General features: G+C 59.9%; 50 protein-coding genes and 1 riboswitch (2 of these 51 only partly in view). Of the genes, 45 read left to right on the top strand and 5 right to left on the bottom strand.

What is annotated here, in order from left to right:
- On the bottom strand, positions 1-449 hold the 5' end (the start) of the coding sequence (locus tag GS_RS10375) for a glycogen/starch/alpha-glucan phosphorylase (protein ID WP_010942708.1). It extends 2,065 nt beyond the left edge of the window; only the first 449 of its 2,514 coding nucleotides appear in the window; the start codon lies at positions 447-449; the stop codon falls past the left edge of the window.
- Between the two features lie 138 nt (positions 450-587).
- On the opposite strand from GS_RS10375, the gene GS_RS10370 reads away from it, so the two are divergent.
- The 7 genes from GS_RS10370 to GS_RS10340 all read left to right on the top strand — a co-directional run bounded on the left by GS_RS10370 (position 588) and on the right by GS_RS10340 (position 7,113).
- Entirely contained in the window at positions 588-1,442 is an 855-nt protein-coding gene (locus GS_RS10370; protein ID WP_010942707.1) for an NAD(+)/NADH kinase, read from the top strand.
- Positions 1,442-3,118, top strand: a complete 1,677-nt coding sequence (gene recN, locus GS_RS10365; protein ID WP_010942706.1) for a DNA repair protein RecN — start codon at positions 1,442-1,444, stop codon at positions 3,116-3,118. The genes GS_RS10370 and recN overlap by 1 nt, the downstream gene beginning before the upstream one ends.
- Before the next feature lie 67 nt (positions 3,119-3,185).
- Positions 3,186-3,515, top strand: a complete 330-nt coding sequence (locus GS_RS10360; protein WP_010942705.1) for a hypothetical protein — start codon at positions 3,186-3,188, stop codon at positions 3,513-3,515.
- Positions 3,505-4,359, top strand: coding sequence for an HDOD domain-containing protein (locus GS_RS10355; protein ID WP_010942704.1), 855 nt, complete (start codon positions 3,505-3,507; stop codon positions 4,357-4,359). Before GS_RS10360 ends, GS_RS10355 begins: the two co-directional genes overlap by 11 nt.
- Entirely contained in the window at positions 4,349-5,269 is a 921-nt protein-coding gene (locus GS_RS10350; protein WP_010942703.1) for a GGDEF domain-containing response regulator, read from the top strand. The genes GS_RS10355 and GS_RS10350 overlap by 11 nt, the downstream gene beginning before the upstream one ends.
- Before the next feature lie 44 nt (positions 5,270-5,313).
- The gene (locus GS_RS10345) at positions 5,314-5,763 is read left to right on the top strand and encodes an N-acetyltransferase (protein WP_010942702.1); all 450 of its coding nucleotides are present in this window, start codon (positions 5,314-5,316) and stop codon (positions 5,761-5,763) included.
- Between the two features lie 9 nt (positions 5,764-5,772).
- A complete protein-coding gene (locus tag GS_RS10340) occupies positions 5,773-7,113 on the top strand; it encodes a TldD/PmbA family protein (RefSeq protein ID WP_010942701.1) in 1,341 nt (446 codons plus the stop codon).
- A gap of 108 nt (positions 7,114-7,221) precedes the next feature.
- Here the strand turns inward: GS_RS10340 and GS_RS10335 are convergent, their stop codons facing one another.
- From GS_RS10335 to GS_RS10320, 4 genes are all read right to left on the bottom strand, one after another.
- Positions 7,222-7,728, bottom strand: coding sequence for a chemotaxis protein CheX (locus GS_RS10335; protein WP_010942700.1), 507 nt, complete (start codon positions 7,726-7,728; stop codon positions 7,222-7,224).
- A gap of 94 nt (positions 7,729-7,822) precedes the next feature.
- Entirely contained in the window at positions 7,823-9,127 is a 1,305-nt protein-coding gene (locus tag GS_RS10330) for a TRAP transporter large permease (RefSeq protein WP_010942699.1), read from the bottom strand.
- Positions 9,124-9,606 (bottom strand): TRAP transporter small permease, encoded by a 483-nt coding sequence (locus tag GS_RS10325; protein WP_010942698.1) that lies wholly within the window; start codon positions 9,604-9,606, stop codon positions 9,124-9,126. Before GS_RS10325 ends, GS_RS10330 begins: the two co-directional genes overlap by 4 nt.
- Before the next feature lie 73 nt (positions 9,607-9,679).
- Positions 9,680-10,714 (bottom strand): TRAP transporter substrate-binding protein, encoded by a 1,035-nt coding sequence (locus tag GS_RS10320; RefSeq protein WP_010942697.1) that lies wholly within the window; start codon positions 10,712-10,714, stop codon positions 9,680-9,682.
- A gap of 213 nt (positions 10,715-10,927) precedes the next feature.
- On the opposite strand from GS_RS10320, the gene GS_RS10315 reads away from it, so the two are divergent.
- The 38 genes from GS_RS10315 to GS_RS10130 all read left to right on the top strand — a co-directional run.
- A complete protein-coding gene (locus tag GS_RS10315; protein WP_010942696.1) occupies positions 10,928-12,745 on the top strand; it encodes a thiamine pyrophosphate-dependent enzyme in 1,818 nt (605 codons plus the stop codon).
- Positions 12,742-13,290: an indolepyruvate oxidoreductase subunit beta gene (locus tag GS_RS10310; protein WP_010942695.1), complete on the top strand. Its 549-nt coding sequence runs from the start codon at positions 12,742-12,744 to the stop codon at positions 13,288-13,290. The genes GS_RS10315 and GS_RS10310 overlap by 4 nt, the downstream gene beginning before the upstream one ends.
- A 39-nt stretch (positions 13,291-13,329) precedes the next feature.
- Positions 13,330-14,631, top strand: a complete 1,302-nt coding sequence (locus tag GS_RS10305) for a phenylacetate--CoA ligase (protein WP_010942694.1) — start codon at positions 13,330-13,332, stop codon at positions 14,629-14,631.
- 256 nt (positions 14,632-14,887) lie between these two features.
- Positions 14,888-17,581, top strand: a complete 2,694-nt coding sequence (gene secA, locus GS_RS10300) for a preprotein translocase subunit SecA (RefSeq protein WP_010942693.1) — start codon at positions 14,888-14,890, stop codon at positions 17,579-17,581.
- A 57-nt stretch (positions 17,582-17,638) separates the two neighbouring features.
- Positions 17,639-18,820, top strand: a complete 1,182-nt coding sequence (gene argJ, locus GS_RS10295) for a bifunctional glutamate N-acetyltransferase/amino-acid acetyltransferase ArgJ (RefSeq protein ID WP_010942692.1) — start codon at positions 17,639-17,641, stop codon at positions 18,818-18,820.
- A 52-nt stretch (positions 18,821-18,872) separates the two neighbouring features.
- Complete coding sequence (locus GS_RS10290) at positions 18,873-19,274, top strand: DUF2914 domain-containing protein (protein WP_235044869.1); 402 nt, start codon at positions 18,873-18,875, stop codon at positions 19,272-19,274.
- A 132-nt stretch (positions 19,275-19,406) separates the two neighbouring features.
- The gene (locus GS_RS10285) at positions 19,407-20,594 is read left to right on the top strand and encodes a serine hydrolase domain-containing protein (RefSeq protein ID WP_010942690.1); all 1,188 of its coding nucleotides are present in this window, start codon (positions 19,407-19,409) and stop codon (positions 20,592-20,594) included.
- A 117-nt stretch (positions 20,595-20,711) separates the two neighbouring features.
- Positions 20,712-21,926: a response regulator gene (locus GS_RS10280; RefSeq protein WP_010942689.1), complete on the top strand. Its 1,215-nt coding sequence runs from the start codon at positions 20,712-20,714 to the stop codon at positions 21,924-21,926.
- A 103-nt stretch (positions 21,927-22,029) separates the two neighbouring features.
- Entirely contained in the window at positions 22,030-24,693 is a 2,664-nt protein-coding gene (locus GS_RS10275; protein ID WP_010942688.1) for a valine--tRNA ligase, read from the top strand.
- 304 nt (positions 24,694-24,997) lie between these two features.
- The gene (locus GS_RS10270) at positions 24,998-27,286 is read left to right on the top strand and encodes a putative bifunctional diguanylate cyclase/phosphodiesterase (RefSeq protein WP_010942687.1); all 2,289 of its coding nucleotides are present in this window, start codon (positions 24,998-25,000) and stop codon (positions 27,284-27,286) included.
- A 56-nt stretch (positions 27,287-27,342) separates the two neighbouring features.
- On the top strand, positions 27,343-28,122 hold the full coding sequence (locus GS_RS10265) for a prepilin peptidase (RefSeq protein WP_010942686.1): 780 nt from the start codon (positions 27,343-27,345) through the stop codon (positions 28,120-28,122).
- Between the two features lie 12 nt (positions 28,123-28,134).
- Entirely contained in the window at positions 28,135-29,709 is a 1,575-nt protein-coding gene (locus tag GS_RS10260; protein ID WP_010942685.1) for a sensor histidine kinase, read from the top strand.
- A 36-nt stretch (positions 29,710-29,745) separates the two neighbouring features.
- Positions 29,746-31,113 (top strand): sigma-54-dependent transcriptional regulator, encoded by a 1,368-nt coding sequence (locus tag GS_RS10255; protein ID WP_010942684.1) that lies wholly within the window; start codon positions 29,746-29,748, stop codon positions 31,111-31,113.
- An 88-nt stretch (positions 31,114-31,201) separates the two neighbouring features.
- Positions 31,202-31,792, top strand: a complete 591-nt coding sequence (locus GS_RS10250; RefSeq protein ID WP_235044868.1) for a prepilin-type N-terminal cleavage/methylation domain-containing protein — start codon at positions 31,202-31,204, stop codon at positions 31,790-31,792.
- Between the two features lie 187 nt (positions 31,793-31,979).
- The gene (locus GS_RS10245; RefSeq protein ID WP_010942682.1) at positions 31,980-32,282 is read left to right on the top strand and encodes a pilus assembly protein PilL; all 303 of its coding nucleotides are present in this window, start codon (positions 31,980-31,982) and stop codon (positions 32,280-32,282) included.
- On the top strand, positions 32,279-37,966 hold the full coding sequence (locus GS_RS10240; protein ID WP_010942681.1) for a pilus assembly protein: 5,688 nt from the start codon (positions 32,279-32,281) through the stop codon (positions 37,964-37,966). Before GS_RS10245 ends, GS_RS10240 begins: the two co-directional genes overlap by 4 nt.
- A 1-nt stretch (position 37,967) precedes the next feature.
- Positions 37,968-38,453 (top strand): prepilin-type N-terminal cleavage/methylation domain-containing protein, encoded by a 486-nt coding sequence (locus GS_RS10235; protein WP_010942680.1) that lies wholly within the window; start codon positions 37,968-37,970, stop codon positions 38,451-38,453.
- Positions 38,431-38,820 (top strand): prepilin-type N-terminal cleavage/methylation domain-containing protein, encoded by a 390-nt coding sequence (locus GS_RS10230; protein ID WP_010942679.1) that lies wholly within the window; start codon positions 38,431-38,433, stop codon positions 38,818-38,820. Before GS_RS10235 ends, GS_RS10230 begins: the two co-directional genes overlap by 23 nt.
- A gap of 8 nt (positions 38,821-38,828) precedes the next feature.
- Entirely contained in the window at positions 38,829-40,010 is a 1,182-nt protein-coding gene (locus GS_RS10225; RefSeq protein WP_010942678.1) for a prepilin-type N-terminal cleavage/methylation domain-containing protein, read from the top strand.
- A complete protein-coding gene (locus GS_RS10220; RefSeq protein ID WP_235044867.1) occupies positions 40,010-40,681 on the top strand; it encodes a pilus assembly protein PilX in 672 nt (223 codons plus the stop codon). Before GS_RS10225 ends, GS_RS10220 begins: the two co-directional genes overlap by 1 nt.
- Before the next feature lie 197 nt (positions 40,682-40,878).
- Positions 40,879-40,955: riboswitch (cyclic di-GMP riboswitch) on the top strand.
- Positions 40,956-41,201: 246 nt separating this feature from the next.
- On the top strand, positions 41,202-41,402 hold the full coding sequence (locus GS_RS10215; protein WP_010942676.1) for a helix-turn-helix transcriptional regulator: 201 nt from the start codon (positions 41,202-41,204) through the stop codon (positions 41,400-41,402).
- A gap of 20 nt (positions 41,403-41,422) precedes the next feature.
- Positions 41,423-42,478: a type IV pilus biogenesis protein PilM gene (gene pilM / locus GS_RS10210; RefSeq protein WP_010942675.1), complete on the top strand. Its 1,056-nt coding sequence runs from the start codon at positions 41,423-41,425 to the stop codon at positions 42,476-42,478.
- Positions 42,472-43,047: a PilN domain-containing protein gene (locus GS_RS10205; RefSeq protein ID WP_010942674.1), complete on the top strand. Its 576-nt coding sequence runs from the start codon at positions 42,472-42,474 to the stop codon at positions 43,045-43,047. The genes pilM and GS_RS10205 overlap by 7 nt, the downstream gene beginning before the upstream one ends.
- Before the next feature lie 37 nt (positions 43,048-43,084).
- The gene (locus tag GS_RS10200; protein ID WP_010942673.1) at positions 43,085-43,681 is read left to right on the top strand and encodes a type 4a pilus biogenesis protein PilO; all 597 of its coding nucleotides are present in this window, start codon (positions 43,085-43,087) and stop codon (positions 43,679-43,681) included.
- A complete protein-coding gene (locus GS_RS10195; RefSeq protein WP_010942672.1) occupies positions 43,665-44,213 on the top strand; it encodes a pilus assembly protein PilP in 549 nt (182 codons plus the stop codon). The genes GS_RS10200 and GS_RS10195 overlap by 17 nt, the downstream gene beginning before the upstream one ends.
- A gap of 10 nt (positions 44,214-44,223) precedes the next feature.
- Positions 44,224-46,908, top strand: a complete 2,685-nt coding sequence (pilQ, locus tag GS_RS10190; protein WP_010942671.1) for a type IV pilus secretin PilQ — start codon at positions 44,224-44,226, stop codon at positions 46,906-46,908.
- 74 nt (positions 46,909-46,982) lie between these two features.
- The gene (gene aroC / locus GS_RS10185) at positions 46,983-48,164 is read left to right on the top strand and encodes a chorismate synthase (protein ID WP_010942670.1); all 1,182 of its coding nucleotides are present in this window, start codon (positions 46,983-46,985) and stop codon (positions 48,162-48,164) included.
- The gene (locus tag GS_RS10180) at positions 48,130-48,675 is read left to right on the top strand and encodes a shikimate kinase (RefSeq protein WP_010942669.1); all 546 of its coding nucleotides are present in this window, start codon (positions 48,130-48,132) and stop codon (positions 48,673-48,675) included. The genes aroC and GS_RS10180 overlap by 35 nt, the downstream gene beginning before the upstream one ends.
- A complete protein-coding gene (gene aroB, locus GS_RS10175; protein WP_010942668.1) occupies positions 48,672-49,760 on the top strand; it encodes a 3-dehydroquinate synthase in 1,089 nt (362 codons plus the stop codon). Before GS_RS10180 ends, aroB begins: the two co-directional genes overlap by 4 nt.
- A 2-nt stretch (positions 49,761-49,762) precedes the next feature.
- Positions 49,763-50,884: a tetratricopeptide repeat protein gene (locus GS_RS10170; protein ID WP_235044866.1), complete on the top strand. Its 1,122-nt coding sequence runs from the start codon at positions 49,763-49,765 to the stop codon at positions 50,882-50,884.
- Complete coding sequence (locus tag GS_RS10165; RefSeq protein ID WP_010942666.1) at positions 50,863-51,225, top strand: roadblock/LC7 domain-containing protein; 363 nt, start codon at positions 50,863-50,865, stop codon at positions 51,223-51,225. The genes GS_RS10170 and GS_RS10165 overlap by 22 nt, the downstream gene beginning before the upstream one ends.
- Positions 51,226-51,253: 28 nt before the next feature.
- Positions 51,254-51,706, top strand: coding sequence for a type II 3-dehydroquinate dehydratase (aroQ, locus tag GS_RS10160; RefSeq protein WP_010942665.1), 453 nt, complete (start codon positions 51,254-51,256; stop codon positions 51,704-51,706).
- A gap of 3 nt (positions 51,707-51,709) precedes the next feature.
- Complete coding sequence (locus GS_RS10155) at positions 51,710-52,777, top strand: M24 family metallopeptidase (protein WP_010942664.1); 1,068 nt, start codon at positions 51,710-51,712, stop codon at positions 52,775-52,777.
- Between the two features lie 49 nt (positions 52,778-52,826).
- A complete protein-coding gene (gene accB / locus GS_RS10150) occupies positions 52,827-53,303 on the top strand; it encodes an acetyl-CoA carboxylase biotin carboxyl carrier protein (RefSeq protein WP_010942663.1) in 477 nt (158 codons plus the stop codon).
- Positions 53,304-53,333: 30 nt separating this feature from the next.
- Complete coding sequence (gene accC, locus GS_RS10145) at positions 53,334-54,674, top strand: acetyl-CoA carboxylase biotin carboxylase subunit (protein ID WP_010942662.1); 1,341 nt, start codon at positions 53,334-53,336, stop codon at positions 54,672-54,674.
- 3 nt (positions 54,675-54,677) lie between these two features.
- Positions 54,678-55,076 (top strand): glycine cleavage system protein GcvH, encoded by a 399-nt coding sequence (gene gcvH, locus GS_RS10140; RefSeq protein ID WP_010942661.1) that lies wholly within the window; start codon positions 54,678-54,680, stop codon positions 55,074-55,076.
- Positions 55,077-55,155: 79 nt separating this feature from the next.
- A complete protein-coding gene (locus tag GS_RS10135; protein ID WP_010942660.1) occupies positions 55,156-55,977 on the top strand; it encodes a menaquinone biosynthesis protein in 822 nt (273 codons plus the stop codon).
- A gap of 35 nt (positions 55,978-56,012) precedes the next feature.
- Positions 56,013-57,671, top strand: the 5' portion of a protein-coding gene (locus tag GS_RS10130) for a putative bifunctional diguanylate cyclase/phosphodiesterase (RefSeq protein ID WP_010942659.1). The gene runs 741 nt beyond the window's last position; only the first 1,659 of its 2,400 coding nucleotides appear in the window; it begins with the start codon at positions 56,013-56,015; its stop codon lies beyond the right edge, outside the window.

Below are 57,671 nucleotides of genomic sequence, written 5' to 3'. Positions count from 1 at the left end.
CCGTAGCCCGGAATCCCCATAGTGGCCATGGAGTCGAGGAAGCAGGCAGCGAGTCGGCCCAGGCCGCCGTTGCCGAGCCCTGCGTCCTGTTCCTGGTCGATGAGGACATCCAGATCGAAGCCGAGGGAGTTCATGGCGTCACGGAAATCGTCCAGCAGCCCCAGGTTTACGAGGCTGTTCTCCAGGGTCCGCCCCATGAGGAATTCCATTGAGAGATAGTAGATCCTCTTGGGGTCCTGATTGTAGTAGGCCTGCTGGGTGTCGAGCCATCGCTCCACCATCCGGTCGCGGACCGCATAGGCCAAGGCGTTGAAGATGTCATGCCGTGTCGCTGAGTATTTGTCCTTGCCGAGGGTGTACTCCAGGTGTTCCAGAAAAGACTTGATGATGAGCATCAGGGTGTCGAGTTCGGCGGACTGCTCGGAGGGGGGAAGCGTCTCGTCCATCATGGGGGCACCTTTCAATTGGGAAAACAAGCGGATAGCATAGGCAGGTCCAGGCGCTAAACGGCCGAATTTCCATTGGACATGCCACCTGATCTGTGTTAGTAAAATTCAAGTTTATACCATATCCGGAAGGCCGCACGAATGAAAAAAATCGCTATCTTCGCCAAGGTTCACGATCCCCGCTGCCAGGGCGTGGCGAGCGAGCTGATCGCCTGGCTGGAGGCGCGGGGACTGATTCCGCTGGTGGAGGCCCATTTGGCGCGCCACTTGGGGGGGCGGCAGGGCATCGTCCCCGAGGACATTCCCGTGCTGGCCGATATGGCGGTGGTCCTCGGCGGCGACGGGACCCTCATTTCCGCGGCGCGGCTCATCGGGTCCCGCCAGATTCCCATTCTCGGCGTCAACCTGGGCAGTCTCGGCTTTCTGACCGAGATCACCCTGGACGAGCTCTATCCGGTGCTGGAATCCTGTCTCTCGGGCGATTTTCAGGTGACCGAGCGGATGATGCTTACCGTGTCCGTAGAGCGTAACGGCGAGGAGATCTGTTCCCACCGGGTTCTGAACGATGTGGTCATCAACAAGGGAGCCCTTGCCAGGATCATCGACATGGAGACGGAGGTGAGCGGCATCCGGCTCACCACCTACAAGGCCGACGGCCTCATTATTTCAACTCCCACGGGTTCCACCGGCTACAGCCTTTCGGCCAACGGACCCATCGTTCATCCGTCACTGGAGTGCATCACGATCACCCCCATCTGTCCCCACACCCTCACCAACCGTCCCATCGTGCTCGAGTCGAGTTCAGGAGTAACCGTCTGGCTCCGCTCCAAGGACGAGGATGTCTACCTGACGCTGGACGGCCAGGTGGGGATGGAGCTGAAATGCGGCGACGCGGTGCATGTGCGCCGGGCGGCCCACAGGACCCGGCTCGTCATGTCCCGCAGCCGCAACTACTTCGAGGTACTCCGGACCAAGCTCAAGTGGGGGGAGCGGTAGTGCTGACCGATCTCTCCATCAGGAACCTCGCCATCATCGATTCCCTTCATGTTTCCTTCGACCGGGGGCTCACCGTCCTTACGGGCGAGACCGGCGCGGGCAAATCGATCATCATCGATGCCGTGAACCTTATTATGGGGGGGCGCGCCTCGGCTGAGCTGGTCCGGACCGGCGAGGAAGAGGCAACGGTAGAAGCTCTTTTTTCCCTGCCGACCGATGCGCCACTCGGGCAGCGGCTGGCGGCGATGGGACTCGATTGCGACGGCGAGCTGCTGGTGAAGCGGGTCGTGTCACGGTCGGGACGCAATCGGGTCTTCATCGGCGGCGGTCTCTCCACCCTGGCAATGCTGTCGGATATCTCCCGCGAACTCGTCAATATTTACGGCCAGCACGAGTCCCAGACCCTGCTGCGGCCCGAGAACCACCTGAGGCTGCTGGACGGCTTCGCCGGCCTCGATTCCCTGCGGGCCGACTATGCGGCCATCTTCGACCGGTACCGGGAGACCGAAGCCCGGCTCAGGGAGCTGGACGAGGGTGAGCGGGAGGCTGCCCGGCGCCTGGACCTCTTGAGCTTCCAGGTGGAGGAGATCCACGCCGCAGCCCTGGCGCCGGGCGAGGAAGAGGCCCTGGCCGGGGAGCGGGAACTGCTCGTCAATGCCGAGCGGCTCAGCCGGGGGAGCGAAGAGGCCTATGAAGCCCTGTACGGCGACGAGTCTTCGGTTCTGCACCTGCTTGCCCGAGTGAAGGGTAGGGTTGCCGAAATATCCGGGGTTGATGCCTCACTGGCCCCGCTGTTGGACGTTGTGGAATCGGCGGCGGCTCAACTGGAGGATGCGGCCCTGACCCTGCGGGGCTACGGTGCGCGCATCGAGGCCGACCCGGCCCGACTGGAGGCGGTGGACGAGCGGCTCGATCTGATCCGGCGCCTGAAGAAGAAATACGCCCCCACCGTGGAAGAGATCATCGCCTATGGCGAGGAAGCGGCCCGGGAGATGGAACTGCTTCTCAACCGCGACCGGACCCGCAGCGATCTCGACCGGGAGCTGGAAACCCTGGCCGGCCGGGTGAGGGAAACGGGGCATGGTCTCTCGGCAAAGCGGCACGAAGCGGCAAAGCGGCTCAAGGCCGCCATGGAGCGGGAGATCCACGAGCTTGCAATGAAGCACGCCCTGTTCGACGTGGCGTTCGAGGAACTGCCCGAACCGCGCCAGACGGGGCTCGACAGCGTAACCTTCCTGTTTTCCCCGAATCCGGGGGAAGAACCGAAACCCCTGGCGCGGATTGCCTCCGGTGGGGAGCTTTCGCGACTCATGCTGGCCCTCAAGCAGGTCCACCCCGAGAGCGACGTGCCGACCCTCATTTTCGACGAGGTGGATACCGGCATTGGCGGCGCCACATCGGCCCTGGTGGGGGAGAAGCTCAAGCGGGTAAGCCGTGCCCAGCAGGTCCTCTGCATCACCCATCACCCCCAGGTTGCCGCCTTTGCCGATCGGCACTACAAGGTGGAAAAGCGGGTTGAAGGCGGACGGACCGCCACGGCGGTCACCCCTCTCGAAGGGGAGGACCGGGTCGCGGAAATGGCACGAATGCTCGGCGGAGTGACCATCACCGGCACCACCCTCGATCATGCCCGGGAGATGATCGAGGGCGCCCGCAGGGCTGCTGTCGGGGGCTGACACTCGCGCCGGCACCGTTATCTGGTACACTTATGCGGATATGTAATTTTCATGAGGAGCTAGGCAGATGCAAACCATTCCCATAGCCCTCGCCGCGCCGGACATGGTTTTGGCCCGGGAGGTGAAGCGGGCTGACAACCCACAGGGTCCACCGATCTGCGGCAAGGGAACCGTTATCACAGCGGCCCTGTTGGAGCGGCTGCGTAATCTCGGGGTGAAGACTCTCACCGTTGAGGGCAGGCCGGTTGAGCTCGAAGGTGAAAAGTCCCTCGACGACATGCTGGCCGATCTGGACCGGCGTTTCAGCAAAGTGGAGGGGAATCCGCTCATGCAGCGGCTCAAGGAACTGTTCCAGGCGGGCATCGTCCGCTCCGTGGAGGGTGGCGGTGAACGATAAGCGGACCGAGATTTTCGAGATCATCCGTGACACGAGCACGCTCCCGACGCTTCCCGGCATCGTGACACGGCTCCAGGCCCTGTCGGAAAACCGCAAGTCGACCATTCAGGAAATGGCGCAACTCGTCTCCTCTGACCAGATCCTGTCGGCGCGGGTGCTGCGTCTGGTGAACTCCCCCTCCTACGGGTTCTACCGGGTTTCCACCATTTCCAACGCCCTGATCCTCCTGGGCGTGAATGTCATCAAGAGTCTGGCGCTTAGCTCCTCCATCTTCGAAATCATGGAGAAGACCATCGTTGGGCTTTGGGAGCACTCCCTCGGCGCCGGCGTGGCTGCGAACATCATTGCCCGCCGCCTGAAGCTCCCCGAGGTGGAGGAAATCTCCACGGCAGCGCTTCTGCACGACATCGGCAAGGTGATCATCAAGGAGAAATGCCCCGAGGACTACGCCCGTGTCGCCATGCTCATGGAGAGGAAGGGACTGGCCATGCTGGACGCGGAGCGGGAGCTGCTGGGAACCGATCACGCGGAGGTGGGGGAGTGGCTCGTGCGGAGCTGGTACCTGCCGGACAAGCTGAGCGAGCCCGTGGCCTGTCACCACGACGTGGCACGCTCATCGACCCACCAGGTCAAGACCGCCGTGGTCCATCTGGCCGATGTGCTCGTGAAGGCCAGCGGCTTCGGTTTCAGCGGCGACGAGTATGTCCCCCAGATCCAGCCCGAGGCGTGGCAGAGGCTGGGCATGACCGAGGGCGACCTGGTTGCCATTGTGGAAGAGCTGGAGGACCGGCTGATCGAAACGAAGAACTTCAGTCTGGAGATACAGGCCGTCGATGAGATCTGACCTGAGAATAGCCATCGTTGCCAATGAAAAGCGGGGGGACGGCAATATCGAGCTCCGCCTCCAGAGTAAAGGGTATCAGGTGGTGACCCTGACGACCCCCTCCAGCGTCATGGGATTCATCTACTCGGATCCCCCCGACGTGATCCTCATGGATCTCTCCTCGCCCGACGAGGCGTTCCTGGGCATTATCAGGAGCCTCAAGGACGACTTTTTCTTCAGCACCATTCCGGTCATCGGCATGATGCCGGAGCCGGCGGCAGAGTTTTTCGACTGGGATGAGTATCCCCTGGATGATTTCGTTACCTTCCCCCTGAATTTCCGGGAGCTTTTTACCCGCATCGTTCTGTCGCTGCGGCGGCTGCGGCGGGTTTTCGACAACAATCCTCTCACCAGGCTGCCGGGCAACACCTCCATTCAGCGCGCCATCGAGCAGACGGTGGGCAAGCCCATGGCGGTCTGCTATGTGGACATCAACCACTTCAAGCAGTATAACGATGTCTACGGTTTCGCCCACGGCGACGAGGTCCTGAGGATGCTCGGCCGCATCATGTCCAACGCCGTGAAGGACGCAGGCGACGGCTTCGCGGGACACATCGGCGGGGACGATTTCGTCTTTATCGTCCCCTTCGACCAGGCCGAGGTGGTTGCCGGGCGGATCATCGCCAATTTCACTGCCGTGGTTTCGGAACTCTTCAACGAGGAGGAAAAGCGTAATGGCTTTTTCCTGGCCCACGACCGCAAGGGGAACGAGGAGAAGGTCCCCCTCATGGGGGTCGCCATCGCCATCGTTCCCACGGACTCTCCCAAAATCGGCCACTACGCCAAGGTGGCCGAGGTGGCGGCAGAGCTCAAGACCCTTGCCAAGCAATCCCACAAGAGCTGCTTTGTCGTCGACCGACGTAAGTACTGATCCGTTTTCCATCTTCATTCCATCACGCAAGGAGATACCGCGCCATGCTCCGCAAGGCCCAGATTGCCGACGTCAAGGATATACAGAAGCTTCTCACCCACTTCGCCAGCCGGGGCGATATGCTCTCCCGCTCACTGTCGGAGCTGTATGAGGCGATCCGCGATTTTTACGTCTGGGAGGAAAACGGTGTGGTGCTCGGCGCCGCCGCCCTCCATATCATGTGGGAAGACCTGGCAGAGATCCGGTCCGTGGCCGTGTCCGAGGATGCGGGGCGCAAGGGGATCGGTACCATGCTCGTGCAGGCCTGTATCGACGAGGCTAGGCAATTGGGGCTCAAGCGCGTATTCTGCCTCACCTACAAGCCCGATTTCTTCGGCAAGTTCGGTATGAGGATCGTGGACAAGTCGGAGTTGCCCCACAAGGTCTGGACCGACTGCATCAAGTGCGTCAAGTTCCCCGACTGCGATGAAATCGCGATGATTCTTGATCTCTGAGAGGTTTCCATGGATACCGCCGGCATGATCAGCGCCGTTCAAGAAATACTCGCCAACCGTTCCCTGGACGGATGGGAGATAACCGCCGCATCGTCGCACATTCTTTCTATCGAGGTGAAGGAACAAAAGGTCGATACCTTCAAGTGTTCCGCCCCGCTGGGGGTGAGCGTGCGCGTGCTGAAGAACGGCGGCATGGGGTTCTCCTTTTCCACAAGCATGGCACCGGAGGACTTGGCGCGCATGGTGGACAACGCCCTTGTGGGTGCCGAAAGCCAGACCCCGGACGCGGACCACGGTTTCCCCGACCCGCCGGCGGTATATCCCGATGTTCCGGGGCTGTTCGACGACGGGCTTGCTGCCGTGGCCGAAGAGGCAAAGATTGCCGTCGCACTCGACCTTGAGCGGCTTACCCTGGCGGCCGATCCGCGGGTGCGGAAGGTGCGGAAAGCCACCTATGGTGATTCCATGGTGGAGACTATGGTGGTCAATTCCCGGGGCGTCAGCTGCCGCTACCGGGGAACATCGGTGTCGGCCAGCGTGACGGCCGTTGCCGAGGAAAACGGTCAGTCCCAGATGGGGTGGGATTTCGATTTCTCATCCCGCTTCGACGGCATTTCGGTGGAGCGGATCGTTGCCGGCGCAGTTGCCAAGGCGACCGGCCTCCTGGGCGCCGCCACGGTGCCGACCATGCGCTGCCCCGCGGTGCTCGACACCTACGTGGCCACCGAGATCCTCGAAGTGCTGGCACCGGCATTCCTGGCCGAGAGCGTTCAAAAGGGCAAGTCGCTCCTGGCGGGCAAGCGGGGCGAGATGATCGTTGCGCCGCTGCTCACCATCCGGGACGACGGTACCCTGCCCGGCGGCATGGGAACCGCTCCCTTCGATGCGGAGGGCGTGCCCAAGCGGAATACGGTTCTGGTGCAAAACGGGCGGCTCGACAGCTATCTCTACGATACGCTCCGGGCGCGCAAGGAGGGGGTCGCCCCTACCGGAAACGCCATTCGCAGCGGCATCAAATCGCCGCCGCACATGGGGGTATCCAATCTCTTCATCGAGAACGGCACCGAAGCTCCCGAAGCGCTCCTGGCGGGAATCACGCGGGGAGTGCTGCTGACCGAGGTAATGGGGATGCATACCGCCAATACCATTTCGGGTGACTTCTCCGTGGGCGCAGCGGGCTTCCTGGTGGAGGACGGACGCGTGACCCGGCCGGTGAAGGGGATCGCCATTGCGGGCAACATCTTGGAGCTGTTCAGGGGGGTCGAGGCGGTGGGGAATGACCTGCGCTTCTACGGTACCGTGGGCTCGCCGTCGTTGCGGATTGCCGCCCTGGACGTGAGCGGGGAGTAAGTCCGGCCGCGCCATTTGCCGTATACCGAGGAAAAAGCACAAACAGCCGCCCGGCATGACCGGCGCGGCTGTTTTTCGTGGGGGACGTTCTGGTGCGTGGGTGGCCCGTTACATGTACACCATCACGCGGAGAGCGAACTTGCCGTCCAGACTCATGAAGGGAATGGTAACCCCCTTGCACTGGACGTTCATGCTGGAGCTGCCGCCCGACTGATCCTGCGACGTGCCCTCGGCAACGGTACGCAGCATGCCGGAGACGATGAGGGGGAGCCCAAGGGCCACATTGCCGTATTGTTCATGGTACTTGGTCTTGAATACCCCGGCGATGTTGTTGGTCAGTTCGCCGATGGCATCTCTGATGGACTCCTCGTCGGGTTCGTCGAGCATGAGCAGCTCCTTGGCGATCGTTACCGCTGCAGTGCTCTCCGCCGCCAGGATGATATAGCCCACCCTGTCGCCCGCAACACCGACGATACCGACCACGTCGGAATCGACGGGATCTACCTTCCGCTCAACCTTTCCCGCGAATATGTCGACGCTCAGGTAGTTTTTGAAGGTGTCCTGGGTGGCGGACATGATGGTGAACATGATTTCTTCGAAGGTGATTGCGGACATGGGCGTTCCCCTTGATCAGTGGTTTCTGAGTTTTCTCATCGCCCAGCAGCCGGAAAACTTTAACAATTTTTCCGGCTGTGCGGTCACGGACCCGTTACTTCACTAGGTCGGCCAGCACGAGCACCGTCCAGTAGGGGGACACCATGAGGATTGCGATGGAAGCGATGTAGGACGGCATGTAGTAGAGGCCGCTACGAAAGACCGTGCCGAGAGGGATGCCCGACATGCCGGATACCACGTAGCAGCAGATGCCGATGGGGGGCATGATGGACCCCATGGTGGTCACGATGGTGATCACCTGGCCGAACCAGATCGGGTCGTAGCCCAGTTGGGTCACCAGCGGGTAGAAGATGGGGAGCGACACCAGCAGGAACGCCAGGGCGTCCATGATACAGCCGCCGATGATGTAGCAGGCCAGGATGACCCAGAGGACCATCCAGCGGGGAAGATCCAGGGAGCTGATCCACTCGGCGGTTTCATAGGGGAGCCGCGTGATGGTCAGGAACTTGGCGAAGATGACCGCGCCGGCCACGATCATGAACACCATGCAGGAGATGCGCAGGGTGTCCACTAATGCCCCGGTCAGCTTCTTCCAGGTGAGCTTTCTGCGCAGACCGCAGATCACGAGAGCCAGGAAGCAGCTCACTGCCGCCGCCTCGGTGGCGGTCACCACGCCGGTGAACAGGGCGTACATGATGATGGCGAAGAGGATCAGGATATCGATGGCCTCGGGCAGGGCGGCAAACCGCTCCCCCCAGCCGCTTCTGGGCCCCTCGGGGCCCCAGTCCGGGTGGCGGCGGCAGATCCAGACTACGGTCAGGAGGATGAGGATCGTCAGGATGGCGCTGGGGATGACATTGCCGAAGAAGAGCTTGCCGATGGACTGGCCCGTGTAGAGCCCGTAGACCACCAGTACGATGCTGGGAGGGATCAGGACCCCCAGGGTCGCGCCGGCAGCCACGGAGCCGGCGTTGAGCAGCGGATGGTACTTGTATTCTTTCATGGCCGGAATCGCCACGGCGCTCATGGTGGCGGCGGTGGCGGTGTTGGAGCCGCTGATGGCCGAGAAGGCCGCCGATGCCAGGATCGTGGTCATGGCAAGGCCGCCGCGCTTGTGGCCGAACCACTTGTAGGTAGCGTGGTAGAGACTGTTGTTGTAGCCGGCGTAATGGACGATTTCCCCCACCAGAATGAACAGGGGAATGACCGTGAGGCCGTAGTTGGAAAAGCTGCCCCAGAGTTCGCTGCCGAGCATGGCCAGGGCCGCGTCCCAGGTGGTGACCGTGGCGATGCCGAGAAAACCGACCATCATGAGGGTGAAGGCTGCGGGAATCCGCAGTACGAACAGCATGAAAAACATGGCACAGATGCCGTAGACGCCGACAATGGGACCGCTCACTCCTCACTCTCCTTACCGCGCAATACCGTTTTCATGCAATCGATGAACAACACCCCGGCCAGAACGCCGAAGCCGGCAGCCACCACGTAGACAAAAGGGTAGTAGGTCAGCTTCAGCGTTTCGGATAACTCTCCCGACAGGCGGAGCTTGTCGCCCCAGACCCACACCTGCCAGGCGGCGATGCCGAACAGCCCGCAGGTGACGGCATAGTTCACCGCGTCGAGCAGCCGCTTGACCGGCGCCGGGAAACGTTCCGACAGGATATCGACCACGATGTGGTCCTTGCGGCGTTGGGTGTGCCCCAGGGCACCGGCAATGACGATGGCACCCAGGAAAGAGACGATCTCGTAGGTCCCGGCAAAGGGAGCCCGGCCGATTCGGGACGCCACGTTGCCGGTGGCCAGCAGTACGAGCGCCAGGAGCGCCACACCGCCGACGACCATGAATGCTTTGGAGAGGATGCCGAATAAACGTTCCATGTAGTTGGTCCGGGACCGGGACTGTGGACCGAAAAGGCATAAATGCGTTTACCGGTCCCAGGCCCCCGTATTCCTACCGCTTTTTCTTCGCCGGCGTCTCGTACTTCTTCCGGAATGCCTGCACGTCCGTCACGATCTGCTTGCCGTTGAGCCCCTGGGCGCTCACCTTTTTGACGTAGTCGTCCACCATGGGGGAGAGGAGTGCGTTGATCTGCTTCTGGTCGGCGGCCGGCAGGGTGAATACCTGATGCTGGTAGCCCTTCTTCGCCCAAGCGAGAGATTCCTGCACGTGGCGGTCGGCGTACTCGCCGGTCCATGCGGCCTGATCGCGGGAAAGGGTGTCCAGGGCATTCTTGACGTCGGCGGGGAGCGAATCCCACTTGGCCTTGTTCATGACCACCGCAAAGGAAACCACCGGCAGGTTGGCGATGGTCGCGTAGGGGGTGTAGCTGGCGAACTTGAGATCCTGGAGAATTTCAAGGGAAGAGATCATCCCCTTGACAATCCCTTTCTGGATCGCTTCGGGGGTTTCCGATTGTGGCATGGCCACCGGTACCGCCCCCAGGCGCTTGGCTACTTCGGCGCTTGTGCCAGCCACGCGGAGTTCCACTCCCTTCAGGTCGGCCAGGCGCCGTACCGGCGCCTTGGTCATGAAATTGGTGGGAGGACAGGTGAAGACCGTCAGTACTTTTACCTTTTCAAACTCCCTGGGCTTGTACTTTTCGATCAGGTCGTAGAGAACGAGGCTTGCCACCCTGGCGCTCGTGAAGCCCAGGGGAAGGTCCACCGCTTCGGACACAGGGAAGCGGCCCGGCTGGTAGCTCATGGCGAAGTTGCCGATATCGGCGATGCCGGAGGTAACCCCCTCGAACATGTTCTTGGCGTTGAGGAGCGTGCCGCCGGGAAAGGTCTTTACCTTCACCTTGCCGCCGGTTCGCTTTTCCACTTCTTTGGCCCAGCGCTCCATCTGGATGCAGGGGAAGGTAGCCGCGGGCGGGAAGTTGGCGTAGGTGAGGGTGATGGTCGACTGGGCGCGGGCGGTGCCGGCTGCGGGGACGAGCGATGCCGGCAGCAGCGCGAGGAGCATGAACAGGGTGAAGCGTTTCATTGTGCGACCTCCTGAGTGTGGAAGAAGTTTCGTGATATCGAACATTATTTTAATTAATGCGGTATGGAGGGATTGCTTTTGTATAAATAAATATCTCCGAAAATTCAAGTCGATTCACAATGCAACTGCCCCATTCGTCGAGAATATCGATTGACAAAAAAGGACCGACCGCGGAAAATCTATTAATTTTTCCCACGGAAGGAGCCATTTTCGGTGAGTGAACGGAAGCTGTTGCTCGGCAATGATGCCATGGCCCACGGCCTTGTGGAGAGCGGATGCAGTGTCGTCGCCTCGTATCCCGGCACGCCCGCCTCGGAGATCCTCTCCGGCGTGGCTCTCTGGCGGGAGCGTTACGGCGTACCCATGCATGTGGAGTGGGCCGTTAATGAGAAAGTTGCCTTCGAGATTGCCTACGCCGCCGCCCAGTCCGGTTTGCGGGCGGCCACGGCCATGAAGCAAGTGGGGCTCAATGTTGCCTCCGATCCGTTCATGAGTGCCGCCTACCTGGGAGTCACCGGCGGTTTCGTGGTCATCTCCGCCGACGACCCGGGGCCCCACTCGTCCCAGACCGAGCAGGACAGCCGCCTGACGGCCATGTCCGCCAAGGTGCCCGTTCTCGACCCCGATTCCCCCAACCAGGCCCGGGAGCTCATTGCCGCCGGCTTCGAACTGTCCGAGGCCTTCCGGGTGCCGGTCATGCTCCGGCCCACTACCCGCGTCTGCCACGCCAACCAGGACATCCTCCCCGGCCCGGTTGCTCCGTCCGAACGGACGGCCGCGTTTGTCAAGGATCCGACCCGTTGGGCCGCTACCCCGGTTTTTCGTCACAAGCTTCACTTGGAGTTGGAGGAGAAGCTGGCCGGCATTGCCGCCTGGGAGCCGACCGCCCCGCGGCTGCTCAATCCGGGGGTCTCTTCCGGTAAGGCATTGGTTGCCTCCGGCGTGGCAGCGGCCCACGCCCGCGAGGTGCTCGAGGACTTGGGACTCCGGGACGTTATTCCTCTCTGGCAGGTGGTACAGCCCTACCCCCTCCACACGGCGTTCGTGGAGCGGCTTCTGGCCGATTACGACGAGATCCTGGTACTGGAGGAGACCACCGGGGTCATGGAACTGCAACTGGCCGACCGTCACCGGGTGAAGGGAAAACGGTCGGGCTTCGTTCCCGAGGTGGGGGAGCTGTCCCCGGAACTGGTGGAGCGTCTGGTGGCCGCTTTTGCCGGCATTCCCGCCGCACCCTCCGTTGCGCCCCCCACGGGCGGCGGCCGCCGGCCGACCCTCTGTCCGGGCTGCCCCCACCGGGCCAGCTTCCATGCCATCAAACGGGCTGCTCCCAAGGGAATCTATCCTTCCGACATCGGCTGCTACACCCTCGGCCTCAACCTGGGAGGGGTCGACACGGTCCTCTGCATGGGGGCGGCGGTCTCCCAGGCGGCCGGCTTCTACCACGCCTACAAACTTTCCGGCCAGGTGCCCGACATCGTCGCCACCATCGGCGACTCCACCTTCTTCCACGCGGGAATCCCGCCGCTCATCGACGCAGTGGTGCAGGATGCGCGGTTCGTGCTCGTGATTCTGGACAATGCCACTACCGCCATGACCGGCAACCAGCCGACCCCGGCACTGGGGTGGGGCGCCGGAGGGGTCCCCACGGCGACGGTGGATATGGAGGGGCTGGTCAAGGCATGCGGCGTGCGCTTCTGCCGGTCGGGCGAGCCGGGCAACCTTCCCGCTTTTACCGCCCTGATGAAAGAAGCGGTGGCCTTTGCCCGGACCGACGGGCTTGCCGTGGTCATTGCCCGCCAGCCCTGCGTGGTTGACCGGACCTACACCGGCGAACGGCCGCCGAAGCGGGCGGTGCGGGTAAGCGATGCCTGCAACGGCTGCCGCTTCTGCACCACCCAGTTCGAGTGCCCGGCCCTGGTCTACGACGAAGAAACGAAGCGGGTGGTTGTCGATACCCTCGTCTGTTCCAAGTGCGGCGTCTGCGTCGATGTCTGTCCGCGGCTGGCCATCGAGGAGGTGGGAAAATGACCGGGGGAGAGCAACTGATCATCAGCGGGGTGGGGGGGCAGGGAATCCTGTTCGTCACCCGCATTCTGGCCGAGACCGCCATCCGCAACGGCATGCCGGTCATGACCTCCGAAACCCACGGCATGGCCCAGCGGGGCGGGGTGGTCATCTCCCACCTGAAGGCGGGCGAATTCTCAAGTCCCCTCGTGCGCCCCGGCAGGGCCGACGGCCTGCTGGCCATGAAGGAGGAGAACATTGCGCTCCACCGGCACTTCCTCCGCCCCGGCGGGTGGATCGTGGCCAATGCCTCCCGTGTCCCGGCCGGACTTGAGGGGCACCTGGTCCATGTAATCGACGCTGACGCCCTTGCCCTGGAGATCGGCTCCCCCCAGGCGGTGAACCTGATCCTCCTCGGCTTTGCCCTAGCCCGGCTGACCGATGCCGGCCTCTTCTGCTCCACTCACCAGGTGATTGCAACCATCGAGCGGCGGCTGGGTGAAAAGGGGGCGCTCCGGGCCGCATCTCTCAAGGCCCTGCGTCTCGGCATGGAGCGGGCGGAGGCTTGATTTTCCGGTAATCCTTTCCGATGGAGGTTGCATCCCCCTATGCTGACCCGCTTTCCCGCCCACTACTCATCTCCCGCGGAGCTTGAACGGCTCCAGCTCGACGGCCTGCGCTGGACCGTGAACCACGCCTGGCGCAACTCGCCCTTTTACCGCAGCCGGCTCGAACTGGCGGGCGTGACGCCCGACGACATCGCGAGCCTCGCGGATATTGCGAAGCTTCCCTTTACCTCTGCCGACGATCTGCGTGACGGCTATCCCTTCCCCCTTCGTGCGGCCTCCCATGAGCAGCTCGTCCGGATTCACTCATCCTCGGGGACAACAGGGAAGCGGAAAATCCTTTGCTACACCCAGAAAGATGTGGATGACTGGGCCGACATGTTTTGCCGTTGCTACGAGATGGCCGGCGTCACCCGTGAAGACCGGGTGCAGATCTGCGTCGGGTATGGCCTCTGGACCGCCGGAGCGGGTTTTCAGCTGGGATGCGAGCGGTACGGTGCCCTGGCAGTGCCCGTGGGGCCGGGAAACCTCGATATCCAGACCACTTTCCTGGTGGATCTCCAGTCGACGGTGGTCTGCTGCACCGCCTCCATGGGGCTGCTCCTGGCCGAAGAGGTCCAGCGGCGCAATCTGCGCGACAAGATCGCCGTGCGCAAGGTGATCCTCGGTGCCGAACGTTCAAGCGAGGCGATTCTTGCCAAGATCCGCGAATGCCTCGGTGCCGAATCGGTTCACGACATCACCGGCCTCACCGAGGTGTACGGTCCGGGCACGGGGCTTTCCTGCGGAGTGCCGGGCGCAGATGGCTCCATTCACTACTGGGCCGACTACTATCTCCTTGAAATCCTCGACCCGGAAACACTCCAGCCGGTGCAGCCAGGGGAGGTGGGGGAGATGGTCTTCACTACGCTCTGCAAGGAGGGGGGACCGCTCATCCGCTATCGCTCCCGGGATCTGACCCGCCTCGTGCCGGGCGATTGCCCCTGTGGCTGCGTTCTTCCCCGTCACGACCGGATACTCGGGCGTTCCGACGATGTGGTGATTTTCCGGGGGGTCAACATCTATCCCGGACAGATTGATGAGATTCTCGACCGGATCGACGGGCTCGGCAGTGAATTCCAGGTGGTTCTGGACCGGGGTGCCGATGGTCGCGACTACATGACCATCCGGGTGGAGCGGGCCGAAGATGCTGCGCCCACAGCGGATGCCCTCCTCAGCAAGGCGATCGTGTCGGGTGTGAAGCATTCCCTGATGGTCTCCTGCGAGGTGGATCTCCTCCCCTACGGCGAGCTCCCCCGATCCGAGCGCAAGACCCGCCGCATGTTCGACAACCGCGCCTACTGACCCGTAACCGAACCCGTCAAGCCGGTGGAGCGGGGCGGACACCGGTGCCCAGGTGCGCGGCCGGCCAGGCCGCAGGGAACAGCCTTGGCCGCTTTTGTCCGTCCCTCGGGGCCCTGTGCGCAACGTGCCGCGCGACACAACCGTTTCATGGGCCTGGCGCTGCGCCGTACGGATTCTATTGAGCATTTCCGGCTGTTGTGCTACCGTTTCCGCTTGCGTTTGACCATTACACGATTTCCCAGGAGACCCGGTTTATATGTTTGGAGCCATCATAAAGAAGATCGTCGGCAGCAAGAACGAGCGTGAACTCAAGCGCATGTGGCCGGTGGTGGAGAAGATCAACGGCCTTGAGTCACAGGTGGCGGGCCTGACCGACGATCAGCTCAGGGAGAAGACGTTCGAGTTCAAGGAGCGGATTGCCCGGGGCGAAAGTCTTGAGTCCCTGCTGCCCGAGGCCTTCGCCGTGTGCCGGGAAGGGGGCAAGCGGGCTCTCGGCATGCGTCACTTCGACGTGCAGCTTATCGGCGGCATGGTGCTCCACCAGGGGAAGATCGCCGAGATGAAGACCGGCGAGGGGAAGACACTGGTGGCGACCTTGCCGGCATACCTGAACGCCCTCACCGGCCGCGGGGTACACGTGGTCACGGTCAACGACTATCTGGCCCGGCGGGACTCCGAGTGGATGGGGCGTCTCTACCGCTTCCTGGGACTCACCGTGGGGGTCATCGTCCACGGCATCGATGATGACGAACGTCGCGCAGCTTACGCCGCGGACATCACCTACGGCACCAACAACGAGTTCGGCTTCGATTACCTGCGGGACAACATGAAGTTCGCCCTGGAGGATTACGTTCAACGCCCCTTCTTCTTCTCGATCGTGGACGAGGTGGACTCCATCCTCATCGACGAGGCCCGGACGCCCCTCATTATCTCCGGTCCCACCGAGGACTCCACCGACAAGTACTACATCATCGACCGGATCATCCCCCACCTGAAAAAGGGGGAGGTCAAAGAGGTGGAGGCGAACACCCTGTCGGGCAAGCGCAAGGTCTACACCGGCGACTTCACTGTCGACGAGAAGGCCCGCTCTTCCTCTCTCACCGAAGAAGGGGTCGCCAAGGTCGAGAAGCTGCTCAAGATCGACAACCTCTACGACCCCCGCCACATGGAGATCCTCCACCATGTGAACCAGGCGCTCCGGGCCCATGCCCTGTTCCGGCGCGACGTGGACTATGTGGTCAAGGACGGCGAGGTCATCATCGTCGACGAGTTCACCGGCCGCCTCATGCCGGGCCGCCGCTGGTCCGACGGACTCCACCAGGCCATCGAGGCCAAGGAAGGGGTGGAGATCGAGAACGAGAACCAGACGCTCGCCACCATCACCTTCCAGAACTATTTCCGCATGTACGAAAAGCTCTCCGGCATGACCGGCACCGCCGACACGGAAGCCGAGGAGTTTCACAAGATCTACAAGCTGGAAGTGACGGTCATCCCCACTAACCGTCCCCTGCTGCGCCCGGACTTCCCGGACGTCATCTACAAGACCGAGCGGGAGAAGTTCAACGCCGTCATTGAGGAAATCAAGGGGTGCCACGAGAAGGGGCAGCCCACCCTGGTGGGAACCATCTCCATCGAGAAATCCGAGGTACTGGCGGAGATCCTCAGGAAACAGGGGATTCCCCACAACGTGCTCAACGCCAAGCAGCACGAGCGGGAGGCCGAGATCGTGGCCCAGGCCGGCCGCAAGGGAATGGTGACCATCGCCACCAACATGGCGGGCCGCGGTACCGACATTCTGCTGGGCGGTAACCCCGAAGGTCTCGCCAAACAGTGGCGTCGGGCCAATCCCGATGCCCCAGAGGAAGAGTACGAAAAGGTGCTGGCCGAGTACCGCACCCTCTGCGCCAGGGAGCACGACGAAGTGGTGGCCCTGGGCGGTCTCCACATCATCGGCACCGAGCGCCACGAGTCCCGGCGGATCGATAACCAGCTCCGGGGCCGGTCGGGACGCCAGGGGGATCCGGGCTCATCCCGCTTCTATCTTTCTCTCGAGGACGACCTCCTGCGGATCTTCGGCTCAGAGCGGGTTTCCAAGATAATGGACTTCCTCAAGATCGAAGAGGGAGAGGCCATCACCCACGGCATGATCACCAAGGCCATCGAGAATGCCCAGAAGAAGGTGGAGGCCCACAACTTCGAGATTCGGAAGCACCTGATCGAGTACGACGATGTCATGAACAAGCAGCGCGAGGTGATCTATACCCAGCGTCGCGAGATCCTGGCCGGCCAGGACATCCGTCGTCACTTCACCCAGATGATGGACGATACCATTGAGGAAATCTCCTCCTTTGCCATAGAAAAGGTGTCGGCCCATGAATGGGACTGGCAGTCGATCGGCGAAGGGATTCTGAAGACCTACGGCTTCCAGATCGACATACCGCCCCAGACCATGGACCGGCTCTCCCCCGAGAGTTTCCGCACCCTGCTCAAGGAGAAGGTCCACGAGGCCTTTGATGCCAAGGTGGCGGCCTTTGGCGACGAACTGATGGACCACCTCATCAAGGTGATCATGCTCCAGACCATCGATGCCCAGTGGAAGGATCATCTCCTCTCCATCGACCACCTCAAGGAGGGGATCGGGCTGCGGGGCTACGGCCAGAAGGATCCGAAGCAGGAGTACAAGAAGGAAGCCTACCAGCTGTTCATGGACATGATGGCCCGCATCGCCGCCGAGACCGTGGAAAAGATATTCTGGGTCCAGATTGCCCACGAGGAAGATGTCGAACGGATGGAAGAGGAGCAGCAGAAGCAGGCCCGGAAAAAAATGGTTTTCAACCTGGTCGACGAGGATGAAACCTCGGAGCCGTCCAAGTCCAAGAAGCTTGCCGGGCGCAACGAGCCCTGCCCCTGCGGTAGCGGCAAGAAGTACAAGAAGTGCTGCGGAAAATGAGATAGCTTAGGAAGGCGCCGGGTTCTCAGGTTGTGGCGCTCTCATGAGGTTTCAGTTATGAATGTCAAGGGATTTCGGTTCTCGGCCGTTGAAGCGGCCATTAAGAAGCCGGGCCGTCTGGACTTGGCCCTCATCTGCTCGGACGCGCCCGCTGCAGTTGCCGCGGTTTACACCACCAACAAGGTGAAGGCAGCGCCGGTGCTTCTGGACATGGAGCGAACCACGAGCGGCACCTGCCGCGCGGTGGTGGTCAACAGCGGCAACGCCAATGCCTGCACCGGAGACCGGGGGATGGAGGACGCGCGGGAAACCACCAGCCTCGTGGCCGAACGGATTGGTGCATCTGAGCACGAGGTGCTCGTATGCTCTACCGGCGTGATCGGCGTGCCGCTCCCCATGGAGCGGATCAGGGGAGGGATTCCTTCCCTCGTGGCCGGGCTGGGTTCAGCGACCCTCGATCAGATCGCCGCGGCCATCATGACAACCGACACCTTCCCGAAACTGGAGGCGCGTACCGGGACTGCGGGAGGCGTCGGGTACACCATCGCCGGTATCGCCAAGGGCGCCGGCATGATCATGCCGAACATGGCCACCATGCTCGCCTTTGTCGTCACCGATGCCGCAGTGGACCCCCAGTGGCTCGACCGGGTTTTCCGCCGCGCCAACGATACCTCTTTCAATGCCATCACCGTGGACGGCGACATGTCCACCAACGATACCGCCATCATTATGGCCAACGGAGCAGCCGGCAACCCGGTTCTGTCCGAGGGGAGCGAGGGCGCCGCGGAATTTGCTGTTCTTTTGGAGGAGGTGCTCCTCTCTCTGGCCAAGCTGATCGTCAAGGATGGAGAAGGGGCCACCAAGTTTGTGGAAGTAACCGTGAAGGGTGCCCGCTCCGATGCCGACGCCAAGCGGGCCGCCATGGCCGTCGCCAATTCATGCCTGGTGAAGACCGCCTTTTTCGGGCAGGATGCCAACTGGGGGCGGATTTTCGCGGCGGTGGGCTACTCCGGCGCGGACGTGGAACCGGACCGTGCCGAGCTGTTTTTCGACGATGTCAGGATGGTACAGGGTGGTGTTTTCGCAGGCGGCGACGCTGAGGCGCGGGGTACCGGGGTATTGCGGAAGAAGGAGTTCACCGTTACTGTAGACCTGCATCTGGGCGACGGACGGGCAACGGTTTACACCTCGGACCTGTCCTACGACTACGTCAAGATCAACGCCGATTACCGTACCTGAGGAGCAGAGGGGTGTCGAACAACACCAAAAACAGGAGAGGGAGGTGGTGCGGATGCTGAGACTGGTCGTCCTGCTCGTTGCGCTAGTTGCGTGCGGCATGATCGTTGGCTCGCCCGTTCGGGCGGCCGATCTCAAGATCACCGAAATGGCGGTAACCACAAAGATCTCCCGCAACAACCCCATCGATGCGGTACGTCGAATCTCGCACCGGTCGGTGAAAGCCCTCTACTGCTTTACCCGGATCGTCAACCCCGGCGCCCAGGAAACGGTCATTCGCCATGTCTGGTACAAGGACGGCACAATGGCCAGCGAGCAGGAGCTTACGGTGAAGGGCGAGAAATGGCGTACCTGGAGCAAAAAACCCGTTGACGCCGAATCGGTTGGCTCCTGGCGCGTCGAGGCGGTGGATTCGACCGGGAAGGTTCTCAAGGCGGTGGAATTCAAGGTGCACTGATGGGGAGACCGTGTCTCCCCTTTTTTCTGTCCCCATAACCAAGGCCTGAATCTTGCTTGTTTAGTGGTGAGGACCCTGCTCTCCAGTGGCTCACCACGGTTCACGTTCGTTACAGAGTGACGGAATGTCTCCATGTTGTCCCGAAAGATACTTGTCATAGCCCTGATACTTTTCGGTTCGCTGACGGTTTTTGCCGGTGATTCACCGTATGCACCGCCGGCGGGCGGAGAAGCCATCGGGCGGTTGATGGAAAGGGCCATGCATGACGGTCTGGTAGCGGGCGGGATCGTGCTCGTGGGGAACCGTCACGGCACGATCTACGAGCACGTCTTCGGCAAGCAGTCGTCCCTGCCCGATTCCCCACCGGTAACATCTTCCACTATTTTCGACATCGCTTCCCTCACCAAGGTCATCGCAACGACCCCTGCAGTCATGAGGCTGGCGGAGGAGGGTCGACTCTCCTTGGTCGATCCCCTGGTACGCTGGTTCCCCGAATTTGCAGGACACGGCAAGGACGATGTCCTTGTGGTGCACCTGTTGACCCACACCTCCGGTCTCGACGATTTCTCCCTGTCATCTGCCGATCCCCTGCAAAGCGCCATCAGCGGGGTGGCCGCCCAGAAGTTGAAAGGCGAGCCGGGCAACCGGTTCAGGTATGCCGATATCAACTTCATCCTGCTGGGCGAGCTGGTCCGGCGCGTTACCGGCAGTACTCTTGACCGCTATGCGGCGGATGCCTTTCTCCGCCCCTTGGGCATGAAGGACACCGCATTCCTGCCCGGCCCCGCAATTGCTGAGCGGTGCGCCGCCACCCTGGACGGCTCGGGGGGCCCCCACTTCGGCACGGTGCAAGACCCCCTGGCGCGTCTCCTGGGAGGCGTTGCCGGACATGCGGGCCTCTTTGGTACGGCGAGCGATTTGGCACTCTTCTGCCGGATGATCCTCGGCGAAGGTGAGCTCAACGGCCGGCGCGTTCTGGAGGAGCGAACGGTGCGCCAGATGACGGCCCCCTATTTTTCCCGCGGGGGCAAGGTGACGCGGGGGCTCGGCTGGGACATGGCATCCCCGTTTTCATCGCCCCGGGGAGAGGGATTTTCCGAGGAATCGTTCGGCCACACCGGCTACTCGGGCGGATCGATCTGGATCGATCCGCGGACGGATACTTACGTGATCTTTCTCTCGGTCCGCCTTGATCATCGCCATACGAAGGCCTTCAGCCAGCTGCGGAGCGATCTGTCGACACTGGCCTTCCGGATGCTCTTTCCGGACCTTCGGGAGCTGGTGGAAACGGCATCCTACGGCCCTGTTACGAGCCGGTAAATAGCTTGACACCCTCAGGTCAGTATGGTAGCGTTTCCGCGATTGTTCGCGGGTTAACCGCACTTTTCCCCATCCATCCGGGGCCCCTTTTCCGACGCTCCCCCTGAAGGAGGATTCATGGGCAACAGGCTGCTCCTCGCCGACGACAGCATCACCATTCAGAAGGTCGTGGGAATCATCTTCGCCAACGAAGATTTTGAGCTGACCGTTGTCGACAACGGCGACGCCGCGCTGGAAAAAGCCCGTGAAAGCAGACCCGATGTGATGCTTATCGACGCCCTCATGCCCGGCTCCAATGGCTATGAGGTGTGCGCCGCCGTCCGGCAAGACCCCGCCCTGAAGAACACGCCTCTCCTGCTCATGACCGGCGCCTTCGAGCCCTTTGACGAGGACCGGGCCCGGCAGTGCGGCGCGGACGACTTTATCTCAAAACCCTTTGAATCCCAGCAGCTTGTCGACAAAGTCAAGGAGCTTCTGGCTCTGGGAGGCTCACGTGCGGTAACGGGCGCAGGCGCTGCACCGGATTTTGCCGCAGAAATTCCTGCCGCCGTCTTCGAGGTGGAGCCGGAGTCGTTCGTTTCTTCCCCCGAGCCGTCAGCCGTCTTCGAGCCGGCCACACCCGAGCCGTTTCCGGTGTTCGAGTCGGAGCCCCTGGCTGAACCCGCTGGAGAGGCTGCGGCGCAGGCAGTGACATTCGAAGCTGAAGGGACCGTTCCCGCCGATGATCTGTGGGGAGCCTTCGAGCTTGAGGAGGAAGTTGCTGGCGAGGTTGAAGTCGGTGAGATGGTGCCCGGAGACGAGGCAATGGGAGAGGTGTTCGATGCCGCGGCCTTTGCTGCAGCGCCTGCCGCCTCTGCCGATTCAGGCACGTTCGGTGTGCCTGTGGAAGAATTCACCTTCACCGAAGAACCCGCGTTCGGTACAGTCGAGGAGACGATAAGCTTCGGCGCGGTGGCCGAACCCGAGTCCTTTGCCTTTGAACCCGAGCCGACGGCCGGTGTTCAGGCTGCCGAGGCCTTTGCAGCGGAACCGGCGGCTGGCTTTGAGTTCGGCGGGACTGCCGTACCGGAGCAGTTTGTCGTGGAACAGCAGTTCGCCCCTGATGAAGAATATGTCTCCGCCGTCCCTCCGGCTGCTTCCACGTCAGTGGCGCCGGTTGTCGAGCCGGTTGCCCCGGGCTCGGGGACCATCACCCTCACCGAAGAACAACTGGCTGCCGCCATTTCCCGTATCTCCCGCGAAGTAATCGAGCGGATCGCTTGGGAAGTGGTGCCCGAACTGGCGGAAACGATCATCAAGGAAGAGATCCGCAAGATCAAGGAAGGACTCTAGGACGTACTTCAGGGCCGGCCCACGGGACCGGTCCACACCGCTGAAACTGAAATGGGGATGCTTCATCCCCATTTTTATTTTGAAAAAAGAAGAGGTTAATCGAATGGCAGAAAAAGAGCTGGCAAAGGTTTACGAGCCCACGGCCGTTGAACGGAAATGGTATGAAACCTGGGAGCAGGAAGGCTATTTCCGGGCAAACCCGGACAGCGGCAAGCCCTCCTACAGCATCGTCATCCCGCCGCCCAACGTCACCGGCGCCCTTCATATGGGGCACGCCCTGAACAATACGCTCCAGGACATCCTCTGCCGCTGGAAGCGGATGAACGGCTACGAGGTTCTCTGGATGCCCGGCACCGACCATGCGGGCATCGCTACCCAGAACGTGGTGGAACGCCAGTTGGCGGGCGAGGGGACGAGCCGTCACGAACTGGGGCGCGAGGCATTCATCGAACGGGTCTGGAAATGGAAGGCCGAGTCCGGCGGCCAGATCATCGGCCAGTTGAAGCGGCTCGGCGCATCCTGCGACTGGGGGCGCGAGCGCTTCACTATGGACGAAGGGCTTTCCCGCGCCGTGCGCGAGGTTTTTGTCCGTCTCTACGAAGAAGGGCTGATCTACCGGGACAACCGTCTCATCAACTGGTGTCCCCGCTGCCACACGGCCCTGTCTGACATCGAGGTGGAGCACGAGGACAAGGCGGGGAATCTCTGGCACATCCGCTATCCCGTGGTTGGCGAGCCCGGCCGCTTCGTGGTGGTGGCCACGACCCGTCCCGAAACCATGCTCGGCGATACCGCCGTGGCGGTTCACCCCGAAGACGAGCGCTATGCCGACCTTGTCGGCAAAAAGGTGCTGCTCCCCCTCGTGAACCGGGAGATCCCGGTAGTGGCCGACGGGTACGTGGACCGGGAGTTTGGTACCGGCGTGGTGAAGATCACCCCTGCCCACGATTTCAACGACTTCGAGGTGGGGCGCCGTCACAACCTGGATCTGCTCAATGTATTCGACGAATCGGCCGTGGTGAACTCGGCCGGGCACCAGTACGAGGGGATGGAGCGTTTCGCTGCCAGAAAGAGGGTGGTGGAAGACCTGGAAGCGCTGGGACTTCTGGAGAAGATCGACGATCACGCCCACGCGGTCGGTGGCTGCTACCGCTGCAAGACGGTGGTGGAGCCGTACCTGTCCCTCCAGTGGTACGTGAAGGTCGGTCCCCTGGCCGAACGGGCTCTTGCCGCGGTGAAGGACGGGCGGACCCGGATCGTTCCCCAGCAGTGGGAGAACACCTATTACGACTGGATGGAGAATATCAAGGACTGGTGCATCTCGCGCCAGATCTGGTGGGGACACCGGATTCCGGCCTGGTATTGCGACCACTGCGGCGAAACCACGGTGGCCAAAATTGATCCGACAGTCTGCGCCGCGTGCGGCAGCGACGAGATCCGTCAGGAAACCGACGTACTCGACACCTGGTTCTCCTCTGCCCTGTGGCCCTTTTCGACCATGGGCTGGCCTGACCGGACGCCGGAACTTGCGGCGTTCTATCCCACCTCATGTCTGGTGACGGGTTTCGACATTCTCTTCTTCTGGGTGGCGCGGATGATGATGATGGGGCTCCACTTTATGAACGAGGTGCCCTTCAGCGACGTGTACATCCATGCCTTGGTGCGCGATGCCCAGGGCCAGAAGATGAGCAAGTCGAAGGGAAATGTCATTGATCCCCTGGTGGTCATTGACCAGTACGGCACCGACGCCTTCCGGTTCACCCTGGCGGCCTTTGCCGCCCAGGGGCGCGACATCAAGCTGGCCGAGGAGCGGATTGCCGGCTACCGGAATTTCGTGAACAAGATCTGGAACGCCTCCCGGTTCGCTCTCATGAACCTGGAGGGATTCGAGCCCGATACGGTGGACCCGGCAACACTCGACCTGTCCAATGCGGATCGCTGGATCCTGCACCGGCTCAACTCTGCCGCCGCCGAAACCGCCGAGGCGCTGGAGGCATACCGCTTCAACGATGCGGCAGGGACCCTCTACCGGTTCACCTGGAGCGAATTCTGCGACTGGTACATTGAGCTGGCAAAGGACGATCTCTACCGGGGCGACGATGCACGCAAGGAGACGGCGCGGTATGTCCTTTGGCTCGTGCTGGAAAACCTCCTGCGGCTGCTGCATCCCTTCATGCCTTTCATTACCGAAGAGATATGGCAAACGCTGCCGGGCGCGCGTCCCGCGCCGAGCATCATGGTGGCCGGCTATCCGCGTTCCGTGCCCGAGCGTGATTTCCCCGACGGTGCGGCAGAGATGGAACTGGTCATGGAGGTGATCCGCGGCATCCGGAACATTCGGGGCGAGATGGATGTGGCTCCGTCACGGGAGATAGCCGCCATCCTTTCCTGCGGTTCCGCCGAGAGCCTGCACCTGCTCAAACGCAACGAGGTCTACGTCATGAGTCTCGCTCGCCTTTCCGATCTGGCCATCGGGCAGCAGCTCGAACGGCCTGCCGACGCAGCGATCCAGGTGGCTGGAGACGTGGAGATCGCGGTTCCTCTCAAAGGCCTCGTCAACGTTGAGGAGGAAGAGAAGCGTCTCCTGAAGGAGATTGGCAAGCTCGACAAGGAGATCGAGATGTTCGGCCGCAAGCTTGAGAACCCCTCCTTTGTGGAGCGGGCGCCGGCGGACGTGGTGGCCAAGGAGCGGGAAAAGCTGGCCGAGGTGACGCAGAAGAAGGATGTTCTCCTGGCAAGCCTCGAAAAAATACGAAAACTGGCCTGAATCTCCGCTATAACGCCGCCGGGTCCGCAGATGACCGGCGGCGTTTTTCATGAGGCGCCTTTTCACCGCATGTGGCAGTTGCCGGCGCGGGTCAAGATGGTGACATGCGTTGTCAATAATTTCGTGGAGGTCGCGGTACCGGTTACCCAATGGCCGTTGCAAACATGTCGATGTCACGGATTATTTGTTTCTTTCTTTGTCGTCTGTCTGTTTTTGGATGGAATTTTGCATTTAATGAATGTTTATGGTTACGGCAGAGTGCACGTAATCCACAGAGCAAAGTCAGGATAATCTTCCGGGACCTATGGCGAATCTCAAGCGATATAATGATGGCCTGTTCAAGCTGGATCTCTGGATCAGGCGACTGCTGACCATTGGTGAGTCGAACGAACTCTACACAGCCCTCTGCGACGGTGTCTGCGACATCGTGGGGGCCGGTACCGCCGTCTTCACCACCATCGATATGCAGGCCGGTACCCTGACCTACATGGCCGCGTCCGGGGGCTGGAATGCCATGGTGAAAGGGCTGGCAGTCCCCATGAAGAGCGGGAATCTGTGCGCATCAGTGGCCGCCTGCGGTACTCCCCTGCGGATCGACCAGATATCCTCCCGCACTGACTCCTGCGAACTCTTGCAGGTGATGGACATGGATGCGGCGGTTCTGGTCCCCGTCCTGGAAGAAGGCAGGGTTACGGCCTGTCTGTCCGCGTTCCGGGTTGGCAATCCGTTCGACCAGATCGACGAGCAGCTTCTTCAGCAGTATGCCCATACCGCATCCATGGTACTGCGCACCGTTCGCCTCATGGTCGATCTGCGGCACCACGCCGCCATGCTCGAAGAGGAAAACGATGAGCGCACCAGGGCCGAGCAGAAGCTGGCCGAAACCAATGTCTTCCTCAATTCCGTGGTTGACGGTGTGGCCGAGCCCATGGTGGTGGTCGGGCTCGATCGCCGTGTCATCATGACGAACCGGGCGGCTCGCGACTTTTTCCAGATATCCGACGTCGGCAGTGACGAGGCCTGCCATCGACTTATTCACCATCGCGATACCCCCTGCGTCAGGGAGGAGGGGATGCAGTGCCCCCTGCTCGATGTACGGACGGCGAAGCGTCCGGTTATTGCCACCCAGGAGCATCGCGACCGGAGCGGGGACAAGCGCGTGGTGGAGGTTATGACGTCTCCGCTGCTCGGCAGCGACGGCGTAGCCATCGGGATCATCGAGGCGTTCCGCGATATCACTGATCGTCGCCAGGCCGAGGAAACCATCCGGCAGATGGCGTACTATGACTCGCTTACCGGACTGCCCAACCGCAGGCTCTTCAACGACCGGCTCCGCCAGTCCCTTGCCCTGGCACAGCGGAACAAGCGCCTTCTGTCAGTGTTGTTTCTCGATCTGGACCGGTTCAAGCTGATCAACGATACCCTCGGGCATGCGGTGGGAGACAAGCTCCTCATGCAGGTGGCCAAGCGCCTCAAGGGGGTCTGTCGCCGCGACGGCGACACCGTGGCCCGGCAGGGGGGCGACGAATTCATCATCAATCTGTCGGTCATTTCCGACGTGAAAGATGCCCTGAAAGTGGCCCAGAAGATTATCGACAGCCTGCGGACCCCCTTCGTCATTGATGGGCACGAGTTGTTCATCACCACGAGCATCGGCATCAGCGTGTTTCCCTACGATGGCCGCACGAGCGACGCCTTGGTGAAGAACGCCGATTTTGCCATGTATCGGGCCAAAGAGCAGGGGCGGAACAACTGCCAGCTCTACACCCCTGAGATGAACAGCAAGGCATTCGAGCGGCTTTCTCTTGAAAACAACCTGCGCAAGGGGCTTGAGCGGGAAGAGCTGGTGCTCTACTATCAGCCCAAGGTCAACGTTGAGGACGGGCAAATCTCGTGCATGGAGGCCCTGGTCCGCTGGCAGCACCCCACCATGGGGCTCGTGCCGCCGGCGCGCTTCATCCCCCTCGCGGAAGAAACGGGGCTCATCGTTCCCCTGGGCGAATGGGTGTTGAGGACCGCGTGCCGCCAGAACCGGGAGTGGCAAAAGGCCGGCTACCCACCAATGCAGGTGGCGGTTAACATTTCTCCCCGCCAGCTCCAACAGGGGAATCTGGTGGATGTGGTGGAGCGGGCACTCTCCGATTCGGGGCTCGCCCCCCGGTGGCTCGTGCTGGAAGTGACGGAGAGCATCATGATGGACGGCACCGAAAGCACCTTGGCCACCTTCCGCGTGCTGGAGCGAATGGGAATCCATATCGCCATTGATGATTTCGGTACTGGATATTCATCCCTGCACTATCTGAAAAAGTTTCCGATCCATGCCCTGAAGATCGACCGTTCGTTCATTCGCGACATCACAACGAACCCTGACGACGAGGCAATTACCAGCGCGGTGATCACCATGGCAAAGGGGCTCAATCTGAAAGTGGTTGCCGAAGGTGTTGAAACCGTGGAGCAACTGGAAGTGCTGCGAGCGCTGCAGTGCACCCACATGCAGGGACACCTCTTCAGCCGCCCCGCGCCGGCGGAGCAGTTCGCGCCGGTCTTCGGCCGGGCCGCGGGCGCCTACCTCGGTTTCGGAACCTGGTGCTGACGGGCGGGCGAAAGCAGGGCGACAAGGGCCGGGCTGGCCGTCTTAACGGTTAATTTATGACGCTACCGATAGTGTTCTATCTTTTTTCCTTTGTCCTCGGGGCAGTGGTCGGCTCATTCCTGAACGTCTGCATTTATAGGCTGCCAACGGGTGAGTCGGTCGTGTTTCCTCCTTCCCGCTGCACCTCCTGCGGGACGCGGATTCGTCCCTGGGACAACATCCCTATTCTGAGCTGGCTCATCCTGCGCGGAGCATGCCGCGCCTGCAGGGCAAAGATCTCGGCTCGCTATCCCCTGGTTGAACTTATCAACGGCTTGCTCTGCCTCGCCCTGTTCCTCAAGTTCGGGCCGACCCTGACCTTTGCGGCCCTCTTCGTATTCTGCTCCGCCCTGGTGGCGATCTCCTTCATTGACCTCGACCATCAGATCATCCCCGATGTCATCAGCCTCCCGGGAATCGTTCTTGGATTTGTCCTGTCGTTCTTTCTGCCCTGGCTCGGCTGGCTCAATTCCCTCATCGGCATCGCGGCGGGGGGAGGGAGCCTCCTGCTGGTTGCCTGGCTCTACGAGCGGCTGACGGGCAAGGAGGGAATGGGCGGAGGTGACATCAAGCTTCTTGCCATGATGGGGGCCTTTCTCGGCTGGCGGGCGGTGCCGTTCATCATCTTTGCCAGCTCTCTGGTGGGCTCGGTCATCGGGCTCACACTCATGATGCTCCAGAAAAAAGATAGCAAGCTTGCCATCCCGTTCGGCCCGTTCCTGGCGCTGGGGGCACTTCTCTACATCTTTTTCGGCAAGGCGATCATTCTCTGGTACCTGAGCATCGGCGCCCGGTAGCGAGGTGCACCCGTGAGGCGTCTGCGCTTCAGTCTCAGCTTCCTGATCCTCTCTTCCCTTACGTTCCTCCTGGTTCTTACCTGGTTTCTCCTGAGCCTGATCTCGTTCAAGACCGCCGAAAGCGACCTCCTTCGCCAGAAAAGCGACAAGGCGCGTATCCTGCTCGCGTCTTTCACCGCGCTGGTTCCCCCGTCGCTGGACGGGATAGGTTCTTCGGCGGCCGGCGTACTTGCCCGCCAGCTGGCGGGAGAACCGGAATTCACGGCCCTGGCCGTTGTGCGGGGTGACGGAGCACCGGTGTTCGCTCTGGGTGCCGGTTCACCCGCTGACGAGCGTCTGGCGGCCTGTCTTCGCGACGGCGCCGAATCGGTCTGGCTCCCTGCGGGGGAGGGCGTCCTCATTCGCTATGCCCCAATCATCCGTGAGGGGGCGACCGTTGGCGCGGCCAGGCTCGTCCTTTCCCTGGCGGGGGAGCGGCAGATGCTCGCCCATTCGCGTCACCTGTTCCTCGCCTACTTCGCCCTCGATTTCCTTCTCCTTCTGGCGGTGGGGTCACTGCTGCTTTCCCGCTTCATCATCATCCCCATGCGCAAGCTTCTGGCCGCAACGGAGCGGATCGGCGCCGGCGACTATCACCATAAGGCCGCGGTTCCGGGGAGCCGTGAGATAGCCGAACTGGCCGATTCATTCAACCAGATGGTGGACGCCCTGCGGGTCAAGGATGAAGAAGCGGTGCGCCACGTGACCTCGCTGGAGCGGGCCAACCGGGAGCTCAAGGAGGCCCGCGAAGAAACCCTCAGATCCGAAAAAATGGCGTCGGTGGGAATGCTGGCCGCTGGGACGGCCCACGAGATCGGCACCCCGCTGGCAGCCATCATGGGGTACGTATCACTCTTGCGGGATGATGAATCCCTTGATCCGGAAAGGGCCGACTATCTCCGTCGAATTCAGCATGAGACCGAACGGATCGACCGGATCGTTCACGACCTGCTCGATTATGCCCGCCCCGTGCCCCTTGCCGCCGAAGAGGTTGACGTGGTCGCCCTGGTGGCTGAAACTGTGGAGATGGTAAGCCGGCAGGGAGCCCTCAAACGGGTTCAGGTGCACATCGGGGCTGGCGAGGGGAGTGCTGTGGCCGTGACCGATCCGCATCAGCTCCAACAGGTTTTGATCAACCTGCTGATCAATGCCCGTGACGCCATGCCCGACGGTGGCCGCCTGGATGTCGCCGTATCGACCGGAGCGTTCATGCCGCCGGCAGGGCTTCCAGACAGCGGTCGCTGGTCTGTTATGGCCGGCCGGCGCAAGGATGACTTCGGCGGTGTGTTCCGCACACCGTTTGCCGGGGACGGGAGCGAGGTGCCGTGTATCCGGATTGCCGTGACCGACACCGGGTCGGGAATCGCGCCCGAGCACCTGGAGAGGATCTTCGACCCCTTTTTTACCACCAAGGAGCCGGGCAGGGGGACCGGACTGGGGCTATCCATCTCGGCCAGGATAGTTGATTCTCTTGGCGGGAGAATGACGGTCGAAAGTGCGGTGGGCGAAGGATCGCGGTTCGAGATATGGCTTCCAGTCTCGAAATGAAATGAAATACAATGGGTTATGGGCGAGGGGTATGAGATGAAAAAGCGGATACTGGTCGTCGACGACGAAGAAAACATGAGGCACATGCTGTGCGCCATGCTCCGCAAGCAGGGCTACGAGGCGGTGGAGGCCGCCGATGGCGAAGCGGCCCTGGCCCAGGCATCCGCTGCTGCCTACGACTTTATCCTCTGTGACATCCGGATGCCGATCATGGATGGTGTCGGGTTTCTGCGGACCTTTCAGAAGGCCGAACTCCCCGGCACCGTTATCATGATGTCCGCCTATGGTACCGTGGATGCCGCCATCGCCTGCATGAAGGAAGGGGCCTACGATTACGTTTCGAAACCGTTTAAAAACGACGAGATCCTGCTGGTCCTCAGGAAGGCGGAGGAGCGCGAGCGACTTAAAAATGAAAACCGCCGGTTGCGGGAAGTGGTGGGGCGAGAGTATGCGTTCGGCAGCATTGTAAGCCGTAACCCGCGCATGCGCGAGATCTTCAACCTTATCCGCAAGGTGTGCGACGTGCGGACCACCGTTCTCATCCTCGGCGAGTCGGGAACCGGCAAGGAGCTGGTGGCGCGGGCCATCCACCATAACGGCAGCCGCAGTGACGGACCCTTTGTGGCGGTCAACTGCGGCGCAATTCCCGAAAGCCTTCTGGAGTCGGAACTGTTCGGTCACGTTCGCGGCGCCTTTACCGATGCCTCGTCGGACCGCGCCGGGCTTTTCGAGGAGGCCAACGGCGGGACGCTTTTTCTCGACGAGATCGGTGAAATGCCCCCGGCGCTCCAGGTGAAGCTTTTGCGCGTACTGCAGGAGGGTGAGGTCCGGCGAGTGGGCGGATCCAAAGCCCAGCGCGTCGATGTCCGGATCATTTCCGCCACCTCTCGGGATCTGGCCCGGGATGCCGCGGAGGGGCGTTTTCGCGAGGACCTTTTTTTCCGCCTCAATGTGTTCGCCATTACCCTGCCTCCCCTGAGGGAGCGGTTGGAAGACATCCCTCTACTCGTGAACCACTTCCTGCACAAGTACGGTGAGTCTTTCGGCCGGTCCGGAATGGTCGTGTCGCCGGAGGCCATGAAGCTGCTTGCTGCCTATGGCTGGCCCGGCAATGTGCGAGAACTTGAAAACTGCATTGAGCGCGCGTTCATTCTCAGCGACGGAGAAATCCTCGATGCCGGAAGCCTGCCCGATGTTGTGCGGGGAGACTCGGCCGCATCGGCGGCGGGGTTCCACCTGCCCGAGGATACCCTTTCCATCAAGCGGGCCGAAGAGTGCCTTGAGCGGGAATTCATCCGCAGAGCCCTGGCCAAAACCGGCGGGAACAGGACCCATGCCGCGCGTTTGCTGGAAATCAGCCATCGGGCGTTGCTCTACAAGCTCAAGGAATTCGGCATCGATTAAAGTAAAATTATTTAATAAAATATTGTAAATGCAAAAGGGCTGTGCAATTATTGCGGAGCCCTTTTATCGTCACAGGGAGGTGACCGGGATGAGCGGGATGATGACCTGCACCATTCTGTCCCCAGGGAGGGGGGGCAGGGGGACGGGAGGTTTTACGCTGCTCGAACTGCTCGTGGTGGTGGCAATCATCTGTGTCCTGAGCGTCATTGCCGTGCCTGCGTTCAGCAGTCTGTACGCCGACTACTGCCTCAAGGCCGCGGTCTGGGAACTCAAGGATCTGTTCAAGGATGCCAAACTGCTGAGCATCCAGGACAAGGAGTGCGCCATTGCGTTTGATTCCGCCAACGGGCGGGCGGCTCTGTATTCCGGTAAAGGGGCTGATGGTAAGTGGGAAACCGGGGATGAGCAGTTTGTCAGGGAGCTCAGCCTCTCCAGCAAAGGAGGCGGCCTCAGCTTCGGTTATGGAGACCGGGGGCCTGTCCCAAAGCTTGCCGAAACAGATGACGGCATTGCATTCAAGGACAACAGGTTCGCCAGCGATGAGGGTCTTGTCGGTAAAGCCGGCAGTATCTATATCCAGTCCGCCACGTCCGGCAGCGCTATGGCGATGGTCTTCAATGCGTCGGATTTCTCCTGCACCCTGCACCGGTGGGACGGAACACGCTGGGTAAAGAAGTGACATAAATCGTGTGTCGGGAACATGAAAGCTATGCAAATGTTGCATAGCTTTTCTTTTTTCTTGCGAATGGATCAGGGGAAACAGATTGAATTCACATTGTTTCTTTACTGATATTGCTGAGAGATTATGGCGTGAAAATTGCTAAAACACTGCAGACAGTCCGTTAAGCATCGGCGGAGGAACTATTATGAAGCTCTGGTTGACACTTTGCGCGGTCGTGCTGCTCTTCTGGACATCCGAAACCACGGCGCTCACCCATCATACGTACATGAACGGGACGGTTTTGGGCATTTCCGGCGACACGATCAAAATCGATGATAAGGTTTTCACCATTGCACCGAAGGCAAAAATCGTTGTCCAGGATAAGCGCAATGGCGCCTATTTCGAAGAGCGGGCCAGCCGCAGCTACATCAGCGTCGGCAATTCCGTCACCGTGCGTGCCATGGGCAACCTGGTAAATGAGATCATCATCGAGAGGTGGAAAAGATGAGACAGTCGTCTGTGCTCGGTTGCGCGAGGCCGGCCGGCCTGGCTGCGCTGTTGACTCTTCTGTTGGCTGCGGGAGGCGATGGCGCTGCAGCCGCAACCATGAACGATTACTGCATTCAGCCCCCCTTTGTGAGCCAAAGCGTTCCCCCTCTCGTCATGTTCGAGGTGGGCAGGGAGCACAAGCTCTATTACGAGGCCTACAACGACGCCAATGACCTGGATGACGACGGGCGCCTCGACACCACCTACAAGCATTCCATCGATTACTACGGCTATTTCGATCCCTACAAGTGCTACACCCACTCGGGCGGGTCAGGCTCCAACGACAAGTACACCCCCGTCTCCACGACGGCCGACAAGTTCTGCTCCTCGGGCCAGTGGAGCGGCAACATCCTCAACTGGCTGACCATGTCCCGGATGGATGTGCTCAAAAAAGTGCTGTTCGGCGGCCAGCGCTCGGCTGACAGCAATACCGCCACCTATCTCGAGCGTGTCTACGTTCCCCAGGATGCCCACAGCTGGGGCAAGGAAGTCACTGGCAGGCTCTGCTCAAACGGCACCAACTATACGGATATGTGCCAGTTCGATTCTGACTGCGATACGGGCTATACCTGCGTTGACAAGTCGGTCAACCTGATCGGTATCACCGCCTCAGATACCGGTACGGCCTGTTCCTTTACGTCCAGCATCAAATGGGATACAACCGGTAAAATCCTCGTTGCCAAATATACCCACTCCAACTTCTCGTGCGGGAGTGATTCCACCGATCTCATCAGTTCATATGAGCCAGCCAACCTGGTTGCCGGCTTCCCGGTCTATGTCGCCACCTTTGGTGATGCCATTCTCAACCCCGCTGCGGATCATGGCGATCAGTTCAATTATCTGGCACTGGCGGAATTCAGTGTTTCCAAGTCGGACAAGGGGAACTGGATGTTTGCCATTGATGGCGACGATGGCGTCGAACTCGAAATCATCAACCCTGCCGGCGACGCCAGCACCATAGTGGCATCCCGTTACGGCTGCAATTCGGCCTGCAACTGTCAGACGAACTCAGGCACCATCAATCTCAACACTACCGGTTATTGGCGGCTTATCGCCCGCCACTCCGAGAAGTCTGGCCAGGACGGCGTCAAGGTGTGGTACAAGAAGCCCAGTAAAACCCAATCGAGCGATCCGTGGGTGCTTTTCGGCAGCTCAACCCTCACGCTGCGGGCTCCGACCATTCCCGCCGGGGCCGAGTGCACGCTCAAGGACCGCTCCTTCATTGAGACCGGCAAACCAAAAGTCGGGACTACTCCGAAGCAGCATCTTTTCTGCAGCACGACTCTCTCCGACGGTGGTACCCCGATCCTGCGCTTCCTTGGGAATAAGGAGAACCGGATCTGGGAGTGGGTTTCCAAGGAACGCCCCGTTTGCGATTCGTCCCTCGGTGCCCCCACCGACTACACGGTCCAGGTGGAAGTCTGCAAGTCCGTCTCGCCCGACAATCGGCCGACCGGCAAGAAGGATGACCTGGCAAGCGGCCGGGAGACGAACTGCAAGGACTACGCGGGCACCTTCAAGCCGGTGGGGCTTCTGCAGAAGTTCGGCGAGGGGGAGGGGGCCAAGGTCTGTTCCCGTACACTGGCCAAAAGCTGTACCAGCGACAGTGACTGCGGCGCGGGCGAGGGACTTTGCATCTATAAGTCCCCCATGTATTTCGGCATGTTCACCGACTCCTATACCAAGAACCTGAGCGGCGGCGTCCTGCGCAAGAACATCGGCAGCATCCTGGACGAGACCAACGCCAACAACGGCATCTTCCAGACCTCAGAGAATGTCCAGGGCAACATCATGATCACCCTGGACCGGCTCAAGACCATCGGCTTCCGGTACACGGACCAGTCCTACCAGGACGCAAGCGGTGGTTCCTGCGGCTGGATCACCGACCGGCCCCTGAACGAGGGGGAATGCCGCATGTGGGGCAACCCCATTGCCGAAATGATGTACGAGAGCCTCCGCTACTTTGCCGGCAAAGGGGCGCCTACAACCGAGTTCACCTATACGACGCCTGCGGATTCGGGGCTTTCGCTGTCCAAGCCCAGTTGGGGGTACAGCAAGGGGAGCACAACGTATCAGCTTTATGACATCTATCCCCCGTGCGCCAAGCCGTTCATGCTGATTCTGAGCGACATCAACCCCAGTTACGACTCGGATCAGATTCCCGGCAGCTCCTTCAAAAAGACTGACGGTACATACTTCAGCGAAGATGCCGCATCGCCCCAACTCGGCCTCGGCGTTGCGGGCGCCGATGGCGTGTCGCTGCTCAACAAGCTGGCCGACACCATCGGCACCTCCGAGGGAATCATCGGCGATAGCTGGTTTGTCGGCGAAAACGGATCAACCACGGATTTTGTCTGCAGCTCCAAAAGCGTTACCAAGCTGAGCCTGTTACGCGGCATGTGCCCCGAGGAGCCCACCAAGCGGGGATCGTTCTACTCGGCAGCCCTGGCTTATTACGGCCTGACCTTGATGAAGGAGAAGACCGGCAAGCCGGACGTTTCAACTTTTGTCGTTGCCCTGTCATCCCCGGTGGCCGATCTCAAGATCAAAGCCGGCAACAGTCACGTGTCGATCCTGCCGGTTGGTAAATCGGTCAGCGGAAGCCACGGTATCAATGCCTCGTGCGCCCAGAAGTGCACCCTCACGGCGGACGAAGACGGCCTGCACATTTCCAATTGCTCGTCAACGGCGTACTGCCCCTCCAACCAGATTGTGGATTTCTATATCGACTCTCTCAAGTATGACAACGACAAAAACGTCATCTACGCCAAGTACCGTATCAACTACGAAGACGTGGAGCAGGGCGCGGACCACGATATGGACGCCATCGTCACCTATGAGGTCTGTACCCAATCCGCCATCGACCAAGGGCTTGGCGCCTGCAGCGGCTCACTGGGCTCCAACATCCAGATCAAGCTCAACTCCGACTATGCGGCCGGCAGCATCGACCAAGTGATGGGCTTCGTCATCTCCGGCACCACTGAAGACGGCGTCTATCTCCCCGTTCGTGATCGCGACGTATCGTCTGCGGACAGCGACACCCCCGCCACCGTTGCGGGTCTTCCCCTCAACTGGTCGAAGACGTTCACCATTTCGGGCAACCCGACCGGCACGCTCAAGAGTCCTCTCTGGTATGCCGCCAAATGGGGCGGGTTCATCGATGCCAATAACAACAAGAAGCCCGATCTCGCCAGTGAATGGGACAAGGACGGCGACGGCGAACCCGACAACTATTTCCTGGTGGTAAACCCCCTGAAACTGGAGCAGCAGCTCCAGAAGGCCCTCACTGATATTCTTAACCGCGTTTCATCCGGTACGGCCGCCTCCATCCTGAGCAACAACGACAACAACGGCGCCACGCTGCTCCAGGCCATATTCTACCCCCGCAAGAACTTTGCGGAGACGGAATTGGCCTGGACCGGCGAACTCCAGGCGTTCTGGTACTACATCGATCCGTTCCTCAACACCAATAGCATTCGCGAGGACACCGACCAGGACCTCAGGCTGAAGCTCAAGACCGACTATGTCCTCGATTTCCGGTTCGATACCAATGACAACAAGACCAAGATCGACCGCAGCCTTGACGTCGACGGCAACGGCAGCGGCGACAGTTATGTGAACACCATCGAACCCGAGCAGGTAAATGCCCTCTGGAAAGCCGGCAGCCTGCTCTGGTCACGCAATCTCTCCACGTCTCCCAGAACCATTTACACCAGCTACCGGGATGCCGCCAGCAAGGACCAGCTCACGGTATTCACCACCGCCGGGAAGGATCTGTTCAAGGCAAATCTCCAGGCCGCAGACGCCACTGAAGAGGATAAGATCATCAACTACATCCGTGGCACCGAGCAGAGCGGCTACCGCAACCGGACCGTCACCATCGGCGGTTCCACCGGGGTCTGGCGCCTCGGCGACATCATATCCTCCACTCCGCGCCTGCAGTCCAATGCCCGGCTCAACGGCTATCACCTGCCCCCGCCGGTTGGTTACAAAGATTCAAGCTATCAGCGCTACTTGGATTCCAATGAGTACAAGACCCGTGGCATGGGCTATGTGGGGGCAAATGACGGCATGCTTCACGCCTTCAACCTGGGCGTTCTGAAGGCCGGCACCACGAAAGACGTAACCTCGTTCATCACCGGCAGTGACTTCGGCAAGGAGATGTGGACCTATATCCCGCGCAATGCATTACCGTACCTGAAATACCTCGCAGATCCCGAGTACGATCACCTCTACTACGTGGATGCCTCCCCGAGCCTTAATGATGTATCGATCGAGGTGACCGAGGGGACTGGCTGCACTGACGCAGCATACTGGCTCTGCACAAAGCAAACGGTCTACCAGGCCGGCACTGATAGTACCACCAAAGAACTGGATCTGGACAAAACGAGTTGGCGCACGGTTTTGCTCGGGGCCATGGGCTTGGGAGGAGCTTCGCGCAACACCACCGATGCCTGTTCCGCCAGCACCGACTGCGTGAAGACCCCCATCGCCAATGTGGGCTACTCATCCTACTTCGCCCTGGACGTGACCACGCCTACCTCGCCATCCCTCATGTGGGAATTCGCGTCTGCCGACCTCGGTTACTCCACCGTGGGGCCGGCCATCGTGCGGATCGGAGGGGAAACTAACGGCCGCTGGTTCGCGGTGCTGGCCTCCGGTCCCACCGGTCCCATCAATACCCAGACCCATCAGTTCCTGGGGCGATCCACCCAGACCCTGAAGCTGTTCATTCTCGACCTCAAGACCGGTGCACTCCTCCGGACCATCGATACCGGCATCCAGAATGCCTTTGCCGGTTCCCTTTCCGGCGGGACACTGGATACCGACCGGAGTGCAGGTACAACAGGAAAATATAACGACGATGCCGTCTATCTCGGTTACGTCCGCAAGGATACCACGACCGGAACCTGGACCAAGGGAGGCGTCCTGAGGCTCTTCACCAAGGAAAATATCGATCCGGCCCAGTGGTGGTGGGCAACTCTGGTCGATGATATCGGCCCCGTGACGAGTGCCGTGGCCCAGTTGCAGGATACCACTCACAAGAATCACTGGCTCTTCTTCGGCTCCGGCCGCTACTACTACAAGGCCGGCAGCGATCTGGACGACGCTGCGGGCCGACGGGCACTGTACGGCATCAAGGACCCCTGCTATGACCTGAACAACAAGATGAAGACAACCTGCAACACACCGACCGTTTTGGCGACCGACCTGGTGAACCAGACCGACAGCATTCAGGGCATGGGCACTGCCCCAGGCTGGTACGTCCTGCTCGATGAGGCGAGTGGCAGCGCCGGAGCCGAAAGGGTCATCACCGACCCCGTGGCGGCCCCCAACGGCGCCATCTTCTTCACCTCGTTCAAGCCGGCGGCCGATGTCTGCAAATTCGGCGGCGACCTGGCCCTCTGGGGGGTCAACTACAGCACCGGCGGTTACCTGGCTCCATCACAGCTCATCGGTGAGGCGATCATCCAGTCATCCACGGGAAGCTTTGAACAGATCGATCTCGGCAGCTCGTTCACCCAGAGGCTGAACCGGAAGACGGCCGAGCGGCAAGGGGTGCCGCCGCGCAACAAGCCGACCATCGTCACCAATGCCAACATCAAGCCTCAGAAGCGTATCATCCACATCAGGGAGAAGTGATATGAGACAGGGCGGCTTCTCTCTGGTTGAACTGGTTGTCATCATCGGGATCATCGGGATACTTATCGCCATCGGTACCCTCGATTACGGTAATTGGTCGCGGAAATACAATGCGGAAGCCCAGATGAAGACAATGTACGCAGACTTCGCCTCTGCCAAGCTGGATGCGCTCCACAGCAAGCGCCAGTACCAAATAACCCTTGGGTCCAGCCAGTATGTAATCAGAAACTACTCAAGCGCCTTCGACGCTACGGGGACGGTAACCCAGACAAAAACACTCAAAACCCCCGTGACCTGGAGCCATGACAACATCATAACTTTTGATACGCGCGGGTTTACGCCGCTGTCATCCGCCCGGACCGTCTGCCTTGCCTCCAGCGGCGCAACGATCGTGGACTGTGTCATCGTCAGTCAGACCCGAATCGATTTGGGACAAAAGATCAACCCAGGAGGAGAGTGCGCCAGTGCGAACTGCCGGCCCCGGTGATAAAGGATTTACCCTGATAGAGGTTCTCGTCGCGACGGTCATCATCCTGGTGGGCCTGCTGGGGCTGCTCCAGGCGGTGAACGTCTCCATGGAGCACAATCTGCGCAATTCGTTGCGGGACGAAGCGGTGCGGGTTGGGGAGTCAACCGTATATGGCATGCGGCGGCTGACGTTTGATAATCTTACCGGTGAAACGACCTTGAAGGTCAATCGTAACCTGAGAGCATTCACAAAGGAGTATACGGTGAAGAGAAGCCTCTCCGATCTTGGAGGACGCAGCACAGAGCTCGTCGTGACGGTAGAATGGGATTATCGGGGGACCACGTACCAGCACCGCGTCTCGACGATAATCAGCAATCCACAGTAGGGGCCCACATGAGGACGCAGACCGAATCCAATACAGTTACTCGAAGGGCGCGGGACGACCGGGGATTCTCCCTGGTTGAGCTGATCGTGGTCATGGCCGTTTTTGTGGGAGTCATGGCCTTGGCCGGGAGCGCCTTCAATACGCTGCTCACCCATTCGGGCAAGCAGTCCCGGCTGGCCGAGGGGCAGATCATGGAGGTCGCCGGACTCGAAACCCTGCGCTACGATATCGAGCATGCCGGCTATGCGCTTCCCTGGTCGTTCCAGAGTGCCATCACCTACGAAGAGGCCGAGGATGCAACGGCCGCCGGTTATAACGATGCTCCCTCGGGCGTTCCCTGGCCTTTGCGCATCGGCGACGACGCCGGGCTGAACGGCACTGACTACCTGGTCGTCAAGTCCGCCATGGCGGCCCGCAACGATGCCTCGGGCAAATCGTCCCACATGGGAACAGGCAGTGCGCGTCCCTGGCAGTCCGATAACCCGTTGTCGCAGTTTGCCAGCTCGGACAGCGTCGTGGTCATCAATCCCCGCTTCCAGGCCGATGATCCCAGTGCCGCCGGCAGGGAGCTGGTTGTCAATGGCAGCGAATTTTTTGCCAATTATTCAGCAGCTATCGGAAATACGAAACATCTGCGCCACTTTTCCCCCGATAACTACCCCATGGCGAGCAAGTCCCCCTTCTTTTTCATCTACGGGCTGGATACTGCCTCCAGCGTGCGGATGCCGTTCAACCGCGCCGATTTCTTCGTGGAGCGTCCGGCCAATATCGCCATGCGTTGTGCCGACGACAGCAAGGTGGGGGTTCTCTACAAGGCCGTTGTCCGCCAGGACGACGGCGAGTTAATCAAGATGCCTCTGCTTGATTGTGTGGCTGATTTTCAGGTGGTCTTCGGCCTCGACACGAATGGAGACGGTTCCGTGGATCTCCATCAGAACGATCTCGAAAGCCCGTCTGAGCTGACTGATGTTCGCCGACAGCTCAAGGAAATCGAGGTATTTGTTCTGGCCCATGAGGGGGCGCGGGACCCGGGTTTCAGCTATCCCCAGCAGAAGGTGATGGTGGGCTATATAATCGGCACAACGCCCTTTGGCAGGGAATTCGACCTCGCCACCATAAACAACTGGCGGAATTACCGCTGGAAGGTCTATTCCTTCATAGTCCTTCCCAAGAACCTGGGAAACTACTGATGAACGGACGGTGTTCCATGGGACTTCTCCGCAACGAACGGGGGGTGGCGCTGGTCACGGCACTTATGCTTACCCTCATGTCGCTGGTCATTATCATGGTGGTCCTCTACCTTGTCACCCAGGGGACCAGGCTTTCGTCGGCCCAGAAACGCTACCAGAACAGCCTTGAAGCCACCTACGGCGGGTTGGATCTCACCATGCGGGATCTCCTTCCGGAGCTCGTCAGGACCGCTGTCGATTCTCCGACCTTGGCCTCCTTCCAGACCGACATAACCACTATTGAAACACGCCTTGGCGCCGTGGATCTCAAGGTCTCCGACGAGTCGGACTGCTTGCGTCAGAAACTGTCTCTCTCCACGGATCAGTGGACCAGTTGTGCCGATGAGCAGCGCACGGAAAATCCCAAGATTTTTCCTGACATGTCTTTTGTCCTCAAGGACACGGGTGATAAACCAGAATTCAAGGTCAACGCCAAAATCATCGATACCCGCCAGGGGATCACCAATACCTCGAACCTCAACCTCTTCACCGGCGGTGTTACGGCAGGTTCTGACTCTGGCATCCAGGGGCCGGGAACCGTTAACCCTTATCTGTACACGGTGGAAATCGAGGGCGAGCGCGAGAGCAACCCGAACGAGAAGGCCGCCATCTCGGTGCTCTATGCCTATTGACGATCCAGTGCCGGTTTACGTCACCGCTGCTGCCAAAAATTCGACCTTGTGACGAACCTGGGACAGGGAGAGGGCTCGATGCGGAGTGTAACGGCACGAAATGACGGCGTACGCCGTTAAGTATCTTGTGCTAACGAAGCTGGCGTCATTTTTGCTGCTAACTGCCAAGCAGCACGCCACAACCGAATACTGATCGATATCGATAATACTAAACCATCCGTGAGGATGGGGCGGAAAGCCTACAGGGTCTCACCGAGACAGCCGGGTTGCCGAAATATCACCACCGTGATAGTCGGCCCCGGCTTTTCTTTTGCCCGGGTCCGATGCCGGAGCGAGGCAGCGACGCATGACCACCGTGAAATTATCCTCAAGTTTTCCTGTTGTTCCGCCGATAGATACACTATTGATGTCAATTTCGCATAAAAGATTTCAATTTGTTTCAAGTGTAACTAATTACTTGACTTTAGATTCAATTCCGGTAGATTTCGCGTTGAATCATACAATTTTTCGGGACAATGCAATGAAATACCGAAACAACGTGAAGAAGATCAGGGAAGAACGGCTCATGAGCAAGGCCGAACTGGCACGGCTCGCGGGCGTCTCCCCGGCAACCATAGAGAGAATCGAGCGCGGCGAGGAGTGCCGCATGGAAACCAAGAGAAAGATTCTGCTTGCTCTTGGTTTTTCATTGTCCGAAAAGGACGCGGTGTTTATCGACTGATCTCGGACGGGATGGGGCGTATGCTTTTCTCCAAAAAGAAAGAAATCGTCGGCATCGATATCGGCTCCAGCTCCGTGAAGCTCGTTCAGCTCAAGGAGCAGAAGGGGGGATGGCAGCTGGTCAATATCGGCATCCAGCCCCTGCCTCCCGAGGCCATTGTCGATAACACTCTCATGGATAGTTCATCCGTGATCGAGGCGGTCAAGGGGCTCATGAAGGGGCTCTCCGTCAAGGTCAAGGATGTGGCGTGCTCCATTTCCGGGAACACGGTCATCATCCGCAAGATCAAGCTCCCGGCCATGACCCCGGAAGAACTGGAAGACCAGATCCAGTGGGAAGCGGAGCAGTACATCCCCTTCGATATCAACGATGTGAACATTGACTTCCAGATTCTGGAGCCCGACGAGGACGACCCGTCCCGCATGAATGTCCTTCTCGTGGCGAGCAAGAAGGAAATCATCAACGATTACGTCAATGTGTTTGCCGAGACAGGTCTCAAACTCGTGATCGTCGATGTGGATTCCTTTGCCGTCCAGAACGCCTTCGAACTCAACTACGAAACCGATCCCGAAGAGGTTGTGGCGCTTATCAATGTCGGCGCAAGTATTCTGAACCTCAATATCGTCAGGGGAGGGAGCTCCCTCTTTACCCGGGATGTACAGGTGGGCGGAAATCTCTTCACTGAGGAGATCCAGAAGCAGTTCGCCTTGAGCAGCGAAGAAGCCGAGCAGGTAAAGATCACCGGCGAGTACCCCGACAAGGCCAAGCTGAAGGATGTCATCGCCCGCGTTAACGAAACCCTTGCCGTGGAGATGCGCCGTTCGCTCGATTTTTACAACACAACCGCGGGCGAAGGGCGAATCGCCAGGGTATACCTGAGTGGAGGCGCAGCCAAGACCGCCATGCTTGCTGAAACCGTGCAGAACAAGCTGGGCGTTCCGGTTGAGATGCTGGACCCACTTACGAAAATCACCTGCAGCGAGAAAGAGTTCGATCCCGAGTACCTTCGGGAGATCGGGCCGCTCGTGACGGTTGCCGTGGGGCTGGCCACGAGGAGGGTGGGTGACAAATGGTAAGGATCAACCTGCTTCCGGTCAGATCGTCCAAAAAGAAGGAAACAGCCAGGCAGCAGATGGCGATTCTGCTCGTATCGGTGCTGGTGGTTCTCGGTATCGGCGTCGGCCTGTTCGGCTACGCCCAGGCAAAGATCAAGGCGACCAAGAACGACATCTCCGGTGCGGAAAGCGAGTTGCAACGGCTCAAGGGGAAAATCGGCGAGCTCGAAAATATCAAAAAGCTGAAGGATGATGTTACCAAGAAGCTTAATGTGCTTACCCAGCTGCGCAAGGAAAAGACCGGCCCCGTGCGCCGTCTCGCTACGCTCAGTGATGCGACGCCGGAGAAGCTCTGGCTCACCAAATATTCTGAGAACGGTCCGAACGTCAGTATCGGCGGTGTCGCAGTGGACGAGGATCTGATCGCCGCCTTTATGCGTAATCTCCAACAAACTGAAGACTACACAAATGTTGAGTTGATCGTCTCCGAGCAGACCGAAATCGGCGGTGTGAAGGCGAAACGGTTCGAGCTCACCTGTGTCATAAAGGCTCTGAAAAAAGAAGAGCCCGCGCCGGCAAAGAAAAAGTAAGGCCATTGGCCCCGGAAAAAATTCTCAAGGACTCCCCATGGACGCGAGAATAGAAAAACTGCTCAAGCTCCCCAATAAACAGAAGCTAGCTCTCCTTGCGGCGATTCTTGTGGTTGAAGGGGCAGCCCTGTATTGGGGCCTGTATGCCCCCCGCCAGAAGGAGCTTACGGCACTGCGCGGAAAGCTTGAAAAACTCCAGACCGAGGTCCAGGAAAAGACCCGGATCGCCAACAACCTGCCCAAGCTGAAAAAGGAGTATCAGCAACTGCAGAAGGATCTGGAGAACGCCCTAACCGAGTTGCCCAACCAGAAGGAGATCCCCTCGCTGCTCACGGGGATTACCAGCGTAGGCAAAGGAGCCGGTCTCGATTTTCTCCTCTTCAGGCCCAAGGGTGAAGTGCCCAAGGACTTCTATGCCGAAGTGCCGGTCGATATCTCTGTATCGGGATCGTTCTACGGAGTGGCGAATTTCTTTACCGCCGTCGGTAACCTGCCGAGGATCGTCAACATTACAAACGTATCGTTCACTGACATCAAGCCCGTGGGTGGCAAGACCACTGTCAAGGTCAACTGTCTGGCCACGACCTTCCGCTTCATCGAAAAGAAAGAGACCAAGGATGACAAGAAGAAATAGCATACCGATTCTTGCCGTTTTGGTGGCTCTCACCTTTGTCTCGGCCGGCTGCGGAAAGAAGGAGCAGGCGCCTTCCCCTCCACCACCTCCTCAAAAGGCATCTCCTGCGCCCAAGGCACAGCCTCCGGTCCAGGGCCGAGCCACCTCAGCCGCTATTGCCCCTGTGGCGGGTCTGTCTCAGTACGATTTCGCCAACCGCCGCGACCCGTTCAAGCCCTTCCTTCAGGCCAAGGCTCCCGAGAAAACCCGTGCCGTGCGGGGATCGTCCGCCGGCCTGTTGCCGATCCAGAGCTACAACGTGGAACAGTTCAGGATTTCGGGCATTATCGTCGGCCTCAAGGAAAGCAAGGCGCTCATCGTTGATCCGGCTGGCAAGGGCTACGTGGTGAAAGAGGGCATGAGTATCGGCGCCAATAACGGTGTGATTACCAAAATCGCACCTTCGTATCTGGAAGTGAACGAGCGATATACCGATGACTTCGGCAAGGTGAGAAAGCGGACGGTCAAGCTTTCTCTGGCGAAGAAACAGTAAGGAGTCCCCCATGAGAATCCAGACGACATTCTCCCGGAAACTCGTCCTGATGTCACTGCTGGCTGTGTTCTGCGGATGCGCCGACGTTCACTCCAGCGTGAAGGGCGACGCCATGGTCGAGCAGGCCAAGGGGGGCGTCCTGCGTGAGATCAAGGTGGCGGAAACAGGTGAGGGTGCCCGTGTCGTACTGTCGGCCGACCGTCCCCTGGCCTACACGTTCTACAAAACGGCAGATCCGCCCAAGGCGGTCATCGATCTGGCCCGCACCGAACCGGGCGCCATTGCGTCGCCGATGGACGTGAACTCCGATACCATCCGGCGTATCGAGACCGTGCGGTACGGTGAGGGTGCCACGGCCATGACCCGTGTGGAGGTATATTTCACACGCGACACCGAGGCGAATGCGACCATCGACGCCAGTGACAAAGGAATGCTTGTCCTTGCCGTGGCTCGTCCTGTCGCGCCCGCCGCCTCCGTTGCCGTTGAAGCCGCACCGGCTGCCGGCCAGGCCGGCGAGAGCTCTACGGGTGCCCCGGTAGCAGTCGCTGCAGCCCCGGCAGTAGCTCCGGCTCCCGTTGCCGTGGAGCCTCAGGCTCCGATCGCTCCGGTTGTTGCTCCGCAGACCGGCCCCCCGGTCATCAAGGCCATCGAAGCGCAGAATGGTTACCTGGTGATCGAAACGAGCGGGGAGATCAAGGACTTCAAGTTCTTCCGCCTTGCCAAGCCCGACCGGCTGGTGGTGGATATCTCGGACGCCAGGCTCGGCATCAATTCCAAGGCTATTCCCCTGAATGCCCTCGGTGTAGGGATGGCCCGCATTGGTGCTTATCCCGATAAGGTCAGGATTGTTCTCGATGCTGCGGGGGGGACCCTCTCTCCTCTCAATGTAACTAAAGGTGCAGCTGGCCTGATTGTTGCCCCGGCTGACAAGGTTGTTGACGTACCTCGTGCTGCCGCCCCTCCGCAGCCGTCCGCCTCGGCATCCCAGGCACGGCAGCCGGAAGCGGTGAAGTCCGCCGAGCCGGCAAAGGGCTTAACACCCGCGGTTGATGCCATTGAGTTCAAAGTACTTGACGGGACCTCACGTATCACTGTTGCCGTCACCGGCGCCTGTGCCAACGACAAACCGGTCAAATCCGCCGACGGCTTCAGCGTAACGCTTAGAAACTGCATCCTTCCCAAGAAGCTTCAGCGTCATCTCGATACGGGCGCTTTTGCCAGTGTCGTTCAGAAGGTTACCCCCTACCAGGTGAAGACGAAGGGGCGCAGTGACGTAAAGATCCAAGTGCAACTCCGCCAGCCCGCATCCTACGATGTCAGGCGGGATGGGGACCTGCTGCAGGTGAGCGTCCGGAACCCAGAAGGTTTTGAGCCCCCGGTCGCGGATGTGCCTGCCTCCCCCACGCTTCAGGATGGCATGGATCAGGCCGCTGTCCGGCAGAAGGAACCCTCCAGGGAGACCGACCCGCTTGCCGGTGTCGCCCAGTCGGGTGGAACGAAGAAGGCGTATACCGGGCGCCGCGTGACGCTTGAATTTTCCGATGCCGACATCCGCAAGATATTCCAGCTGATTGCGGAGGTCAGCAATCTCAACTTCCTCGTGGGCGACGACGTTACCGGCACCATCAGCCTTAAACTGGTCAACGTTCCCTGGGACCAGGCCCTTGATGTCATTCTGGAGAACAAGGGGCTGGGGATGCAGCGGGACGGCAATATCGTACAGATTCGTCCCAAATCCAAGATCCAGACCCTGGCTGACGAGGAGCAGGCGCTCAAGCGGGCCAAGGAACGGGGCATGGAGCTGAAGACAGAGGTCTTTGACATCAACTTTGCGGCGGTGGGGGATATCGTGTCCCAGTTCAACGCCGTCAAGAGCGAGCGGGGGACCATCAGCCAGGATGCGCGGACCAACCGGGTAATCGTGAAGGATATCGAGCCGGCCCTGGCTGAAATGCGCATCCTGCTCAAGAACCTTGATCTGCCTGAAAAGCAGGTGCTCATCGAAGCGCGCATTGTGGAAGCAACCTCCACCTTCACTCGTGATCTAGGGGTCCAGTGGGGCATACACAGCAACGATTCCGGCGCTGATATTATCAGAAGCGTTGATGCCGGATTCGGCGGGATCGTAACGCCGCCGCCGGCCAGCGGCTTCCCTGCGGCAACATCATCCGGCGGTGCTGTTGGGATCAGCTTTGCCAAAATGGGGAGCTTGCAGGTTGATCTGCGGTTGTCGGCAGCAGCCGTTGCAGGCCTTGTTAAGATCGTCTCGACGCCCAAGGTTGTTACGCTTAACAACAAAGCGGCGAAAATTTCGCAAGGTCAGTCGATACCGTATCAAACCACATCAGCCGAAGGAACCAAAACCGAGTTCGTGGAGGCGGCGCTGACACTCGAAGTAACGCCTCACATAACAGCGGACGGCAGCGTTTCCATGAAGATTAAGGCCTCAAACAACTCAGCTGGCACCGGGTCTCCGCCTCCGATTAACAAGAAGGAGGCAACCACCGAACTGTTGGTCAAGAACGGTGAAACCACCGTAATTGGCGGTATCTATGTAGACAGCGATACTGATGAAGACAGAGGGGTACCATTCCTGATGGATATTCCGGTCCTTGGCTGGCTATTCAAGTCGAACACGAAGAACAAGACAAAAACGGAATTACTCATTTTCATAACGCCAAAAATTGTGAGCTGATACAACAAGATACAATATATACTACTTAACAAAAGCCAGGGTAATCCTGGCTTTTGCGTGACAACGAGGAGACCATGCTACGCTACCTGACCGCCGGTGAATCCCACGGCCCTCAACTTACGGCAATCATCGAGGGGCTGCCGGCAGGGCTGAAAATTTCCGATGAATCAATTAATTGCGATCTTGCCCGGCGCCAGTGCGGCTACGGCCGCGGCGGCAGGATGAAGATCGAGCGGGATGAGGCCCAGATACTCTCCGGAGTACGCTGGGGGGAGACGATCGGATCACCGGTGACGCTCTGCATCGTCAATCGCGATTGGATCAACTGGCAGGAGAAGATGTCCCCCAATGCGCGGCATCGGGACGAGAAAATTCGCGTGACCCGCTCCCGCCCCGGGCATGCGGATCTGCCGGGGGCCATGAAGTACGATCACCGGGACGTGCGCAACATCCTGGAACGTTCCAGCGCCCGCGAGACTGCGGTGAGGGTGGCGGTTGGCGCTGTTGCCAAGGCGTTTCTCGCCTCGTTCGGCATTGAGGTGAACGGTTTTGTTTCAGAGGTGGGGGGGATACGCGCCGAGCGCCGGTCGCTTCAGCTGGAGCGCATGAAAGAGCTGTCCGCCGCGTCCGAGCTCTTTACCTATGATGCCGAGGCTGAAGAGCGGATGAAGGCCTTTATCGATGGCGCACGTGAGGCTGGCGACACGGTGGGTGGAGTGGTTGAGATAATCGCCTCCGGCCTGCCCGTGGGGCTTGGCAGCCACGTGCAGTGGGATCGCAAGCTTGACGCCCGCTTGGCCATGGCGGTCATGAGCATTCAGGCCATCAAGGGGGTGGAGATCGGGCTCGGTTTCGATGCCGCCCGCCGCCCCGGCTCCCAGGTCCATGACGAAATCTACTATGACTCCACAAGAATAAGCCGAGGCGAACTTTCAGGTTTCTACCGCAAGAGCAATAATGCCGGCGGCATTGAAGGCGGTATCACCAACGGCGAGGATATCGTCATCCGCGCTGCCATGAAGCCGATTCCCACCCTCTATCGGCCGCTCCGCTCCGTTGATATGCAGACCAAAGAGCCTTTTGAGGCTACGGTGGAGCGTTCCGATGTCTGTGCCGTTCCCGCAGCGGCGGTGGTTGCAGAGGCTGTGGTGGCCCTTGAACTGGCCAATGCCATGCTGGAGAAGTTCGGCGGTGATTCGCTCGGGGAAGTACGGCGCAACTATGAGGGGTACCTGGAGTATGTCCGTGCCTTCTGACGGGCGCAACGTGGTCCTGACCGGTTTCATGGGAACCGGCAAGAGCACGGTGGGAAAGCTCCTGGCAAGGCGCCTCGGCTACCGCTTCAGTGACCTGGATGCGTTGATCGTGGAGCGGGCCGGCATCTCCATCAACGAGATATTCGAGCGGTATGGGGAACAACGATTCCGTGAGCTGGAAACGGAAGCGATTCGTTCCCTTGGTGGCGTTTCCGGCCGGGTGGTGGCCACCGGCGGTGGGGCGGTCATTGCGCCCCGGAACAGAGTGTTGCTCCGCGAGGCGGGATTGGTGGTGAACCTCACGGCTTCGCTTGAGGTGATCCTGTCTCGGCTGAAGGGCGATCGGGAGCGCCCGTTGTTGAAGAGTAACAACACTCCGGAGGCTCTGGCCGCGCTCATGACAGCTCGTGAGAACGCTTACGCCGATGCGGACTTGAGGATTGACACTGCCGGCAAAAGCGTGGAAGATGTGGTCACAGAAATCGCCACCTTTGTCCGGGAGCATCAATGACCATCGAGACACTGAGAGTAGAACTCGGTGAACGGAGCTACGATATTCGCGTCGGCTCGGCGATCATCGGCACGATCGGCGCCGTGTGTCGTGACGCTGTGGCCGGCAGGCGCGTGGCCGTTGTGACCAATACCACCGTTGGTCCCCTCTATGCGGACGGTGTTGTTGATTCGTTGACCGCCGCCGGTTTTACCGTGCTTCGCATTGATATCCCCGATGGAGAAGAGCATAAAACTTCTGTCACCCTCACTAGTGTCTATGACGAACTCATCAAAGGCGGATTGACGCGGGACTCTCTTCTTGTTGCCCTTGGCGGAGGGGTGGTTGGAGACCTGGCCGGTTATGCCGCTGCCACGTATCTGCGCGGTGTTCCCTTCGTGCAGGTCCCGACCACGCTCCTCGCTCAGGTGGATAGCAGCGTGGGCGGCAAGACCGGCATCAACCATCCACTGGGCAAGAATCTGATCGGCGCGTTCCATCAGCCCAGAGCGGTTCTCATTGACGTGGACACCCTTGCAACTCTCCCCCAGCGTGAGTATCTCGGCGGCCTTGCCGAAGTCATCAAATATGGCGTGGTGCTCGACGGAAAGTTCTTCGCGTTTCTCGAACAGAATGTGAGCGCTCTTCTCGGGCGAGACCGGCAGACGTTGGTCCGTGCCATTACGCGTTGCTGTGCGCTGAAGGCCTGGGTCGTGGAGCAGGATGAACGCGAGACCGGACTTCGGGCGGTCCTCAACTACGGGCACACGTTCGGCCACGCCGTGGAGGCGCTGACGGGCTACACTGCCGTTCTCCACGGGGAGGCGGTCGCCATTGGCATGGTCCGGGCCGCTGTCCTGGCAGAGGCCCGGGGGCACTCTTCGGCCGGAGATACCCGACGGATTCGCGCACTTGTGGAGGCCTTGGGGCTGCCGACCGAACTCCCGTCGTTTGATGCAGACAGCTACCGGGATGTACTTCTGCGCGATAAGAAGGCTCGGGATCGCGGGCTGGACTTCGTACTCAACCGGGGAATAGGCGGCCATGAGATCGTCAGGATCGAAAACCTGTCTGAAGTATTCGGCATCTGCGGCGTGGGGGAATGACCATGGAACACGGAACCGAATCGTTCTGGACCGACATCAAGCGCTATGAGGATATCCTGGCCAAAGATCCCGGATCGTACTGCTTTGCGCCTCTTTCTGAGCTGTATCGCAAGGTAGGGCTACTGGACGACGCCATCATGACGGCCCGGACGGGGATCGGGCAGCATCCGGAGTATGTCGGGGGGTACATGGCTCTCGGCCGCGCCTGTTTCGAAAAAGGGGAGCGGACGGAGAGCAGGGCAGCCCTGGAGAAGGTCGTACGGGTAACGCCGGATAATCTTCTGGCCCAAAAACTCCTCAGCCAGATCTATGTTGATGCCGGGGAAAGCGATCTCGCCCGCCGGTGCCTGGAGATTATCCTTTCACTCAGCCCTGGCGATCTGGAAAGCAAGCTCATGCTTGACGCCATGTGCCGACAGCCCCGTGAAAATGCCGACCGCGCCGACGATCTTTTTAACGAGATGGGCGCCGCTGCCGCCATTGATCTGGAAGATGAGTCGCTCCTGGAAGAGATCGAGATTATTGAAGAACTGGTAGACGAAGTTGTCGACGAGGAAGATTTGGCAGCTTTTACGGCACATGCGCCGCCCCCTCCGCTTGCAGAAGAGTCGTTCGCGGATGTTCTTCTCGATGAAGAGCCCGTCGCGAACGCCGACGTTCCGAGCCCGCGCGATGTCCTGAGTACCGGAACCGTCGCGGATCTGTACATAGCCCAGGGGTTCCCCAAGAAAGCGCTTGCCATCTATCGCGACCTGCTGGATGCCGATCCCCTTAATGAGGATATCCGCAACCGGATGGTGGACCTCAAGAAGCGCATCGATGAAGATGAGGCCCGCGCCCGCGAATCTGTCCTGGCAGAAGCTGTTTCCGCTACCGATACGACGGCCCAAATCCAGGGAGACTTGACCGCGGATAGGGAGGCTTTCAAGGAAGAGGCGGCTTCCGGTTTTGCCGTCGAGTCGGCACATGAGGTCGATATTCCTCTGGAGGTCGCTGTGTCGGCCGAGTCGTCGCTCAACGTTGCAGAGGAGAAAGAGGCTTCTGCGGCCCATGTGGTTTCTGCGCTCGAAGGATGGCTCGATTCCATTCGGAGGATACGCCAATGCCGTTCAGTGCTGCACTGAAGCAGATCGTCGAAGGGGTCGAGGGGGGGCTGGGTGCGGCCATCATGGGCTACGACGGTATCCATATCGACGAGTATCTCAGGGAAGATCCTCCCATGGACCTCCATCTCCTGGCTGTTGAATACGCCACCGTGCTCAAGGAGGTCAAAAGGACGGTCGATGTGCTCGGGACCGGCGACATGGAGGAGGTTTCCGTTGCGACCGAGCGGTCGCGGGTCATCGTCCGGGTCATAAACGACGATGCGTTTTTGGTCCTGACTCTCGAGCGGGACGGCAACTACGGCAAAGGGCGCTACCTGTTGCGCCTTGCCGCCCCGAAGTTGCGCGAACTGCTGTCATAGCCGGCCTCTCCGGAAAAGGAGTTGTTGCATGCGCATTCTCGTGGTGCACGGTCCGAACCTTAATATGCTGGGAACCCGCGAACCGGGCATCTATGGCACGTTAACACTTGATCGGATCAATGAGTCTCTGGTAGCCTTGGCCGATGAACTGGGCTGCACGATTTCCCCGTTCCAGTCCAACAGCGAAGGGGCACTGGTCGATGCCATCCAGGCTGCGGCGGGAACCTGTGACGGCATTCTCATCAATCCGGCCGCATATACCCACACCAGTGTCGCCATTCGCGACGCCCTCGCAGCTGTGGCGTTGCCGGTGGTGGAGGTGCATCTCTCGAATATCCACCGCCGGGAGGAGTTCCGGTCTCATAGTTTTGTTGCAGCCGTCGCGGTGGGGCAGATCACGGGGTTCGGCGCCGACAGCTACCTGCTCGGGTTGCGCGCCCTTTTTACCCACATTGAAAAAGGGATTGTCACCAAGGGTTGAAACATGTTACAAAACAGGCTCAATAAAGCCCGGAGTCATGCCGAAAAACACGATGTGGACGCCATCGTGTTTTTTAACATGAGTAACGTTCGTTACCTTTCCGGCTTCACCGGAAGCGATGGCGCGGTGGTGCTCGGGAGAGACGCGAGCTGGTTTCTCACCGATTCACGCTACACCACCCAGGCGTCCCGCCAGGTTGTCGGACTCCCGACAGTCGAATATCGCATCAAGCTCGACGGAATCACCGAGCTGGTGCGGGAACAAGGATTCCGCCGGATCGGGTTCGAGTCCGAACACACGGCGTTTGCCGTGTACGAGTCGCTGCGGCAAAAACTCCCCAAGACTGAACTGGTGCCCATCGGTGAGGAGTTGGCCCAGCTCCGGCTGATCAAGGACCCCTCGGAATGTGAGCTTTTGTCCCGTGTCGCCCGGCTGGCTTCCGAGGCCCTGCTGTCAATCCTGCCGCTGGTAAAGCCGGGCGCCGTGGAGCGTGAACTGGCCCTTGAGCTCGAATTTGCCATGCGCCGCGCCGGTGCGGAGAATGCATCCTTTGATTTCATTGTGGCCTCCGGCGAGCGGGGATCTCTCCCCCACGGGCGTGCCAGCGACAAAGCACTGGCTGCGGGAGAGCTGGTCACCATCGATTTCGGCGCTAGGTACGAGGGCTACTGTTCGGACGAAACCGTGACCGTTGCCGTGGGCGTCCCCGATGAGCGCCAGTGCCAGATTTACGGCATTGTCAAGGAAGCTCACGATCGGGCGATTGCCGCGGTCAGGCCCGGGGCCGAACTACGGGAGATCGACCGGATCGCCCGCGGCTATATTGAAGAGCAGGGCTACGGCGCCTTTTTCGGCCATGGTCTCGGCCATGGCGTCGGTCTTGACGTGCACGAGAAGCCGGTCGTATCCCCCCGGGGTGAGGGGGTGGCGGCTGTCGGCATGGTTTTCACTATCGAGCCGGGTATCTATATTCCCGGCTGGGGTGGCGTGCGGATTGAAGACACGGTCATCGTTACTGAGGACGGTTGCCGTCCCATTACCATGATTCCCAAGGAACTCATGATTTTGTAACGCCGTCGGCTTGTCCCGGCGGCGATACCCGTCAAAGGAGATACGATACATGGATATCAAGGATCTGAAGTCACTCATAAAAATGGTTACCGAAACCGACATCACTGAGTTCGAGCTGGAGGGTGCCGAGGAAAAGATTCGCATCAAGCGCGGCTGCACTCCCCAGGTGGTCCAGTATCAGGCCCCCGCGCCTATGATGGCCGTTCCCCAGCCCATCGCCGCTCCGGTTGCCGCTGCTGCTCCCGCTCCGGCTGCAGTTTCTGCTGCTGCTCCCGCTGTGGCGGGTGGCAAGGAGGTAACCTCTCCCATCGTCGGTACGTTCTATCGTGCTCCCGCCCCTGATGCGGCTCCTTACGTCGAAGTCGGCCAAGTGGTTGAAAAGGGGCAGGTCCTCTGCATCGTTGAGGCCATGAAGCTCATGAACGAAATCGAGGCCGAGTTCCGCTGCAAGATCGTCCAGATCTGCAAGGAGAACGCCCAGCCGGTGGAGTTCGGGGAGCCCCTCTTCATCGTGGAGCCGATGTAGTCGTCCCGGCCGTCATTGGAGAAATCATACATGTTTCATAAAGTTCTGATTGCAAATCGTGGCGAAATCGCCCTGAGGGTCATCCGGGCCTGCAAAGAGCTGGGAATCAAGACCGTTGCCGTCTACTCGACAGCGGACAGGGATTCGCTCCATGTGAAGCTCGCGGATGAGAGTGTCTGCATCGGTCCCGCGCCGAGCCTGCAGAGCTATCTTAATATTAACGCCATCATTTCGGCTGCCGAATTGACCGATGCCGAGGCAATCCACCCCGGCTACGGTTTTCTGTCGGAAAATGCCGCTTTTGCCGAAATCTGTGAAAACTGCGGTATAACCTTCATCGGCCCCTCTTCACAAAGCATGCGCATCATGGGCGACAAGATCAGCGCCCGGCAGGCGGTGATCAAGGAAAATGTGCCGATCCTGCCCGGCACCAAGGAGGGGGTTAACGACGTCAACGAGGCGGTGAAGATCGCCAAGAAGATCGGCTTCCCCGTCATCATCAAGGCGACTGCCGGAGGCGGTGGCCGGGGGATGAAGATCGTGCACTCCCCGGCGGCCCTCCCCAACGCCTTTGCCACGGCTCGCGCCGAGGCTCAGGCCGGTTTCGGCAACCCTGAGGTCTACATTGAGAAGTATTGCGAGAAGCCGCGCCACGTTGAGATCCAGGTCATGGCCGACAAGCACGGTAACGTGATTCACCTGGGTGAGCGGGACTGCTCCATCCAGCGTCGCCACCAGAAGATCATCGAGGAGTCGCCGTGCCCGGTCATGACTCCTGCACTCCGCAAGGCCATGGGTGATGCGGCTGTTCGCGCGTCCAAGGCAGTGGGGTACGACAGTGTCGGCACCGTTGAGTTCCTGGTGGACAAGGACCTCAACTTCTATTTCATGGAAATGAATACCCGGGTGCAGGTTGAGCATCCGGTGACCGAAATGGTGACCGGCATCGACATCGTCCGGGAGCAGATCCGTTCTGCAGCCGGTCTCAAGCTTCGTTACAAGCAAAGCGACATTAAACTGCACGGTCACGCTATTGAATGCCGTATCAATGCTGAAGATCCGGTGAAGTTCACCCCGTCGCCGGGCAAGATCGTCGGTTACCATACCCCGGGAGGTCTGGGTGTGCGGATCGATTCTTTCGTCTATGATCAGTATTCCGTGGTCCCCCACTACGACTCGCTCATAGCGAAGCTGATCGTCCACGCAGAGACCAGGGAAGACGCCATCCGCCGCATGGCCCGCGCCCTTGACGAGTACATCATTGAGGGCATCAAGACCACAATCCCCTTCCATAAGAGGATCATGGACAACAAAGACTTTATGGAGGGGAATGTCGACACCGGCTTCCTCGAGCGAATCGTGCTGGAGTAGGGCATGGATTTTCCTGAAGAGCTCAAGTACAGCAAGGAACACGTTTGGGTCAGGGAAGAGGGGGATCGGGCGGTCATCGGGCTGACCGATTATGCCCAGGATGCCTTGGGCACCATCAGTGCCATAGAACTGCCCACAGTTGGGGATGAACTGGAGCAGGAGGATTCCTTCGGCTCCCTTGAGGCACGCAAGACTGCGTCGGAACTTTACGCTCCCATCAGCGGGACGGTGCTGGAGGTAAACGAGGAATTGGACGCGGCTCCGGAGGTCATCAATGACGACCCCTATGACGGGGGCTGGATTGCGGCGGTCTCCCTTGATGACCCTGAAGAACTCAAGTCGCTCCTGTCGGCGGAAGATTACGCAGAGTATGTAAGCCAGACCGACGAAGACGAAGAATAACCAACAGCGGAGTTTCAGCCCGCTGACAAAGGCGAGATACCCATCTCGCCTTTGTTTTTGACCATAACCGGAGCACGCAATGCCACTGACGCTCGGCCATATAGTCTATGCCAACTGTACGCCCATTTTCACCGCTCTGCGAGACCTCGGCCACTCCCCGGATTACCGGATCGTGACGGGGGTGCCTGCCCAGCTCAACCGACTGCTTGCCCATGGCGAGATCGACGTCTGCCCGTCGTCATCCATCGAATACGCCACCCATCCCGATCGCTACGTGATCCTGCCCGATCTTTCCATTAGCGCGGTGGGACCGGTTAAGAGCGTCATGCTTTTTTCCCGCGTACCCATCGAGCAATTGGATGGCGCCACCATTGCCATGACCACGGAGTCCGATACATCGGTCAACCTTTTAAAGATTATCCTGGGTCTCTTCCACCGGTTCACCAATCGGTTCCAGCGGACCGATCTCCCGCTGACCGAGGCGCTGGAAGCCCATCCAGGTCTGTTGCTCATCGGCGACAAGGCCCTTCGCGGGGCTCTCGCTGGCACCGCTCCCCACGTCTATGACTTGGGTGAGCTGTGGTACCGGTTCACGGGACTTCCGTTCGTATTTGCCCTCTGGCTGGTTCGCCGTGAGGCTGCGGAGTCGCAGCGGGATAAGGTGGTCCGGCTGGGCGCCGATCTGCTCAAGGCAAAACGGATTTCCTACGAGTCCTACCCCGCCATTGCGGCAGAGGCGCCGGAGCGCAACTGGATCGGTGAAGAACAGCTGGTCGACTACTGGCGAACTATATCCTACGATCTGACGCCCGCCCATCTGGATGGACTGCGCCTCTTCTTCCGCCATGCAGCCGAGCTTGGCGCTATTGCGTCGGCTCCGGAAATTCGCCTGTTTTCTTGAGGATGGTTGGCATATGAATTGCTGAATAAATATTCATGGCCCAGACTTCATTGACCGGTTCACGTTGGCTCGATTCGGTGGCCCGGCGACTCAAGCATCTGCGCGAAGGTCTCAAGTCTCCGGAATCCGGGCGCTTGGAAGAGTTCAAGGCTCGCACCTTTCTCGTGGTCAAGTGTCGTTGGCTGCTCCTGACGCTTGTGGGCATCTACTGCCTTGTTGCGGGAAGTACGTATTATGTCAGTCGTATCGGTCTCTTTTTGTCACCCTCACAGGTGATGTTCCTCGTGGTTACCGCGTCGACGGTGATTGCCTACAATCTTCTGCTTCATCTCTTTTACCAACGAATTATCTGTTGTTTCAGATTCATTAACGTCTTTCAGATTGTCCTCGACCTGCTTCTGGTGACGGTTCTCGTTCACCTCAGCGGTGGTGCCTCCAGTTGGTTCTGGCCGGTCTATCTCATTGTCACCATTGAAGCCGCATTTCTGATTGAGGGGAAGCGTGAAGTCTGGTTCGTGGGGGCGTTCGGCGGCATTCTCTACGGGGCATTGCTTGCCCTTGAGCATTTCGGCTTCATTCCAAACGTCCCCATGCCCTTTGTCGAGCCGGGGCTCCACCAGGATCCTCATTACATTCTTCTGGTCTGGCTCTGGGTGTCGCTGCTCAACGCGGCGGCAGCCGTCATAGGTTCCTATTTTGTATCGGTGATCGAGCGTGAGTCGGAAGCGACGAGGCAAAGCGAAGAGCGGCTCATGGGCTTCCTCGATACGGCCAACGATCTGATCCTGAGTTTTTCTCCCGAGGGCCGGCTTCGATACGTGAACGAGGCGTGGCAGCAGGTTCTCGGCTATACGGCAGAGGAGGCGAAGGAGCTTTCCTTCTTCGGCATCATTCATCCCGACAGCAGGGAGCGATGCAATGCGGAACTGGAGCGGATTCTCGCAGGCGATGTGCTCAGTCCGCTCGAAGCAACACTGGTTGCCAAGGGAGGACGATCCATCATTGTTGAGGGGAGCCTCACCTGTGGCGTCGATGGTGAAGGCTCCACCGCAGTGTGGGGCATCTGCCGGGACATCACCGAGCGCAAGCAGGTGGAGGAACAGCTCTATCGTCTCGCCCATCATGACACACTGACTGGGCTTCCCAACCGCATCCTCTTCCTGGACCGCCTTCAGCAGGCAAAGGCCCATGCCAATCGATACCGGCATCATGTGGCGCTCATGTTTCTCGATCTGGACCGCTTCAAGATCATCAACGACACTCTCGGCCATCCAGTGGGCGACAAACTCCTGCAGGAAGTGGCGAAGCGCCTTGTGGACTGCGTGCGGGAGGTGGATACCGTGGCGCGCATCGGTGGCGACGAGTTCACCGTCGTGCTTGTGAACATCGATTCTGTCGAGGACGTGAAGCGGGTAGCCCAGAAGATACTCAAATCCCTGTCCGTTCCGTTTATGGTGGACAGCTTCGAGCTCTACATCACCACGAGCATCGGCATCGCCCTCTACCCCGGCGACGATGAAAATCCGGATAACCTGGTCAAGAAGGCCGACATCGCCATGTACCATGCAAAGGGGGAAGGGAGAAACACCTTCAAGTTCTACGTCCCCAAGATGGACGCCAACGCGGACAAGCGGCTGCTCCTTGAAACCAGTCTGCGCAAGGCGCTGGATAACGAAGAGTTCCGGGTTTACTAT

It is taken from the genome of Geobacter sulfurreducens PCA (assembly GCF_000007985.2).
Lineage (GTDB): Bacteria > Desulfobacterota > Desulfuromonadia > Geobacterales > Geobacteraceae > Geobacter > Geobacter sulfurreducens.
Note: the sequence above shows the minus strand (reverse complement) of the source record. Positions and strands in the feature narration are given on the sequence as shown.

Bases quoted from the DNA above. Each gene is read 5' to 3' on its own strand.
- GS_RS10220 (WP_235044867.1), top strand. From the start codon at position 40,010: ATGAACGGACGGTGTTCCATGGGACTTCTCCGCAACGAACGGGGGGTG.
- GS_RS10235 (WP_010942680.1), top strand. From the start codon at position 37,968: ATGAGACAGGGCGGCTTCTCTCTGGTTGAACTGGTTGTCATCATCGGG.
- GS_RS10195 (WP_010942672.1), top strand. From the start codon at position 43,665: ATGACAAGAAGAAATAGCATACCGATTCTTGCCGTTTTGGTGGCTCTC.
- GS_RS10180 (WP_010942669.1), top strand. From the start codon at position 48,130: ATGAGGGGTACCTGGAGTATGTCCGTGCCTTCTGACGGGCGCAACGTG.
- GS_RS10215 (WP_010942676.1), top strand. From the start codon at position 41,202: ATGAAATACCGAAACAACGTGAAGAAGATCAGGGAAGAACGGCTCATG.
- GS_RS10245 (WP_010942682.1), top strand. From the start codon at position 31,980: ATGAAGCTCTGGTTGACACTTTGCGCGGTCGTGCTGCTCTTCTGGACA.
- aroC (WP_010942670.1), top strand. From the start codon at position 46,983: ATGCTACGCTACCTGACCGCCGGTGAATCCCACGGCCCTCAACTTACG.
- argJ (WP_010942692.1), top strand. From the start codon at position 17,639: ATGAATGTCAAGGGATTTCGGTTCTCGGCCGTTGAAGCGGCCATTAAG.
- GS_RS10350 (WP_010942703.1), top strand. From the start codon at position 4,349: ATGAGATCTGACCTGAGAATAGCCATCGTTGCCAATGAAAAGCGGGGG.
- pilM (WP_010942675.1), top strand. From the start codon at position 41,423: ATGCTTTTCTCCAAAAAGAAAGAAATCGTCGGCATCGATATCGGCTCC.
- aroB (WP_010942668.1), top strand. From the start codon at position 48,672: ATGACCATCGAGACACTGAGAGTAGAACTCGGTGAACGGAGCTACGAT.
- accB (WP_010942663.1), top strand. From the start codon at position 52,827: ATGGATATCAAGGATCTGAAGTCACTCATAAAAATGGTTACCGAAACC.
- secA (WP_010942693.1), top strand. From the start codon at position 14,888: ATGTTTGGAGCCATCATAAAGAAGATCGTCGGCAGCAAGAACGAGCGT.
- GS_RS10255 (WP_010942684.1), top strand. From the start codon at position 29,746: ATGAAAAAGCGGATACTGGTCGTCGACGACGAAGAAAACATGAGGCAC.
- GS_RS10225 (WP_010942678.1), top strand. From the start codon at position 38,829: ATGAGGACGCAGACCGAATCCAATACAGTTACTCGAAGGGCGCGGGAC.
- GS_RS10285 (WP_010942690.1), top strand. From the start codon at position 19,407: ATGTTGTCCCGAAAGATACTTGTCATAGCCCTGATACTTTTCGGTTCG.
- GS_RS10170 (WP_235044866.1), top strand. From the start codon at position 49,763: ATGGAACACGGAACCGAATCGTTCTGGACCGACATCAAGCGCTATGAG.
- GS_RS10320 (WP_010942697.1), bottom strand. From the start codon at position 10,714: ATGAAACGCTTCACCCTGTTCATGCTCCTCGCGCTGCTGCCGGCATCG.
- GS_RS10370 (WP_010942707.1), top strand. From the start codon at position 588: ATGAAAAAAATCGCTATCTTCGCCAAGGTTCACGATCCCCGCTGCCAG.
- GS_RS10200 (WP_010942673.1), top strand. From the start codon at position 43,085: ATGGACGCGAGAATAGAAAAACTGCTCAAGCTCCCCAATAAACAGAAG.
- GS_RS10290 (WP_235044869.1), top strand. From the start codon at position 18,873: ATGCTGAGACTGGTCGTCCTGCTCGTTGCGCTAGTTGCGTGCGGCATG.
- aroQ (WP_010942665.1), top strand. From the start codon at position 51,254: ATGCGCATTCTCGTGGTGCACGGTCCGAACCTTAATATGCTGGGAACC.
- GS_RS10240 (WP_010942681.1), top strand. From the start codon at position 32,279: ATGAGACAGTCGTCTGTGCTCGGTTGCGCGAGGCCGGCCGGCCTGGCT.
- GS_RS10275 (WP_010942688.1), top strand. From the start codon at position 22,030: ATGGCAGAAAAAGAGCTGGCAAAGGTTTACGAGCCCACGGCCGTTGAA.
- accC (WP_010942662.1), top strand. From the start codon at position 53,334: ATGTTTCATAAAGTTCTGATTGCAAATCGTGGCGAAATCGCCCTGAGG.
- GS_RS10205 (WP_010942674.1), top strand. From the start codon at position 42,472: ATGGTAAGGATCAACCTGCTTCCGGTCAGATCGTCCAAAAAGAAGGAA.
- GS_RS10265 (WP_010942686.1), top strand. From the start codon at position 27,343: ATGACGCTACCGATAGTGTTCTATCTTTTTTCCTTTGTCCTCGGGGCA.
- GS_RS10155 (WP_010942664.1), top strand. From the start codon at position 51,710: ATGTTACAAAACAGGCTCAATAAAGCCCGGAGTCATGCCGAAAAACAC.
- GS_RS10135 (WP_010942660.1), top strand. From the start codon at position 55,156: ATGCCACTGACGCTCGGCCATATAGTCTATGCCAACTGTACGCCCATT.
- GS_RS10305 (WP_010942694.1), top strand. From the start codon at position 13,330: ATGCTGACCCGCTTTCCCGCCCACTACTCATCTCCCGCGGAGCTTGAA.
- pilQ (WP_010942671.1), top strand. From the start codon at position 44,224: ATGAGAATCCAGACGACATTCTCCCGGAAACTCGTCCTGATGTCACTG.
- GS_RS10270 (WP_010942687.1), top strand. From the start codon at position 24,998: ATGGCGAATCTCAAGCGATATAATGATGGCCTGTTCAAGCTGGATCTC.
- GS_RS10165 (WP_010942666.1), top strand. From the start codon at position 50,863: ATGCCGTTCAGTGCTGCACTGAAGCAGATCGTCGAAGGGGTCGAGGGG.
- GS_RS10360 (WP_010942705.1), top strand. From the start codon at position 3,186: ATGCAAACCATTCCCATAGCCCTCGCCGCGCCGGACATGGTTTTGGCC.
- GS_RS10325 (WP_010942698.1), bottom strand. From the start codon at position 9,606: ATGGAACGTTTATTCGGCATCCTCTCCAAAGCATTCATGGTCGTCGGC.
- GS_RS10280 (WP_010942689.1), top strand. From the start codon at position 20,712: ATGGGCAACAGGCTGCTCCTCGCCGACGACAGCATCACCATTCAGAAG.
- GS_RS10345 (WP_010942702.1), top strand. From the start codon at position 5,314: ATGCTCCGCAAGGCCCAGATTGCCGACGTCAAGGATATACAGAAGCTT.
- GS_RS10250 (WP_235044868.1), top strand. From the start codon at position 31,202: ATGAGCGGGATGATGACCTGCACCATTCTGTCCCCAGGGAGGGGGGGC.
- GS_RS10335 (WP_010942700.1), bottom strand. From the start codon at position 7,728: ATGTCCGCAATCACCTTCGAAGAAATCATGTTCACCATCATGTCCGCC.
- GS_RS10310 (WP_010942695.1), top strand. From the start codon at position 12,742: ATGACCGGGGGAGAGCAACTGATCATCAGCGGGGTGGGGGGGCAGGGA.
- gcvH (WP_010942661.1), top strand. From the start codon at position 54,678: ATGGATTTTCCTGAAGAGCTCAAGTACAGCAAGGAACACGTTTGGGTC.
- GS_RS10340 (WP_010942701.1), top strand. From the start codon at position 5,773: ATGGATACCGCCGGCATGATCAGCGCCGTTCAAGAAATACTCGCCAAC.